This window comes from Pseudomonas sp. JQ170C (assembly GCF_035581345.1).
GTDB lineage: Bacteria > Pseudomonadota > Gammaproteobacteria > Pseudomonadales > Pseudomonadaceae > Aquipseudomonas.
The window spans coordinates 2,696,671-2,754,341 of the sequence record NZ_CP141608.1; the positions used below are offsets into that span (position 1 = coordinate 2,696,671).

A 57,671-nucleotide genomic window follows, 5' to 3' on the forward strand; every position below is an offset into this window, starting at 1 on the left:
GACCTGGAGATCGGCATGATCAGCTCGGTGATGGTCGGTGTACTTCCGCGCGCCTTGCACAAGTTTCGCGAGACCCATCGTGATGTCGGCTGGCGGCTGCGTGAGATGACCCCGGTGGCGCAGGTGGCGGCGCTCAAGGCAAAGCGCATCGATGTCTGTGTGTTCCGGGTCGGCCACGACGACCCCGCCGTGCGCAATGAGCTGCTGATGTACGAGCCCATCCGGGTGGTGCTGCCCGAGCAGCACCCGCTGGCCTGCCAGCAGCAGATCATGCCGGCGGAGCTGGCCGGCGAGGCGTTCGTTGCCCTTGAGCTCGACCAGTCTCGGTTTGCCAATTTCCTGTTCCAGTGCTGTATCCAGGCGGGTTTCACGCCGCAGATCCGCCAGCAGGCCATCGAAGTGCAAACCCTCTTGAGCCTGGTGAAAGCCGGCTTCGGCGTGACGCTGCTGCCAGCGTCGCTGGAGCAGGTGGCGCCGCCGGGGGTGGTGTTTCGCCATTTGAGCCCGGCGCTGCCCGAGGTGCCGCTGTATGCGCTGTACCGCGCCGACGACGATTCCCCGGTGCTGAGAATGTTCCTTGATACCTTGCGTGAGCTGGTGCTGGCCGAGCAGCGTGTCGCTGTCGATACGGGCGCTGCGAAACGGCGCCCGTCCACCTGCCTGGAGAGGGAGTGACAGCGCATGCAGCATCTCGATCTGCAGGTGATTCGCCAGGCCCTCAAATGGTCCTGCGAGGGCCAGCGTGTGTGGCTCTGCAGCGTGCTCGCCACCTACGGATCGGCGCCCCGGGTACCGGGCTCGTTGCTGGCGGTGAATGCCGCCGGGCAGTGGTGCGGTTCGCTTTCCGGGGGCTGTGTCGAGGATGACTTTCTCGAGCGGGTGGCGGCGGGCGGGTTTGCCGAGCCGGTGAGCGTCGTGCGCTACGGTGACGGCAGCGACTCGGGCTCGAACATCCGCCTGCCTTGCGGGGGCATTCTAGAGGTGCTGGTGGAAAACCTGCCGGCCGACTGCGCGGTGCAGACCCACCTGCGCGCGCTGGAATCGGCGCTGCGCGGGCACCGTCGCTTGCTGCGTGACGTCAACCTGGACGATGGCACGCGCCGGCTCAGCGACGACCCGGCGCAAGGACCGCGCGTGGAACGCAATGGCGCCCGCGTGCTGTTGCGAATCGGCGCGGCACAGCGATTGCTGCTGGCAGGTTACTCCAGCGTTGCGCACTTCTGCGCGCTGTTCGGCACCGGCATGGGCTTTGAAGTGATTCTGTGCGATCCGCGTGACGAAGTGCTGAGCGGGGTCGTGCTGGAGGGCATCGAGATCCGCCGCGATTTGCCTTCGGTGTTCATCGCCAACGGCGGCTGTCACAGCGACACCGCCGTGGTCGCGCTGACCCATGACCCGAAAATCGATGACCTGGCGATGCTCGAAGCGGTGCGTACCGAGGCGTTCTACATCGGGGTGATGGGCTCGCGGGCAACCTCGGACAAGCGGCGTGAGCGCCTGCAGCGTATCGGCGGGCTGGATGCCGCTGCGCTGGCCCGTGTGCATGCGCCCATTGGCCTCAACCTGGGCAGCAAGTCCCCTGCGGAAATCGCCTTGGCGGTGCTGGCGGACATCCTGCGAATCCGCAATGGCATTGCCCGGGAGGCGCTGTGAGCGTGGTCGCCGTGGTGCTGGCCGCCGGGCAAGGCTCACGCTTCGGCGCCGACAAACGCTGCGCGCCCCTGGCAGATGGCCGCAGCCTGCTGGCGCACAGTGTCGCCAATGCCTGGGCCGTGTTCGAGGAGGTGCGCGTGGTGCTGCGCGAAGGCGAGCGACCGGAGGCGTTCGGCTTGCCCGGCGATTGCCGGGTGGTTTACAGCCCGGACGCTGCGCTGGGCATGGGCAGCAGCCTGGCCAGCGGCGTTGCCTCGCTGGCTGACAGTACCGCGCAGGCCGTGGCGATCCTGCTGGGGGACATGCCCTGGATCGCGCCGACCACCCTTGAGCAGCTCGCCGACGCGGCGACGCGCTCGACCATCCTGTTTCCGCGCCACCAGGGCAGGCAGGGCCACCCCGTGTTATTCGGCCGCGCGTTCTGGCCCGAGCTGGGCCGATTGACCGGTGACCAGGGCGCCCGCGCTGTGGTTCAGGCCCGCCGGCACCAGTGCGTAGGCCTGGCGGTGGACGACCCCGGGGTGCTGCGGGATGTCGATACAGCGCAGCAGCTCATCAGCGCTGCACCTCAGCCATGGCCTCACTGGAACAGACCTGGATAATCTCGAGAAACCGCTCCAGCGCCGGTAGCGTGTCGTCACGTCGACGCGTAGCAAAGAGGTTTGCATTGAAGGTGCTGTCGGCCAGCGGCACAAACTTTACCCCGGTGCGAAACACGCTGGCGAGGGATTCAGGCAACAGGCTGATGCCGACGCCCGCGTCGACCAGGCTCAGGACAATCGCCGGATCGGTGGACTCGTGCAGTATGCGCAGCGCCGGTGCCATCTTCGCGCAGGCTGTCAGCACATCGCGGATCATCGGGCTTTGGGTGTTCAGCATGACAAAGTCTTCGCCGACGATGTCGGCAAGATCAATGGATGGCCGTTGAGCCAGTGCATGGTTTACCGGCACCGCCACCCGCAGCGACTGCGGATACACCAATTGCGAAATCAGTTCGCTGCGTTCGCTTGCACTGCAGGCAAAGCCGACATCGATGCTGCCGTTGATCAGTGCATCCTCCTGCTGCGCGGGCAATAGCTCGTGCAAGGTCCAATCGACATTCGGGTTGCTTGTCTGGAACAGGTGCAGCGTTCTGGGCAGGGGACCGTACATGACCGAGTTGACGATACCCACCCGCAAGTAGCCCTCCAGCCCGTCCGCGACGCGCCGCACCAGTTTTTCTGCCGAATCGCAATCCTTGACGATACTGCGCGCCAGCACCAGCAGGGCTTCACCGGCCCTGGTCAGCCGTGCGCCTTGCCGCCCGCGAATGAACAGCTGGGCTTGCAGCAAGTCCTCGAGGATTTTTATCTGCTGGCTCAGCGGTGGCTGCGACATATGCAGGCGTTCCGCCGCGCGGCTGAAGTTACGTTCTTCCGCCACCGCAATAAAGTAACGCAGGTGTCTGATATCCATATGCATCTCGAATGGTCGGGTATCCAAACAGTATTGTACGTCCTGCTGTTCTCTCCTTAGTTTGAAGCCACAGATGCGCTTCGCTGTGGCGATGCCTTGCTTCGGGCATCCGCGTCCCTACAGAACAACAAGAACAGCCACTCTTTATGGCGTGGCGCTGGAGAAGACATGAGAACGCTAAAGGTTAACGGCACTGACCGCACAACCACGGCTCAGGACGATACACCGCTGCTCTGGGTATTGCGCGACGACTTGAACCTCACGGGTACCAAATTCGGCTGCGGCATGGGGGTGTGCGGCGCCTGCACAGTGCATCTGGACAACACGCCGGTACGTTCCTGTCAGTTGCCGCTCGCCGCCATTGGTAATGAGCACATCACGACCATCGAAGGCCTGGGTTCGCCGGATGCATTGAGCTACCTGCAACAGGCCTGGCAAGCCGAGAACGTGCCGCAGTGTGGCTACTGCCAGTCCGGGCAACTGATGTCGGCGGCGGCATTGCTGGGCAGCAATCACAGCCCGACGGACCGCGATATTGATGTGGCCATGGCCGGGAACCTATGCCGGTGTGGTACGTACGACCGTATTCGCAAGGCCATTCACCGTGCCGCTCATTCACTCAAAGAACAGGGGGCACGTCATGGGTGAGTCAGAGCGCGAGCAGTACCAGGGCGCCACCCCGAGTCGTCGGCGCTTCCTGCAAGGCAGCATGATCATTGCGGGTGGTTTGCTGCTGGAAATTCACGGCAACGGTATCGCCGTGTCGTCCGCGCAGGCTGCACCGGCCACCGACGGTACCGCCAGCCAGTTCGCACCCAATGCCTGGGTCAGGATCACCCCGGAAAACCAGATTCTCCTGGTGGTTCACAAATACGACAGCGGCACCGGGGTCAAGAATGCGTTGGGCCTGATGCTCGCCGAAGAGCTGGATGCCGATTGGGCGCACGTCAAGGTCATCCAGCCGGACGATCCGCTGGCCAAGGTGTATGTTCACCCGTTGTGGGGGATGCATGCGACGGGCGGCAGCACCAGCGTTTCGCTGGAGTGGAACACGCTGCGCCAGGCCGGCGCGACGGCTCGGGCCATGCTGATTGCAGAAGCGGCGCAGCGCTGGTCGGTGGATGTGGGCGAATGCAGAACGTCACAGAGCAAAGTGCTGCATCCCGCTACAGGCCGGGAGATCTCTTACGGCGCGCTGGCACAGGACGCCGGCCGGCAGCCGCTGCCCGGCACGGTCACGCTCAAACGCCCCGAGGAATTTGTGCTGATCGGCAAGGAGCGCCCGAGTTACCGGGTTGCCGACAAGCTGACCGGGCACGCGCAATACGCCATCGACGTCAAATTGCCAGGCATGCTGACGGCCATCGTCGTACATGCGCCGGTGGTGCATGCCGGCATCAAGTCGATCAATATCGACCAGGTCAAGGCATTGCCGGGCATCCATGATGTGTTTGCCACACAGATCCCCAAGCAGATCGCGCATTTTCGTCCTGGAATGCCGGCGATGCCGGTACTCAACGGCGCCAACCAGGCCGGGGTGGCGATTGTCGCGGACACGTTCTGGGCCGCCCAGCGCGCTCGCCAGGCGCTGGTCGTGGAGTGGACGCAAAGCGACTTTGCCGGCTTCAATTCCGCGGATGCGCTGCGTGACATGGCCAAGCGCGTCGACGAGCCTGGCCAAAAGTCGAACGTGACCGGTAATGCCGACGACGCCTTCAACGACGCGGCGCGGGTGGTCGAAGCGGTCTACAGCATGCCTTACAAGGCTCACGCGCAAATGGAGCCACTCAGCGTGGTGGTCTGGGTCAAGGCGGATTCGGTCGAATACTGGGGGGGCATCCAGGTGCCTTCACGCTGTGCGCAGGCAGCGGAAACGATTACCGGGATGTCCCGCGACCAGGTACGCATCCACTTGACCGAGGCCGGCGGCAGTTTCGGTGCGCGCGAGGGGCTGCATCCCATTCTCGAAGCGACCTATATCGCCCACCGTGTCGGCAAACCGGTCAAGTTGCTGTACAGCCGTGAAGACGATATTCGAGGGCTGTACTACCAGACCGCCAGCGTACACAAAGCCCGGCTTGCCCTCGATGCCGGCGGCCAGGTGCAAGGCTTCAGCCTGCGCGCGGTGGTGCCCTCGATCAAGGAACCGGACGATCCGGGCTTCCTCGAAAAAGTCCCTGTCGACCCTAGCTGCACGGAGGGCATGCGCAGTGACTTCTACTACGACGTGCCCGCGCTGGACCTGGCGTGGGTGCGGCATGAAACCGGCTTCCCTACCTGGTGGTGGCGCGCGGTCAGCTATGTGCCGAACATCTTTGCGATCGAAAGCCTGGTCGACGAGGCCGCCCACGCGGCGGGCCAGGACCCGTTGGCGTTCCGCCGCCGGCTGCTCACGCGTCGGCCCGAGTTGAGGGCAGTGATGGACCGCGCGACCGAACTTGCCGGGTGGAAGCCAGAGGCACGGCGAGAGGGCAAAGCACCAGGGCGGGGGCTGGGTGTGGCGGTTTACGAAGGCTACAAGAGCTTCATCGCCATCGTCGCGCAAGTGCGGGTGAGCGGTGCGGCCATCGCGGTCGAGAAAATCACCTGCGTGGTGGATTGTGGTGTCGCGGTCGACCCGAGCGCAGTGCGCCAGCAGTTGGCCGGAGGCATCTACTGGGGCGTTTCGACCGCGCTGTACAACAAGGTGAATATCGAGAACGGCGTGGTGCGGGAGAGCAACTTCCACGATTACCCGGTGTTGCGAATGAACGAGGCGCCGGAGGTGGTTATCGAACTGATGCCGCCATCCGGACGGCAACCGGGCGGGATAGGCGAGCTGTCCAACCCATTGGTGGTGCCGGCGATTGGTAATGCGATCTTTGCGGCAACGGGGGAGCGGTTGAGGGAGACGCCGTTTAAGTTGGTGTGATCACAGGGGGGGCTCCACGTCGTTGACTGGAGTCCGCCCTCGTGTTTGTGGGGCTCTGCAGTGCCTGGGTGTCGCTTGACTTTGATTGAGGCATTCAACATCTTCACAGTCAAATTCGACTCGGCTTTGCAGCATGAACGACTCAGAGTTCCATAGTGCCTGGATGTGGATGGGAAAGCTTGCGCCGCCCCAAGCCCAACTGGAGGCGGTGAATCGCAAGGGTTTACTGGCAGCGTTAGAACGTAACCAGCACAAGCCCTTGACGCTTATCGTCTCTGCACCGGGCTTTGGCAAGACGACCTTGTTGGCGCAGTGGCGGGCTTACCTCTTGCAACAGCACTCGACCTCGCCGACGGCCTGGTTGTCGCTGGACGAAGCCGATGCCGAGGCAAACCGTTTTCTTGCTTATTTGATCTGGGCGCTGCAGGCGGCAGGCTTTGACGTCGGTGGCCTGGCGGCACTGGCGCAGTCGCAGGCTCTCGATGTTCGCCCTCAGCGCACAGTAGCTGCGTTGTTGCAGATACTTGCTCGCGATGGACGCCGGGTGACGCTGATGATGGATGACTATCATCGGGCGGCCAACAGTGCAGTCGATGAGGTGGTGTTGACGTTGCTGGAGCGGGGCAGTCAATGGCTGCGTCTTGTCGTCGCCAGCCGCACGCGTCCCGCGTGGCCGCTGGCACGGCTGAAGTCGCAAGGTTTGGTCCATGAACTGGGTGCCGGCGACCTGACGTTGTCTCAAACTGAAGCGGCGCACATATTCGGTGCAGAACTGGGTGAAGCGGCACTGGCCAGCCTGCACCAGAAGACAGAAGGCTGGGCTGTGGCTGTGCAACTGGCACACCACTGGCTCGCTGGGGCCAATGGTTCATTGTATGGCCTGCAGTCGTTCTCTGGTCGTGTGGCTGACGTCGCAGAATATTTGACCGAGCAAATCTTTGAAAACCTGCCTGAGGAATGTCGCGCCTTTCTCCTGGACACGTCATTGCTGGAGCGCTTCAACGCTGAATTGGCCGATGTTGTCCGGGGGCGGGAGGACAGTGCCGAGCTTCTGGCACAACTGTCCGCATTCGATGCCTTGGTAGTGCCCCTGGACTCCAGTCGCAGCTGGTTTCGATACCACATGCTGTTGGCCGACTTCCTGCGGCCGCGGCTGGACGGCGCGCGAGCACGGCGCATTCACCAGGCCGCGGCGCAGTGGCTGGCTGTGCAAACTGACTGGGTGTTAGCTGTCTCCCACGCATTGCGTGCCAGAGATACCGTGCTGGCGGTCAATCTGGTAGTGCGCGCCGGCGGCTGGGAGTTGGTGTTGCGCAAGGGCATAAGTTACGCGCAAAGCCTGTTGCAACAGTTCGATGAGCAAGCGCGTAGCAGTGAACCGGATCTGTTGTTGATGCAGGCGTATCTCCACGCCAAGCTGGGTAACCGGGAACTGTCGACTGAACTGTTGCGTCTGGCCCAGGTTGCCGTGGGGGGGGACGAGCGTCTTGAGCGTGATTTCGCGGTTATCCAGGCGTTGGCCCATACCTATTTCGACCAGTTCGTGGATGAGCAGGGAGGGCTGGACGCCGCAGGCTGGTCTGGAAGTGCGCTGTCTTTGGCGACGTTGCAATGCGTGGGGGCGATGAGTTGTCTGGCACATGGCAATCTCCCCCAGGCCCTGCGCAGGGCCCGTGCGGCGCGGTTACAGATGCAGATGGTGGCAAGCCCGCTGGGCGAGAATTATTGCCTGATTCATGAAGCGCAAGCCTTGGCGCTGACCGGAGAGGTGACCGACGCGGGGCAACTGATTGACGAGGCCCTGGCCATGGCACAGGAAAACTTCGGCAGTGAAAGTTCGCTCAAGGCGGTGGTTGGCTGCTTCAAGGCCCAACACCTGTATTGGCAAGGTGCGTGGGCCGAGGCGCAACCGTGGATACGCGAAGGCTGGGACTCGCTTGAACATACCGATGGCTGGCTCGACGTGTTCGCCGCTACCGCCGAAGTTTCCTGGCGTACAGCCCTGCGCGCGCTGGGTGTGCAGCCGGCACTGGCCGAACTGGAAAAGCTGGCACGAATTGCCAATGAAAGACAGCTGGATCGGCTGGTGCGCCTGGTTCACGCCTGGCGGATCGACTTGCTGGTGCAATCGGGCCTGGTTTCCCAGGCCCGCCAGGAACTGCAATTGCATGGATTCGACACCCAGTCAGCCGACGAACTGGATTGGCGTAATCGCGAGGCAGTCGGTTTGGCTCTCGCGCGCTTGATGTTGGCCAGTGGTGCTTCGGCTGCCGCGCTTGCACGTTTGCAGCGTGACATAGAGGCGTTGCAGGAAAAGGGCCTGCTGCTGCCAGTGTGGCGCCTGCGCATCATGGCGATGCTGGCCCGCTACAAGCTCCGTGGCGACGTGGACAGTGAAGAAGTGCGTACCACGCTAATGCCCGTTGTACGCCAGGGCTTGATGGGGCTGCTGCTGGAGGTGGGGCCGGCAATACTGCCGATGCTGGACGGGTTGCCTGAAGCAGTCGCTGGCATGTCGACGGTGATCACCCGCTTGCGCGGTTGGCGGGCCCACCCGGTACGTCCGCGGGCTCACCTCAGTGCCAAGGAGATGCAGTTGCTGGCGTTGTTGGCGGACGGTCAGTCCAACAAGGCCATCGCGCTGGCATTGGATATTTCTGAAAATACCGTCAAGTTCCACCTCAAGCAGATTTTCCGCAAACTTGAGGTCGAAAACCGTTCAGCGGCAATCAGTACCGCCCTGCGCGAAGGCCTGCTCGACGCCCGCAGGTGACCCGCCTACCCATACGGGTAGGTAACCTCGTGGCGGGTCCAATACCTACCCTCCGGCAACATTGAAGCCGGCCTTCAGGGTTCTTAGCATCGATTGGAACAGCGATTCATTGCCCAAGCGGCAAGGATTTGAAGCTCCTGTTGCCAACAAAAACAATCATGCTAGGAGATGCACTGTGGGTATGAACGGCAAAACCGTGCGCGTAGCGACCGACGTCGGGGGAACTTTTACCGATCTGGTCTATTTCGAGACAGATCCGGTCAGTGGCCGGCAGACGATCCGCACGGCAAAATCAGACACTACGCCACCCAACTTTGAGCAGGGCATTCTCAATGTGCTGAACAAGGCGGATGTGCGCCTGGACGAGGTGGATTTCCTTGCCCATGGCACCACCGTCGTCATCAATGCCTTGACCGAGCGTCGCGGTGTACGCACCGGCTTGATCACCACCCAAGGCTTTCGCGACATCCTGGAAATAGCCCGCGCCAACCGGCCGGATTTCTTCAATCTGAAGTGGGTAAAACCTCAGCCTTTTGTCCCGCGTCACCTGCGTCGCGAAATTGCTGGTCGCATGCATTGTGACGGGCAGGAACGCGAGCCGCTGGATTTGAGCGGGCTTGTCCAACTGCTTGAAGATTTTCGCCGCGAGGAAGTCGAGGCGGTCGCGGTGTGCCTTCTGCATGCGTATGCGAACCCCGATCACGAACTGGCAGTGCTGGCTGAAGTGCGGCGTCTTTGGCCTGAAGTCTCGGTCGTGGCTTCGCACCAGATCACCCGCGAATGGCGAGAGTATGAGCGGACCAGCACTACCGTACTGTCGGCGTACGTGCAGCCTATCGCCGCGCGTTACCTGAGTGACCTTGAGCGTGGCTTGCGGGTCGCAGGTTACACGGCACCGCTGTACGTCATGCAATCGAATTGTGGTGTCGACACGGTGGCGCACGCCCGTGAAACACCTATCACCATGGTTGAATCCGGCCCGGCCAGTGGCTTTTGGGCTGCAGCCGAACTGGGTCGACTGATTAATGAACCCAACTTGCTTGCCTTGGACATTGGCGGCACAACGGCCAAGTGCTCCCTGATCCGCGATGGCCAGGTAACGATCAAAACCGACTACTGGATCGAGCGCGATCGCGTCAGCGCCGGTTATCCCATCATGGTTCCCGTGGTGGACCTGGTCGAAATCGGCAACGGCGGTGGTTCGATCGCCTGGGTAGACGAATTCGACAAACTGCACGTCGGCCCGCAATCGGCAGGCGCGCAGCCCGGCCCGGCCGCTTATGGCAATGGCGGCACACGCGCCACCACTACCGACGCCAACCTGGTGTTGGGACGGATCAACAAGGACTACTTCTGCGGTGGTGAGCTGCAAGCTGACATGCCAGCGGTGGAGCGTGCGCTCGGCTTGTTGGGCGAAGAACTGGGTTTATCGAGCGTCGAAATCGCCCGTGGCATCGTGCGCATCGCCAACGACAACATGGTCAATGCCTTGAAACTGGTGTCCCTCAACCGCGGCTATGACCCACGCGAGTTCACCCTGATCGCCTTTGGTGGCGGTGGTGCCATGCACGCTGTGGCGCTCGGTCAGGAACTGGGCGTGAAGAAAGTGATCATCCCGCGTGGTGCCCCGGTTTTCTCTGCGTGGGGCATGACCATGTCGGATTTGCGTCGGGACATGTTCGTCAACCGCTTCTTTGAATGCAATCGTGAAGGTGCTTTGGCGCACGCTCAAGGATTCCTTGACCAGTTGCTACTGACGGCGCGTGAACAATTTGAAGAGCAAGCGGTTGAGGCGGACCAGGTCGAACTCTCGGTTCACTGCAAATTGCGCTACCAGAATCAGGAGCACTCAGTCGAAGTGCCATTGCTGGCCCATGAACGGGTCGCGCTGCACTGGGAGGAAATTGCCCAACGCTTCCATGAGCTGTACGAACAGCACTACAGCTACCGCCTGGATGCGCCGTTGGAAATTGTCGGGTTCCATATCGTCGCTGTAGCCCAGATTGGCAAGCTTGATCTGGATGAGCTGCCGGTAACCGGAGCGACGCTCACGGCAGCCCTCAAAGGTCGACGCCTGGTGGACTATGCATTGGAAGGCCGCCATGAAGCGTGCATCTATGACAACGCCAAACTGGAACCGGGCATGACCTTTGACGGCCCGGCAGTGATCGAGGACGCGGGGACGACGATTGTGGTGCATCCACACAACAGCGTGCGCGTAGACAACCTCGGCAACATCCACATCTTGATCGGCAACTAACGGGAGCAGGGCGATGAGCAGCGTTGATATTTTTACCCTTGAAATCATCCAGAACTCGCTCCAGGCAATTGCCGATGAGATGTTTGCGGCAATGCGTAAGGCGGCCATGAGTCCGGTGATCTACGAAGTGCTCGACATGGGCACCGGCATCACCGATGCACAGGGCAACATCGCCAGTTCCGGCGCCGGCATTCCGGCCTTTGTCGGGGTGCTCGACAAAGCGGTGCGGCAGATCCTCAACGAGCACGCCGAGCCAGGTGATATCGAGGACGGTGATGTCTTTATCACCAACGATCCCCACAGCGGTGGGGTCACCCACCTGAACGATGTCGTGCTGGCAATGCCGGTATTCGCCGACGGCCGGATCATTGCCTGGACTGCGAACATCGCGCATTGGAACGATGTCGGCGGCATGGTGCCGGGTTCTTTGTCCACCGAGGCAACGGAGATTTTCCAGGAGGGCTTGCGCCTGGCCTCGGTAAAACTGATTGGCAAAGGACAACCGATCCGATCAGTCCTGCAGATTCTGCGGGCCAACACGCGCATGCCCGACTTTATGGAAGGCGATCTGTGGGCGGCCATCGCGGCAGCGCGTGGTGGTGCTGCACGGATTGTCGAGTTGAGCAAAAAGTACGGCACACAGTTGTTCCTCAGCGCGGTCGAGGACTTCATGACACTGGGTGAGAAGGTCTCGCTCAGGGCATTGCAGGACGCGCCGCGTGGCCGGTTCAGTATGGAAGAGGTCCAGGATGACGGCCAGGTGTTCAAGGTTGTGGTGGAAATCACTGAGACGCAGATGATCGTCGATCTGCGGGACAACCCTGCGCAGGCGGTTGGCCCTACTAACCTGAGCCGCGATGGCACTGTAGTTGCGGCGCAAATGGCCTTCAAGGCGGTCACGGCACCGCAGGGCGTGACCAACGGTGGCACGTTCCGCCCTCTGCAGGTGTTGACCCGGCCAGGTTCGCTGTTCGATGCCCAGGCCCCTGCCGCCGAAGGCTTTTACTTCGAGAACCTGATCCGCGTACATGACCTGATTCTGCGCTGCCTGGCCCGGCAGATGCCTGAACGCTTGCCGGCGGGTAACTTCGCATCGGTTTGCGCGACCATTATTGGCGGCGTGCACCCCGACACTGGACGCCTGTTCACCCTGGTTGAACCGGAGATTGGCGGGTGGGGGGCGGAGCAGGGGCGTGATGGTAACAATGCCGTCTATTCGGGCCTGCACGGTGAAACCTATAACTGCCCGGTAGAAGTCTGCGAAGCGCGCTACGGCCTGTATGTCGAGTGCATGGCCCTCAACGATGAGCCGGGAGGGCATGGCCAGTACCGAGGCGGCCAGGGTATCCGCATTGATTACCGGGTGCGCTCGGAGGGGACTTTCCTCACCTGTGGTTACACCCGCTCCGTTGTCGCCCCGTGGGGGCTGGAAGGGGGCGCGGACGGTTCGCCGAACTACATCGAAGTGATCCGCAAAGACGGCCTCAGCGAACGTCACGCGATGGCCAGTGGGGTGGTGTTGAGTGCAGGCGACATTGTTCGTGTCCGCACTGGGGCAGGCGGGGGCTATGGCGATCCAGCGCTGCGCAGCCGCGAAGCGGTTATGGACGATCTGAAGAACGGCTACCTCACCGCCCAGACAGCCAGTGCCGTTTATGGCGTGCGGGTTTGAACAGGCTTGTGTCGGGAGACCTATGGCATGTTTTCAAAAAACACCTACATACAGCGTCGGCAAGCGTTGCGCGAGCGATTGACGAATGGCCTCGTGTTGCTCCCAGGCAACCTCGATTCGCCAATCAACTTCGCTCATAACGTCTATCCCTTTCGCCAGGACAGCAGCTTTGCCTACTTTTTCGGCGTCAGCAGGCCAGGGCTCAATGCGGTCATCGACCTTGATGACGGAAGCGAAAGCGTTTTTGCTGATGAAGTCAGTCTTGACGACAGCATCTGGGTGGGCAATGGAGTCTCCCTGGCCCAGCACTGTGCGGCGGCTGGTTGTAACACGCTGCAACCGTCGGCCCACTTGCAGGCGGTTGTCGTCAAGGCACTCAAACAAGGGCGCAACGTTCATTACCTGCCGCCTTATCGTGCTGAAACCACTGTATTGCTGGCTCGGTTGCTTGGGCTTTCGCCGGACAAGGTTGCCGAGTACGCATCCCCAAGGTTGATCGCTGCGGTGGTTGGGCTGCGTGAAATCAAGGACGCCGGTGAAATCGAGCAGATTGATCGTGCCCTGGTGGTGGCCAATGAAATGCATCTGGCCGCAATGAGAGCGACCCGCCCAGGGGTTTTGGAACGTGATGTCGTTGCGGCAATGCGTGAAGTGCTGGGACATCACGGCTTGCAGGAAGCCTATCAACCCGTGTTCACCCGCCGTGGCGAGATTCTGCATAACCTTGAGTACGGCAACCGCCTGCAGGCGGGCGACCTGGTGGTGAACGATGCGGGGGCATCCAGCGTGCTGGGTTATGCCAGCGATGTAACCCGCACGCTGCCGGTGAGTGGGCGGTTCCTCCCGCACCAGCGCGAGCTGTATGGACTGCTGGTGCGGGTCCAGGAAGATGCCATCGCGACGATGCGCCCGGGGGTTGCATTTGCAGAGGTGCACCGGTTGGCAGCGCTGCGCATGGTCGAGGGCATGACCGAGCTGGGGTTCTTCAAGGGTGATGCTGCGCAGGTGGTGGAGTCGGGCGCTTACGCCCTGTGCTTCCCCCATGGCCTGGGGCATCAACTGGGATTGGATGTCCATGACATGGAAGCCTTGGGCGAAGACTGCGTGGGCTACGACAAGGAGGTTTCGCGCAGCAGTCTCTTCGGCCTGTGCAACCTGCGTATGGGCAAGCGCTTGCAGGCGGGCATGGTGCTGACGGTGGAACCCGGGATCTACTTCATCCCGGGCTTGATTGAGCAGTGGCAGGCAGAAAAGCGTCATTCAGGACTGATCTGTTTTGAACAGTTCAAGGCCTATTGCGGTTTTGGTGGCATGCGCGTCGAGGACGTGGTCACGGTCGGTGCAAGCTCGGCCAAGGTGCTGGGGCCGCAAACACCCAAACAGGCGGACGATATCGAAGCTGCCATGTCGTAAGTGAAGGCGGCCGGGCACGGCCGCCCATTACAAGAACAACAACAAGAGAAGAAGTGATGAGACTTTGCAATTTGTCGTGCTTAGGCGCGCTGGCTCCGCTCGGCCTGACGTTTAGCCTGATTACTCCGGTGTACGCCGATCAATTCATCGGTTTCGCCCAGCCAGGTGTTCCCGGCTCGTGGGCGCTCGAGTCATTTCCGGTGATAAATCGCACAGCCGAAGGCGATCTGCGCGCGTCCTCCAACACCGTGCTGGCTTACTTCACCGAAACCGGGTTGACCGGCACGCAACGGGACCAGTGGGAATTCTGGGTAGGCGCCATACCCGGCTACACCGATACCGACGCCGGTGGTGGCAAGAGTGGTTGGGACATTGCCGCCCCCAATATCGGCATCGAGTACTACTACAACGTCGTAGAGCCGTCTGCACCTTGGGGGTCGCCGGATTATGTGACGTTCTGGACCAGTCCGACCCTGATGATCGAGTTCCCTAACGGTAACCATGACACCGAGGGCTACGGTGCCGGCTACAACCGTTACGCCTACAGCTTGAGCATTGCCAACTATTTGCAGGTCGGAAAGTTCGGCGTCACCTTCACGCCGGTCGGCATCTACTACGCAGAGAAAAACCGTAACGCCATGGACTTCGGTGAGGGCGACCCTAAACACCTGCGCGGTGGGGTGAGCCTATGGGTGGCCGATATCGCTGCGGGCTACCTGGTCACCGACAATCTGTGGCTTGGCGTGCACCATGTCTACAACATCAACAACCGCTCGGCCTCGGATTTTGAAGAGTCGCGAGAAGGCAAGGTTGGCCCTTCCATGACTTACACCGGCTGGGCCAAACAGGGGGTTTTTGTCTCGGCCAACCTGAACTTCGATTACTACCACACCGACAACTTGCCGTACTCCAACTCACTGACCATGGCATTGGTCAAGAGCTTCTAGCCTCTGAAGGAATCTATCAAATGAGCAAATTCTTGACCTCCGCCGAGCCGCAGGATGTCCCGGTTTCCGTGCGCTGGCTGAACCCCATCGGTAATGCCACGTTCGATGAACCCATTGCGCAGTTGCTGCGCTCGATCAAACAGCCGTCCACCCAGGTCGAGGTGATCTCCTTGGAGATGCACCCCAGCCCGACACACTTGGAGTATCGCAGTTACGAAGCGTTGATCTATGAGCGCAGCGTGCGTATTGCCAGAGACTGTGCCGAGCACAACGTCGACGCCCTGGTGCTGGGCTGTTTCTACGATCCGGTCCTCGATGACGCTCGCGAGATCTCAGGCCAAACCGTTGTTGTCGGCCCGTGCCAGGCGAGCCTGCAGGTGGCGGCCAATCTGGCTAATCGCTACTCGATCATCGTCGGGCGCAACAAGTGGATCGAGCAGATGAGTGCACGCGTTCGGGCCTGTGGCGCTGGTGACCGGCTGGCTTCGATGCGCCCGCTGGGGATGGGCGTCGATGAGTTCCAGCGTGACCACGCGCTGACTCGTCGGCGCATTATCGAGCAGGCCAGGCGCGCGGTCGAAGAGGACGGTGCCGAAGCCATCATCCTGGGGTGCACCATCGAGTTTGGCTTCTTCGAGCAGGTGCAAGCAGAGATTGGCGTTCCGGTCATCGATCCGGTGGTGGCAGCGTTCAAGGTCGCTGAGTCGCTGGCTGGGATGAAACGCCGATTTGGTTGGGCGCCGAGCCGGGTGGGTAGCTGTGAGCCGCCGCCGGAAGCCGAGATTGAAGCGTTCGGTTTGTTCCAAAGCCCCGTGCCCATCGGCAACCGCGTCAAGGCCTGACCCACTACCGTGTGCAGAGCCTGGCCAGTTGTCGGCTCTGCCACTTTTTAGGATGACCGTTCATGAGCCAACTATTGTCAGCCATTGCTAAAGAAGCCACCGCCACACCCGACCGCGACCCGCAACGGGGGATGTCCGTTGGCCAGGTGTTCGAGAATTTCCCGTTGACCCGGGAACACCTGAAAAGCTGTCTGGGATTGTTCTTTGTGTTCGCCATCGAAGCCTGGGAGATGATGATCATCGTCTATACAGCCCCTTTGATTGGCAAGGATTTTCAACTTCACTCACTGGCGATCGGCAACCTGATCGGGGCTATTTTTGTCGGCATGCTTATTGGCTCGCTGGTATGGGGCAAGCTGTCCGAGCGGCTCGGGCGCAAGCGCTCGATTATCTTGAGTATGGTGGTGTATGGCGCCATTTCGCTGCTGAGTGCCTTCGCACCCAATTACCCGGTGTTCTATCTGCTGCGCCTGCTCAGTGGGGTCGCGGCCGTCGGTATGCTGGTGGTGACCTTTGCACATTTTGAAGAGCTGTTGCCCGTGAAAGTGCGCGGTGCCTGTACGGTGTATCTGGCCTCGGGCTGGCCGATTGGAGTGCTGCTGGCACTGGGCGCGACCGTGTGGCTGATGCCGTTGGGCTGGCGCACCATTATTGCCGTCAGTTCGTTGGGCAGCCTTTGGGCCATTGCTGTCGCCTATTGGGTACCGGAGTCGCCCTACTGGCTGGCATCGGTTGGCCGTCAGTCCGAGGCGCGCGCGGTCATCGCCCGGCTGAGTCGGGGGGCGGTCCAGCTACCCAAGGGGTATGAGCTGCTGGTTGAAAAAACATTGCGGGGCACCCATCGCGAAATATTTTCTGCGGGAATGGGCAAAATCAGCCTGCTGCAGATCGCGGTCAACTTCACTTTTTCCTGGGGTTATTGGGGGCTGCAGACGTGGTTGCCGACATTGCTTCAGCAGCGCGGTTTGAGTTTGCCGCAAAGCTATGGGTTCATCGCCTTCTCGGCGTTGTGCATGATCCCTGGCTACATGGTGGCGTCGTACCTCACCAGCCGTCTGGGGCGCAAACAGGTCGTGGTGTCTTTCATCGGCGCGGCGGTACTGGCGGGGTACGGCTTCGCCAACGCGCAAACGCTGGAAATGCTCTATCTCAGTAATTTTGCCCTGGCGTTTTTCAGCATGGGTGCCTGGGGGGTGTGGGACACCTGGGTCGGTGAACTGTATCCCACGCGCTTGCGCCTGCTGGGCTACAGCTGGGCAGTGTTCTCTCAGCGGGTGGCTAACATTCTGGCGCCGAGTCTGATCGGGGTGCTGGTGGCCCTCGGTACCTCATTCAACATGACCACCACTCTGATCAACGGTTTCATGCTGGCGAGTGTATTGCTGGCGCTGTTGATACCCGAGACCGAGGGTGAGCGGTTGCATTGATGTCGCAGTGAGCACGTCCACGGGTCGCTGCCCACGGCAGCGACACTTCAGACTCAAGGAGAAATGCATGTCTGCAGTAGGTACCTGGGTAAACGAATACGGCTCGATCATGACCCTAGTGATTGAAGACAATAGATTAAGGGGCGTGTACCAATCGTCGACTGGCTCAGTCGGTACTTATGAAGTGTTCGGTGTGCAGGCCATAGAGGCCGCGACATCATTACAGGGGCAGCCATTGGCATTGGCTATTTCCTGGCATGCATTCGATGAGGCACTCGCTGACCCAAGCTGGCATTGGAGTTCTGGCTTGTGCGGCCAGATCAGTTATCAAGATGGCCAGGAAGTTATGGTATTGGCGCACGCTCTGGTGGCTTCAAGCGATCTTCCGAGGGTGGCAGGCGCGGGGACCTACCTCGATAAACTGACGTACAAACGAGTGCCGGCCCAAGTCGTCGATCTGGAACTCAATCGCTACCGCGAAGTTGCGGAAAATCCCCTGGCGGGTAGGTGGTTGGCTGCTGACGGCAGTCTCACGTTGCGAGTGGACGCGGTTCGCGACAGTAGGCTTGGCTTTGTTTCGGGCAGCATTGTTTCGCAATCCGGCACTCATGAAATCAGCGGTTTCACCGATTTGCATGCGTCAGCTGTCGACCTCCCACTGCAGTCCGTTACCTTGGTCGCCGCTACCGCAGCATCGCAAGTGATCGCTCTGTCGGGCACGCTCGATACGTTGACAGGCCGCCTCAGTGTGTTGGAAATGACCAGCGCACCCACTGCACCCAGTACTACGTATTGCCAGACTCAGGTGGCATCGACGGTTTATAACCGGCATACCGCTGACTGACGCATCCAACGTTCGCGCGATGCCAATCAGTGAATCTAAAGCCCGCTTCACTGAAGCCCAGGCTGCTGAAAATCGAAAGCGTTACGCAGGGTCGCAATAACGTGATCAACGGAGGGGCCTTGTACCAGGGGCGGTACAGGGCGCTCACAAAACTCCCGCCACACAAACAGCGTCAGTTCCGCGCCATCTGTTTGCGGCCGTGCACTGTCGATCGAGCCGAAGTTTTGCAGCAGCCGGTACCTTTCGTCTGCCCAGAACAAGGCTTCTACCCAGGCATACACCGGAATGAAATGGAAGTGAATGGAGTAACCGGCATCATGCCCATAGCGGCCGATGTACAAGCGTTTGGGTTGTAGGTGATCTTCGATGGCTTTCTGGACTCGCGCCTGCAACACACCCAACTCCGCTTGCGCTTCGGTCGGTAGCGCGGCCAGGGAGTTGGTCATCTGCTTGGCACTGAGCATTAAGTAGCCCGGCAATGCACTGTTTATGCGGTGATTGAGAACCCAATACCTGGATTCATGGATGATGAAGCGAGAGGGTATGTCCATGGGGCGGCCTTGAGTGGTTCCGGCGCAGGGTAGCATTGCGATGGCTCGATATCCGCTTTTGGTCGATTTCTGTCCCTCAAAAGGAGCCGGAAAAATTAACGGACAGGGCCGCATCGGCGGCCCAGGCCTATTGCTGCGGCACGACCTAAAAGATCAACGGCCACAGCTGACATGTACTGTCGACGCACGGACGGCAAACACTCTTTGCATCACTGCTCTGACGCGTGTGAAGCCACATGCACAACCAACCTGGCCAATAGCTCATCGCAACGCTGCAACTGCTCGATCGTGACAAACTCGTCCGGCTTGTGTCCTTGATCCATACTGCCTGGCCCACAGACAACGGTCGGGATGCCCACCTGATCGAAGAGCCCTCCCTCAGTACCGAAGGCCACCGTTGAAAACTCACTGGATCCACTGAGCTCAGCGATCAATCGCGCCGCTGAACTGTCCGCCGAGGTGACTAGCCCCGGATAGCTGGACAGTGGCTCGAATTCGACGCCTGTGTCTGCAACGACGCTGCGCATTCTCGGCACCAGTTCGCACGCTGCAAACTGTTTCAGTTCGTCGGCCACCGTTTGTGCATCAAAACCGGGTAGTGCACGGATCTCGAAATCGAAGCGACACTCTGCCGGCACAATATTCAATGCTCTACCACCTGTAATGACGCCGGTCTGCACCGTCGAATAAGGCGGGTCAAAACGCTCGTCGCGTACCTGGGTCAGACGCGTGCCAATATCACCCAGGCGTCCGATCAGTTTTGCAGCGTACTCGATCGCGTTTACTCCGTACGGCGCATAAGCCGAATGACAGGCGGCCCCTCGAACCTGGCAGCGCATCGCCAGCTTACCCTTGTGGCCAAGCACTGGCCGAAGCTCCGTGGGCTCACCGATCAGACACAGACGCGGCTTTACAGGGCGGCTGGCCAATCGCGATAACAAAGAGTGAACACCGAGGCAACCGACCTCTTCATCATAAGAAAACGCCAGATGCACGGGCGTTTGTAACGGCTGGGCCAACAGCGTTGGAACTGCTGCCAATACACAGGCAATGAAGCCCTTCATATCGGCCGTTCCGCGACCATAGAGCCGGCCTTCGCGCTCTGTGAGTCGAAACGGGTCAACCGACCATGCCTGTCCATCGACCGGCACCACATCGGTATGGCCCGACAGCACGATGCCGCTGCGTTCAAGTGGCCCGATACTCGCGAGCAGATTCGCTTTGCTACCTTCCTGGTTATGCAGCAGCTCACTGTCGACGCCCAGTGCGCTCAGGTAGTCGCGAATGAAGTGAATCAACTCAAGGTTCGAGTCTCGGCTGACCGTGGGGAACGCTACCAGTTTCTCCAGCAGTGCGCGGCTGGACATTTGACTCATCGCTCGTACTCCCTAGCCAATCGACTCGTGTTCATTGTTGGTTTGCCAGAGACGGTAGAGCGCCGCGAAGGGATCTTCGGCCCAATCTACCCGCAGGTCGATCAGGGGCGCGCACTGAGCACTGACGATTTTCAACGCGGCGGACCGCTCTGCGTCCACCTCGCCACCCGCTTTTCTGGCGGCATCCAGGGCCGCCAACAGGCGATCGCCCAACACGCCCGGCGCATTCTCGAAGGCCTGGATCATTGTTGACAGTACACCCGCCTGTACCAGGCGATTTCCAGCGACGACACACTGAACGCCACGCCGTACACCCTGTTCTCCTTGAACCTGGTCGCCGCTGAACATGGCCGTGGCACCCTTGGCATCGATGACGATGATCTGTCGGTACTGGCTCCAGCCGTTCGCCTCAAGCACGTCATCCATCGCCTTGGACGGCAGGGTGCTGGCTGAAAGCAGATTCAGGATCTGAGCGCCCAGGGCCGGCAGGCTCGCATGCTGAGTCACCACCGCGCCCACATCTGCCCGTAACCACAGGCAGCGGGCACCGACTGCAATGGTCGAGGCGCTGATTGCGATACCCAACTGGCCAGTGTCCGGACAACGCCCGGCAATCGAGAACGCCATGATGGTTACAGAGGCCGTGCTACCAGCGAGCAGAAGCTGCGCTGGGAATACGCAACGGCGCTGCCGTCTGTGCTCGAGGCACGCTGTACACGTCCTACAAACACGGTATGCGTTCCCAGTTCGTGCTGTTGTTCCACAACACAATCGAAGCTTGCCAGGGCGTCTTCGAGCACTGGCGCGCCCGTGGCTTCATTGACCCAGCTTGCGCAACTGAAGCGATCACCGTTTTCAACCTTCACCTGGCCCGCAAAGACCTGAGCGACCTGCTGTTGATGCTCACCAATGATGTTGACTGAAAAGCAGCGATTCTGATGGATGGCAACGTTCGCCAGGTTGTTGCGATTGACACACACCAGCAGCAATGGAGGTTCGGCAGACACAGAGCACATGGCACTGACTGTCACGCCGAAACGGCCAGCCGTGCCGTCGGTGGCAATCACGGTCACGCCCGTGGCGCATCTGCCCATGGCAGCAATGAAGTCTTGAGTGGACAGCGTCGGTTCAGTGATAGGGGCCTTGCTCGCAGTCATGCTCATCGGGGCGATCCTCTTGTTTTGGTGAAGGTGAGCCCATTCTGAGAGTGCGGATCGTGCAGGCGAAAGCAGTTAATTTTTGGGCCAAGGCAAGAAAATAACGTGCGCCGGGCAGGCCTGTTTTTCTCTTGGTCAGGCCAAGAAATAAGCGAATTTCGCAGAGACCAAGCCTGTGAGCAGAATGCGGCCGTTCCTCAACAACAAACACTAGGAGCGAGCATGATCAGAACAGGTGACCAATATCGCGAGTCGATCCGAGACGATCGCGAGGTCTATATCAACGGCGAACGTGTCAAGGACGTACCTTCTCACCCGGCATTCAAGCCGCTGGTGGACGTCCGGGCACGGATCTATGACATGCAGCACGATGCGGCGACCCGCAATGTCATGAGCTATCAGGACGACCAGGGGGAAACCCACTCGGTTGGCCTGAAGTTGCCTCATACCCAACAAGACTGGTGGGACAAGCGCAACGCCACCGATGCTGTGCTCAACGATATCGGTGGCGTGGTTACCCGCGTTGGAGACGAAACCGTCGGTGAGATGTGGTCGCTGTATGACGGCCAGGATGTGATGAACGAGGTCAACCCACAGTTCGCCTCGAACATCGTCCGGCACATCGACAAAGTGCTCTACGCTGACCCCTTCCACGTTTCAGCGAACACCGACCCGAAAGGCGACCGCTCCAAGCGCCCGCAGGATCAGGACCCGGACATGCTCTTGCATGTGGTCAAGGAAACCGATGCCGGCATTATCGTTCGCGGTGCGAAGTATGAAACGGCTGCGGCCTATGCCAACCAGGCGTTCACCAAGCCGACGATTGCCAACTGGGGCAATGCCGAGATGTCGAACTATGCGGTCGGCTTCATCTGCGACCTCGGCTCGCCGAACCTGAAGTTCATCTGCCGTAGCGGCTTCACTGGGCGTGGCAGCAGCGACGACTATCCGCTGGCCAACCGCTTCGATGAAGTGGATGCCCTGGTGATCTTCGACAACGTGCTGATCCCGTGGGAAAACGTGCTGTTCTACCAGAACACCAAGGCCGCTTCCTTCATTCGCTCGACCCTTCACCGCTACAGTGCGTTCGCGTTCGTTCAGCGCAACCTGAAAGTGGCGGACATGCTGATCGGCGCCGCACTGTTCAACGCTCGCCAGACCGGTCTGGAACACCAGCAAGCCGTTCAGGAAAAACTGGCGCAGTTGGCCTGTTACCGCGAGGGGATCAACGCTCACCTCACCGCATCCATCGCCCTGGCTGAAAAGAGCCCGGGTGGCCTGCTGATGCCTAACCAGTCGCTGTTGTACACCGGTCGTGTGTTGGCAACATCGCAGTTGCACAACATGACTCATATCGCCCGTGAACTGTGCGGCGGACAGATCTGCGTCACCCCGGATGCTGCAACCTTCGCTCACCCGGAAGCCGGCAAGTGGCTGGACAAGTACTACACCATCAACGAGGACTGGGTGGCGGAGGATCGGCGCAAATTGCTGGCATTTGCCCGTGATCTGATGAACTCCGACTACGCCGGCCACCGACTGACCTTCCAGCTGTTCGCTCAATCGCCACCTTTCGCTCACCTGGCGGCGGTGTACCGCAACTTCGACTGGGATGGTCCGCTGGACTTTGTGCGCAAATCGGCCGGTTTGTCCGATCGTGTCATGGGTAGCAAGCCGGTTGCACCAAAGCCGCAGGCTGCACCGGCACGTCCGGCCGTGGTGTCGTGATCGACAGCTGCAAAGGCTAACCACTGCGCCTCCGGCGTCAGGCAACTTCGCAAGACAGGTGAAGCGGCATGGAAATCTTCTTCGATAAAGCGGCCACCCGACGGTACCAGTCATGGGGCGACAAGGCGGGCCTGGCCTGCGATCTGCTGGTATTGCCGCAAGGCTCGCCACCGGGGCACTACGACTTGCGCGTCGGCGCCGCGAGCATCGACAGGATTGCCAGCGACTTCACCCGTTACCCCGGTTACCTGCGCCGGCATGCGGTGGTGCGTGGCCACAGCGCATTCGCCTGTGCTGCACCCTTCAGGCGGACAGCGCTTGGCCATCGAGGCTCGGTGTTTGAGTTCGATGGCACAGCGGCGTTGCAGTGCACGCTGCAAACGCCGTCGGCCTTTGCCCTGAACATCATTCATCGACCTGGAACCCGAGTGACGGATGAACTTCTCGACCTGCCGTCCTCAGGCTTCTCTTGCGCCGCACCGCTTGCCGGTGGGCTACGGATCGAGCTGTTTTTCCTGTTGGCTTGCAGCGCACAAGTGCGCATCGAAGGCCAGGAGCAGCCATCAGAACTGCTCGAGCATGACGCGATGTTCCTGCTGTTGCCAGCCAGTGAGCCAACCCCCGCAGTCCGTTTTGCCAACTCGGTAGCCGGCCAGGTTTATCACGCCACTATCAGCCTTTCGTCGTCAGCCGAGTACAACAACCATTCATATTCTGGAGCACCTCATGATTCACAAACGCCTGCGTCCGTTCAACACCCGCGAAACCTACCCGGAGCAGAAGCTCGACAACGACCTTTCCCAAGGTGTCGTTGCCAAAGGCACCATGGTCTTCCTGCGTGGCCAGGTCTCCCAGGACCTGGAAACCCGTGAATGTCTGCACATCGGTGACCCGATCGCCCAGACCGAGAAGACCATGCAGAACATCAAGATGCTGCTGGAGGAAGCGGGCAGTCATCTCGACCACATCTGCCGGATCGTTGTCTACGTCACCGATATCCGCTATCGCGAAGCGGTGTACCAGACGATGGGTAAATGGCTGAAAGGTGTTCACCCTTGCTCCACCGGGCTGGTGGTTGACGCCTTCGCCCGCCCTGAGTGGTTGGTGGAGATAGAAGTCACCGCCGTCATTCCGGCTTGAACCATCCACTACGAGGGACATAAAAAATGACCTTTTCAATAGCGGGGCGGTGCGAGCGAACTGGCATGGTCGGTGTGGCGGTCACGACGTCCTCCATCTGCGTAGGCGCACGTTGCCCATGGGCCAGTGCCGGCGTTGGGGCGGTATCCACCCAGAACGTCACCTTGCCATCCCTGGGCCCCCTGATCCTTGCGCGTCTTGAAGCAGGCGACAGTGCCAGTCAGGCCCTGGACAAGGTGCTCGCCGAGCATGGTCACACCCAGTATCGGCAAGTCACCGTCATTGATGCCAACGGCAATACCGCGAACTTCTCGGGTAGCAAAACCTTGGGCACCCATGCGGTAGCACAAGGGCTGGACTGCGTTGCGGCGGGCAACTTGCTCAAGGCCCGTTCTTTGCCGCAGACCATGGTGCAGACCTTTGAAGAAAATGCACACCTGCACTTGGCAGAACGCTTGCTTCTTGCGTTGGAATCAGGCTTTTACCAAGCCGGTGGCGAGGAGGGCCCGGTGCATTCGGCTTCGTTGATGGTCGCGGACGAACATCCTTGGCCGCTGGTCGATCTACGGGTGGACTGGAATGAAGACGACCCTTTGCGTGAGTTACGCCAGCTTTGGCAACGCTATGAGGGAGAGATGCAAGCCTACGTCACGCGTGCCATCAACCCGGCCTCTGCGCCAAGTTATGGCGTGCCGGGTGACGAGTGACAGGCTGGAGCACCATCAAAAGAGTTGATGTAGGGAAACGTCAAAATCGCCAGCGCGTCCGATCTTGAGCTGCAACGCGCTGGCCGCCTAACTGCCTCAGAAGACAAGAGTGGCTGGGTATTCCCAGGCCACCCTCAGACCCGATAACAACGATATAAGAGGTTGTCGCATGAGTTTCAATCGCGTGGATCGATCAATATTTGGCGTCTCACTTGGCCTCATTGTGCTGGTGAGTTTTCCCTTGGCACTCTATCCGAAGGAAGGAGAATCCTTCGTCAAAGCAGTCTTTGCCTTTGTCAGCAATACCTTTGGCAGCCTTTATCTTATCGGCGGCCTGGCGACTGTCCTGTTCCTCATGTGGATCTCGTTCAGCCGTTTTGGCAACATCCGCCTCGGCAAGGGAGCCCCCGAGTTCTCAGCCTTCAGTTGGACTTCCATGGTGTTCTCTGCCGGTATCGGGACTGGCGTGCTGTACTGGGGCGCAGTGGAGTGGGCTTACCATATCCAGTCGCCGCCGATGGGGCTGACACCTCGCTCCAATTCGGCCATCGAGATGGCCGGTGCCTATGGCATTTTCCACTGGGGCATCACCGGTTGGGCGTTCTTTGCACTGGCCACCTTGCCGATTGCTTACTGCTACTACCTGCGCAAACGCTATGTATACCGAATCAGCGAGGCATGCCGGGGACTGCTGGGTGACTGGGTCGACGGGCCGGTGGGTAAAGCCATCGACATCTTCTTCGTACTCGGGCTTCTGGCCGCAGCCGGCACTTCGCTGGGGCTTGGCACACCGCTGATCGCCGCCTGCATGCACCACCTGTTCGGCTTTGAGCGGGGTATCGGCCTGAACATCGCGATCATTTCCGTCGTGACCGCGCTGTTCGCATGGAGTGTCTGCTATCGACTGGACCGCGGAATCAAGAAATCTTCGGATTGGAGCGTGATCCTGGCGCTGTTGCTCCTGGCCTACGTCTTTGTCGTCGGGCCTACCCAATTCATCATGGACATGTCGGTGACGAGCGCTGGGCTGATGATGCAGGAATTCCTGCGCATGAGTACCTGGGCCGACCCCGTTGGGCATAGCGGCTTCCCACAGTCCTGGACAGTGTTCTACTGGGCCTGGTGGCTTGTGTTGGCGCCCGCGCTTGGGCTGTTTGTCACGCGCATTTCCCGCGGACGCACGCTGCGCCAGGTGATTCTGGGCATGCTGTTCTATGGAAGCTCGGGTTGTGCGTTGTTCTACATGATTCTGGGTAACTACGCGCTGAACCTGGAATTGACCGGTGCCCTCAATGTGACTGGCCTGATCAAGGAAGTCGGTGCCGAGCAAGCCATCGTCCAGGTCATCGCCACACTGCCAGGCGGCAAATGGGTCGTCGCGGCGTTTGCGATCGTTGCGGTGATCTTCCTGGCCACACTGTTCAACTCCAAGTCCTACATCCTGGCCTCGGCCACCATCGACAGGCTGGTCGAGGGCGAAGAGCCACCTCGGTCGCAACGCCTGATCTGGGCGGTGGCGCTGTCGTTGCTGCCGATAGCCTTGATGGTGGTTGGAGGGTTGGAGTCACTGCAGATCGCCGCGACGGTGGGGGCGTTGCCGATCCTGTTCATCCTGCTGATCATGACACTGTCCTTCGTGCGCCAGTTACGCATGGACGAGGAGCAACTGAAGCAGTTCGACTATGCCTCCATCGGCCTTGAGGACGAGCAGTACACGCCACCTCCTGAAGTCGCCTCCATCGCTCGCACCGAGGCCGTTTGAACATCAAGGCGCAGTGACCGAAGTCACTGCGCCTTGAGACTTTCCTGAAGGCCGCCGTTCAGACACTCATGACAGTAATCGACGAACAGTTGCGCCGGTTTGGTCAGTTGAGAGCGTTTTGGCCAGGCGGCGGCGAGCGTTGGGCAATCCACCGTCTCGGCAATTGCCACGGCAGTGACGGGTTTGCCGTCATAGGTAGTGTCGGAAAAGGGTCTTGTAACCAGCAGGGTAAAGCCGAACCCGTGCCCCACCATACCTCGCACCATCTCAATGGAGGGTGAGCTGAAGGCAATGTTTGGAAGCAGCCCAAGCCTATCGAACAGACTGACGAAATAGGTCGAGCTGGGCTGGATGTCCAGCAGGATCATGGGCTCATGAACGAGGTCGCGCAACGAGACACGGGGCTGACAGGCAAAGCGGTGATTGGCGGGCAGCAGAGCATAGGGGAGTTGGCCCGTCAGCAGTGGCGTGGACTCGATGGTCGTGTCCAGGTCCCAGTCATACAGTATCGCCAGGTCATAGCTGCCTGCGGTGAGGCCGCGCATCAACTCCTGCTGTTCTCCATCGCGTAGGCGAATCGTGACGCCTGGATAGCGTTCGCGGAAACCGGCAATGAGTCGCGGCATGAACAGCGGCGCGATGCTCTCGAAGCAACCAACATCCACGGTGCCGGCCACCACATCGTTTTCCGCCAGAGCGTTCTGCTCGAACTCATATGCCATGCGCAGCAACTGTTCGGCCTTGCGATGGAAACGCGCGCCTGAAGGGGTAAGCGCCAGGCCTTGGGCGTGGTGGCGAATGAACAACTGGACATTGAACGCTTCCTCCAGTCCCTTGATGGCGCTTGAGATGGAGGGCTGGGTTATGTACAGCTTGCGGGAGGCTTCGGCAACGCTTCCACAGTCGACTGTGCTCACGAAATACTTAAGTTGTCGCAAGGTATAGGAGGCCACTGCTGTCACTCTTGTTATGGTGATGGGGACGTCGAGCTGTTATGTGCCCACGTCGCCATGCCACCTTAACCCGGAAACTGCATCGCCCCCATTGTGCAAGGCCTGTATTTTCAAAAGTGCTAGCCAACTTTTTTCGATAAGCAGAGTCACTTCGCCGAACGGTAACTTATTTGTTTTTGTGATTTTCCGCGGCGCTCACTCAAAGGCTATCGGGATCCCCGAAAAACATCTGAATCCTGGACCGCAACCACCTCTCCCCAGGGTCGTTGTCCTGCGACCCCCGCCAGGCCATGTGCAGCTCGAAGCTCTGCACCTCAAGCGGCGGATCTTCAGCGCGCAAGCCGCCCGCTGCAGTCAGCGCCTCGGCGGTGTAGTCGGGCACCGTGGCGAGGATGTCGGTGCCCGACAGCAAGCTGCCCAGGCCGTTGAACTGGGGGACCGCCAGCACCACATGACGCTTGCGCCCGAGCTTTTCCAGGATCTCGTCCATGAAACCGCCCAGGTCGCCGGCAAACGACACCAGGGCGTGAGGCCGGGCGCAGAAGTCATCCAGGCTCAGGCTCCCCGGCATGCTATCGGCACGCAGGACCTTGGGCTTGCTGCGTCGCAGTACCTTGCGCTTGGCGTTGGCAGGCAGGTCGCTGGTCCAGCTGACGCCGACCGAAATCTCGCCACTGGCCAGCAGCGCCGGCATCAGCAGGTAGTTGACCCGACGCACCACCAGGACGATGCCCGGGGCTTCGGCGCGCACGCGCTTGAGCAACTGCGGCAGCAGGGCGAACTCGGCATCGTCCGATAGGCCGATGCGGAACACGGCGGTACTCGTGGCAGGATCGAAGTCGGCGGCGCGGCTGACGGCGGTGGAGATCGAGTCCAGCGCCGGTGACAGCAGGGCGAAGATTTCCACCGCCCGCGCCGAAGGCTCCATGCTGCGGCCGGTGCGTACGAACAGGGGGTCGTCGAAGAGGTTGCGCAAGCGCGACAGCGCGGCGCTGATGGCGGGCTGGCCGAGGAACAGTTTTTCCGCGGCGCGGGTCACGCTGCGCTCGTGCATCAGGGTCTCGAAGACGATCAGCAGGTTCAGGTCGACGCGACGCAAGTCATTACGGTTCATCGGCTCGGCTTCACTGGACGGTTGGGGCAGGGGTGAATCTTACGGGGAAAGGCTGCTACCCTGCACCGCATAATTTGATGCGAGCGGCATTACCCTCAATCAATGACAGGCATGTTGACTATTAATGGCCACTGATGGTCTAACCGTAAAAGCCCGGATAGAGTTCAGGGTAATAGAGTTTCACTAGGCGAGGTTTGCGATGTCCCGCATGATCCGTTTCCACAAGTTCGGCCCGGCCGAGGTGCTCAAGATCGAAGAGCAGGCCGAGCCGCAGCCGGCTGCCGGCGAGGTCCAGATCCGCGTCCAGGCCATTGGTATCAGCTGGTATGACGTGCTCTGGCGCCAGAACCTGGCACCGTCCCAGGCGCGTTTGCCGGCCGGCATGGGTCATGAGATGGCAGGTGTGGTCACGGCAGTGGGCGAGGGCGTCGAGGACCTGGTGGTGGGCGACAAGGTCGCCAGTTTTCCGGCCTGCAGTGCCAATGACCACCCGGTATACGGTGAAGTCATCGTCTTGCCGCGCAATGCCGTGACCTGCTACCCCGAGGTACTCACCCCAATCGAAGCCAGCGTGCATTACACGCCGTTGCTGATTGCCTATTTTGCCTTTGTCGACCTGGCCCGGGCCAAGGCCGGGCAGACCGCCCTGGTGACCGACGCCAGCCATTGTGCCGGGCCGGCCTTCGTGCAGATGGGCAAGGCGCTGGGCCTGAAGGTGTTCGCCGCGACCAAGGAGGCCGACGAGCGCGAGTACCTGCTGTCGCTGGGTGCCGACAAAGTCATCGTCACCGAGGAGCAGGATCTGCTCATGCAGGTCAACAAGTACACCGACAACCGGGGTGTCGACATGGTCCTCGATGGCCTGGGCGGCCCGCAGATGTCGCTGCTCGGCGATGTCCTGGCGCCGCGCGGCAGCCTGGTGCTGTATGGCCTGCAGGGCGGCAATCAGACGCCATTCCCGGCCTGCGCCGCGTTCCAGAAGAATATCCAGTTTTTCGTGCACTGCATCGGCAACTTTACCGGCAAGCCGGAACTGGGCATCAGTCAGGACCAGGTCGCCTTGCACCGGGCGCTGCGCGATATCAACCAGTTCACCGCTGACAAACTGCTGACGCCTCAGATCATCAAGGTGTATCCGTTCGAGCGTGTGGTCGAGGCGCATCGGTATATGGATGAGTGTCCTTGTGGTGGCCGTCTGGTACTTGATCTGGCCAGCAGTTGAACCTGACGCCAGGCACCTGCCAAAAAAGGATCTTCACGGTTTCACGGTTTCACGGGTTTGATGTTGTTTGTGGCTTTGTGGCTTTGTGGCTTTGTGGCTTTGTGGCTTTGTGGCTTTGTGGCTTTGTGGCTTGTGGCTTGTGGCTTTTGTGAGCTTATCCATTGGCCAAGGCGGCGCCGAGTCACCTTTGCGCCCTTACGGCGCCTTACTTTTTTTCAGTCGAAAAAAAAAGTAAGCAAAAAATTCTCGCCCCACCAGGGGCCCTACGCTTCGCTCCGGGTCCCCTCTCTCCGGTGTCGCTTCGGGGCATTGCGAGCTACGAGTTGCAAGCAACTCTACGCTTCGCAACTTCGGCCACGGCCGAAGGCGCTTCGCGCTAGCCCCTACACGACACCTCCACTCGGCCCTTCTGGTTAACGGGGCAGGTAGATCAAAAGCAAGATCAAAAGCAAAAGAGCAAAAGCAAAAGAGCAAAAGCAAAAGCAAAAGAGCGGTGCCTACTGACTCACCTTGGTCCAAAAGCAAGAGCGCAGCGAATTGTGCTCTTGATCTTGATCCACCCGCCCCGTTAACCAGAAGGGCCGAGCGGAGGTGTCGTGGAGGGGTGAGTGCGAAGCACCTTCGGCGATAGCCGAAGTCGCGAGACGTAGAGTTGCTTGCAACTCGTAGGCCGCGATACCCCGTAGCGACGCCGGAGTGAGGGGACCCGGAGCGAAGCGTAGGGCCCCTGGTGGGGCGAGCCCTTTGTGTTCCTTTGGGGCGTTTGCCAAAGGAACCCGCCGTAAGGGCGGAAGGGGCCAGTGGCGTCACCCTCCAAAACGAATAAGCTCACCATCACCATCACCATCACCATCACCATCACCATCACCATCACCATCACCATCACCATCACCATCACCATCCAAGCCAAACGTCCCCGACAATCCACGAAGAACCAAAAAAAGCCCGAGCATCGTAGCTCGGGCTTTTTTGTGGGCGTTTTCCTGCAGGCTTTAGGAAGTTTCAATCACGACTTTAATCTTTGTGTAATACGTACTTCTTTTATGTTTAAGGGGCGCAAAACTGCAGCGGTGTATGGCGAATAAATGGGCTGTTGACTGAACGAAACTGAACGGGTTTTTTCACCTGTTCTGTATCTTTTAATCGTCTGCCAACGCTCGATAATAACGGGTCATATGTGTACTCAGGGAGTGAGTCATGGTCATGTGGCGTATGGGTGGAACGGTGGGTAACGGCGAGGCTGGGCGATTGTGGCGGGGCAGGTGGCTAAACACTTTGTCTCGATGCCTTAAGCAGGCGTGGGAAGTTTCCTAGGACTTCAAGTTGATGTTCTGAGTGGTCTCTAGTTGAAAAGGTTCGCGGCTGCGATAACTTTCGGTCGGCTGTTACTGATATTCAGGTGGTGTTATGGGCAGCAGCATTCACGAGCAAGCCATGCAATATATCTATCAACAAGTGTTGCAGCGCTTGCTTGAACACTTGTCACAGGCGCAGCGCGCTTCATTGCAGTTGTTGGTTCAGCGATTGATCGTGTCGGCCGGTGGTATTGAGCGGGTAAGAGGCATGCGCCTCATGTTCGTGTTCGATGCCAGCCGATCATCGACCCACGCCCTGGCTTGCCTCAGGGCGGCGCAATTGAGTATCGCCGCCCGTTCCCCCGGCACCTTCCAGCTGCGTATCGTCACCGCCTGGCAGGCCGGCATGAGTGCCACCACGCGGGCGAACCTTGACCGCAGTTTCTCGGCCTTGTTCCTGTACGACGACCCGCGTATCGAACTGCTGGTGTTCGATGATCAACAGCTACGGCCCTTTGACAGTCGCCGCCTGCCTTCGCTCGACCAGCAACTGGCCGAGCGCCAGGAGTGGCTGCTGTGTGGGCACGTCCTGGATGACCCGAGGGCAACGGTCAACTTTGCCAGCCATGGCTACCTGCACCTGGCCGAGATCGCTTACCTGGCGTCGTACTGGGAGGGTGGGGTCGATGCGGTGATCAGTGCCGACACGCTATCGGATCGCAAGCGTTTTCTGGCCTGGAACCGGCGGGCGCTGCGCCAGGCCAGGCTGTTGGGCGCGCGGCCGCTTCATGCCTGTGCCCGCACTTTGTTGCAAGGGCTTAGCGCGTTGCGCAGGCGCTACCTCGATCAACTGCACGGGCGTGTGCAGGTGCAGGCGCATGAGATGGACTCCGGCCGCCCGGCATTACGCTTTGTCACCATCGATGACCTGGTGTCGGATCGCGCATCGCCGGGCGAGCGCCTCGATGGTTTTCTCGGCTACCGCATGGACGACCAGGTGCTTTCCTCGCCGCGTACCGGCATGGCCAACCCCATGCTGTTGGCCCATCTGCAAGGCCTGCGAGCCGAGTTTCTGGGCAACGGCAGTTACGCCGAGGGCATGGAGGAGTACCGGCGCCAGGTGCGTGCCCAGGTGCCGCGTAATGGGTTGCCCACGGCCTTGCTGGCCACTGCACAGGTGCGTTGGCACCGGGACGCCGGCAAGCAGTGGCGCGCCGAGGCCAGTGGGTTTGCGCTCAAGCATTACGGCTTGAGCGACACACAGCTGGTGTGCCTGGTGTTCAGCCCCTTTGTGGCCCAGGGGCGGCGCCTTGAGTCGTTTCTGCAGCGTTGTCATCCCGGCATGCTGGTGGCGTTGCCCTATTTGCACAAAACCCTGCGCGGTGAGCCGGCGCCTGAGCCCGTGGTGCAGTGGTTGGTGGACATCAGCGGCCTGGCGCTGACACACCTGCGCATGCTCTACCGCCGGGAGGCGGTAGCCGAGGGGTTGTTGCTCGGGTTGCAGTGCCGCGGCGCCGACCTGCGACATCGGCAGGCACCGGCGTCGCAGCCGGGCCTGGCCAGGGTCGAGCAGCCTGGCGTGTATGGATGAAGCACGAGAAGCTCAGCCGCTTTGCCTACCAGGCGGTCTATCGGTACCTGCTCGAGCTGATTGCGCAGATGGCGCCGGGCAGCTATTGCAAGTTGCCTTCGCTGCGAGACGTGGCCCAGCGCCTGAACGTGTCTATCTCCACCGTCCAGTACGCCTACTCGCTGCTCGAACATGAGGGGCGGGTGCAACCGGTGCCCAAGTCCGGTTACTTTGCCTGCGGCCCGGACACCGGGCTGCGCACAGGGACGGCAGGGGACTTGCTGCATGACCTGCAGCATTACGCCAACCGGCCACGGATGCTGGTCCTCAGCAGCGGCCGAGGGCAGACGTTGCCCTCGCTGGAGGCAACCTTGCTGGGTACGGAGCGGCGATTGCTGCGCCAGTATCCACGCCCCGTGGCAAACGCCCATCCTTGCGGGGAACTGGAGCTGCGCGCGGCATTGGCGGCCCGTTATACCCGCTCGGCGCAGTTGTACTGGAGCGCCGAGGACGTCTACCTGGCGGGCGACTTGCGGGCATTGGTCGACATGCTGGTGGCGGCGCTGGAGCTGCGTGGCTGCAAGGTCGTGGTCACCACCCCGTGTTCCTGGCGGCTGCTGCGGATACTGCAGTCGGCAGGGCTGCAGGTCATCGAGCTGCCCCTTGGGGATCGGGGCGAAGTGGACCTCGAGCAACTGGCCGCTGTCCTCACGACAGAGCCGGTACGCCTGGTGATGCTGGCCTCCCATCTGAATTGCCCTCAAGGCAGCGTGATGTCCGACGAGCAGCGTCACGGCATCGCCCGACTATTGGATCGCCATGGTGTGTGGCTGCTGGAAAACGACCTGGATGCCGAATGGTGTTTCGACCGCCCAACGCAATGCCTGCGCGATCTGGTTAATCCCCAGCGGCTGCTGATCATGTCTTCGCTCGAGCGCACCATCGGCGCCGAGGCCCCTTATGCCTACCTGCTGTCGCGCAACTGCCAGGCGCAGTTGCAGCGCGCGTTCATGACGCGTGGCTTTCGCTTACCGCCGTTGCGCCAGCAAGCGGTCGCGCGCCTGTATGCCAAAGGACGTATCGATGTGCACCTTGAGCAACTGCGCCAGTACCTGCGCGAGTCGGTGGCGCACCTGCACCGGCAGATGCAGGTGCAGCTCGGTGGCCAGTTGCGGTTCCAGATGCCGGCGGGGGGCGCAACCGTGTGGGCACAGGCGCGAGCACCGCTGGATACCCGGGCGCTGTTTCACCGCTTGCTCGACCAGGGCCTGGTGATTGCGCCGGGCGAGTTGTTCAGCCTGCAGGGCCATTATCGCCAGCACATGCGCCTGGGATGGCCGTCACGCCAGCAAGGTGACCTGCAGCAGGGGTTGAGTGTGTTGCACGAGGAGCTGCAACGGGCTCAGAAGACCAGCAGGTAACGCAACGTCAATTGCTCGCCCTCGGCACGGTTGCGTGCGCCCGACTCGCTGTAATAGTTGACGAACAGGCTGTGAGCACCGGTGCTGTAGCGCACGCCGGGGCCGATGCCCAGCACCTGCTCCTTGGAGTCGTGTTGGCGGTGGCCGTCGATCCGGTCGGCACTGATCTGCTTGAGGTGGTAGCCCGCCAGCCCCACACGCCAGTGCTCGTCCACGGCATAGGAGGCGGCAAAGTTGCTGTGTACGGCTTGACCCGGCTGAATGTCATCGGCCTGCAGGTGTTCGGCCGGGCTGTCGTTGCGGCTGTTCCAGGCGTAATGAAGGCGCCCGCTGAACTCCAGGCGCTCGCTGGCGAGCCAGGTGAAGGCGTAGTGGGGGCTGAAGGTCCAGACATTGCTGCCGGTGTTGATCTGCGCGCTCTTGTCGTAATCGCCGGTGGGCAGCGTGAAGACGAAGTTCAAGCGTTGCCAGAAGGGCCTGCCGAACAACGTGACCGGGTCCCATTGCAGCAGCAACGGGCTGACCACTAGGTCGCCCTGGCGGGTACGGGTGCCGTGCGGTCCGTTGTCGATGTCCAGGTCCAGGTGCACCAGCGGCAAGAGGATTTCCGCGCCGTAGTAGGCACCCGCTATCCGTTGTTCGCTGATGTAGGCCAGGTGCGGCAACACCGTGGCGCTGCGCACCCGCTGACGGCCTGGCACCGAGTGGCCGCCGGCATCGACGGCCTGGTTGCTGCGGTTGTACTGGACCGGCAACTCGAACAGCGTACCGGGGAGGGTGATGCCATCGAGGAAACTGGTATTGCCCAGGGGCAAGGGGGGCAGGCTGACACTGTCGGCCTGGGCGTCGAGGCACATCAGCGGCCAGAGCAGGCCAAGGGAGGGCAGGTGGGCTGCACGCATGGTCGGGTCTCAGTCTTTTTCTATTGATCAAAGCAGGTTGAAGGGATAGTCGAGAATCACGCGGTACTCGTCGGCACTGGCGTTGCCGCGGGTGTTGCCCGGGGCGGTGTAGCCATCGCCCGGGCGATGGCTGGCCCAGCGCAGCGTCAGGTTCAGGCCCTTGGCCGGACCGTCGGGCACGGCGTAGCGCAGGGCGATGTCGCGCTCCCAGTGTTTGGCATGCTTGCCCTCGGGGTTGTAGATGTAGCCATAGCCGGGGCTGGCCGGATCGACCCGGGTGAGGTCGGCCTCGCCGCGGGTATAGCCGACACTCAGTTGCAGGTTCGGCGCGCGCAGGGCCTGGAGGCTGGTCTGGTACTGCAGCTTCCAGGACTTTTCCCCGGGGCCGTTGAAGTCGGCGTACTGCATGGCGTTGTTCAGGTAGAGGAAGGTCCGATCGTTCTGGGCGAGGAAGTCGAACGGGGTGCGACCGTCGATTTTCTGCAGGCCCAGGCTGAGCGATTGGCCCTCCCGAGCCAGGGTGAGGCCGGCGCTGTAGGCGTCGTTGTCGATGCTGCCCAGTTGGCTGCGGCCCTGGTCGCGGGTCTTGAAATAGTGCAGGTAAGGGGTCAGGCGCAGATCGTGCTGCAGGCTGAAGGTCTGGCTCAGGCCCAGGTAGTGTTGGTCCCAGAGGTCCTGGAGGCGGCCGCTGTACCAGGTCAGGTTCAGGGTTTGCACCGCACCGTAGGTCGCCCCCAGCCAGGTCATGTGCGAGCTTTCGCGGTCGGGGGCAACGCCTGCACGGTTGCCGTTGCCGTAGGCACTTTGCAGGTTGCTGTGGCCGCTCTGGTTGCGCAGGCGCGTCGACTCCACCCAGCCCGCATCGAACATCAGCCGCTCGATACTGAAGTTCTTCACCGTCACGCCCCGATAACTCTGGGGGAACAGGCGGCTGCTGCCGCTGGCGATCAGCGGATTTTCCAGTAACTGGTCACCGACCTTGAGCAGGCTGTCGAAGGCCCGAAACTTCATGGCGGCCCCGGCTGCGGAGAACTCATCCTCCAGCTGGCCCCGGCTGTTCAGCGGCAACAGCCCGGCACCGCCGCTTCCGCCCCCGCCATCGAGCCTGACGGCGCTGAAGCCGTGCACATCCAGGCCCATGCCGATCAGGGTGTCGGTGTAGCCGGAGCGAAACGACAGCAGCACACCCTGCGCCCATTCGCGCTGGTCGCGGCGTGCCGGGGTGTGATGGTTGTCACGGCCGAAGTAATAGTTGCGCAGCAGGCCATTGAGGCTCGACCCACTGGCAAGGCCCGGGGCGATGGCCAGTTCGGCGTGTTGGCGCTGGGTCAGGTCCAGGTTGATGTTGTCCCGCTGGCCCAGGGAGTTGTCCGCCAGGCTGCTGGTGGACACCCACACCAGGCTGACCAGGACCAGCGGTGATCGACACGGGATGATTCGGTTCATCAGTCTGTAGCCCCGGATGGTGGTGCTGTTCCCGCAGTGGGACGGCACCAGGTCGAAATACCTCGCAAGCAGGCGCTGGATGCGAACAGCCTGCGACTTTAATCGGTTCACTGGGCGGGAGTAGTCCGCATCGCCGGGCTTCTGTGTTCCATTGCTGGAACGATCATTCAGCCGCGCACAGGCGTTGGCGCTGTCATTGAAAGTAGCCGAGCAGGGGAGCGGGGGCGTGCTAGCAGACGCGAGGCCGGCGCTGACCGATCAGTGGTCGACAGGCCGGTTGCCAAACCTGGGGGTCTGTATGTATAACCAGTGCCATTGATGCCTGCCAGTAGCCTTGCCGTGATTGCCCACTCCGTCGACGAACCGTTCTATTACCTCTCCAACTTCCAGCAGGTACTTCACTGGATCGGGCTGCGCTATGCCGATCTGCTGGACGACAGCGAGCAAGCGTTCATCACGCAGTTTCCCTGCCTGCCTCGTGCTGCCCAGGCGCTGTTGGTGCGCATGGTGATGCGCAAGGGCGAACTGTTTCGGCCCAGCAAACTCGTCTATGCCGAGATCGGCCCGCCCTCGCAGGCGCTGCAACCGCTGCTTGAACACGGCTGGGTCACTGACGACAGCCCCTTGAGCCTGGAGCAGCTGTTCCAGGTGCTGCGCAAGGATGAAATCGCCCACGGCTTCGCCGCGCAACTGGTCCGCCCGCGAGCGGCCAAGGCCGAGCTGTACGCCCAGCTACAGGCCCTGGAGCAGCCACCACAGCCGTTGCACGCGTGGTTGCCGGGCTTTGACGAGCCCATCATCACGCTGCAGTTGCAGGCCCTGTGTGATCGCCTGCGCCTGCTGTTTTTCGGCAACCTGTACCAGGACTGGTCGGAATTCGTCCTCGCAGACCTGGGCCTGCTGCGCTACGAGCAGGTTGCCTTCAGCGACGACTCACGAGCCCTGCGCCAGCGCAGCGATATCGACATGGCCCTGGCCCTGCATCGCTGCGCCGAGTTGCTTGAACAGGGCACGCCGGTGCACCAGGTGCTGGCGCAGGTCCAGGCGGTGAACAGCGACAACCCCTGGCTGCTGCGCCGCCGCTCCCGCGTGCTGTTCCAGCTTGGCCAGTACTGCGAACGCCTGGGGGACTGGGACCTGGCCCTGCAGGTGTACCCGCACAGCCAGCACCCGCAGGCGCGCATTCGTCGGATCCGGGTGCTCGAGCGCAGCGAGCAATGGGCGCAGGCCCATGAGCAGGCCCTGGAGGTTGCCCGGCAACCGGCGGGGCCCCTCGAAGTCCAGGCCCTGGCGCGCATGTTGCCGCGCTTGCAGCGCAAGCTGGGCGGGCCTGCGCAACCTCGGCGCAGCAAACCGGCCGTTGCCCTGATCGAGCTGCAGTTGCCGCCGGAGCAGGCTGTCCTGGGTGTGGAGCAAGCGGTCCAGCTGCACCTGCAGGCGCAGGGCGGACAAGTGCACTACGTGGAAAATACCCTGTTCAACAGCCTGTTCGGGCTGTTGTGCTGGGAAGCGCTGTTCGCGCCGTTGCCGGGGGCATTCTTCCACCCGTTCCAGAGCGCGCCCCAAGACCTGCACGACCCCGAGTTCCAGGCGCGCCGGGCGGGCCTGTTCGCCGACTGCCTGGCGCAGCTCGACGATGGCCGTTACGTGCACACCATCCGCCGCCACTACGCCTGCAAACAGGGGCTGCAATCGCCCTTCGTCTACTGGCAGGTGCTCACTGACAGCTTGCTCGATCAGGCCCTGGCCTGCTTGCCGGCACAGCACTTGAAGCAGTGCTTCATCCGTCTGCTCGACGATATCCAGACCAACCGTGCCGGCATGCCCGACCTGATCCAGTTCTGGCCCGAGCAACAGCGTTACCGAATGATCGAGGTCAAAGGCCCGGGTGATCGCCTGCAGGACAACCAACTGCGCTGGATCGACTTCTGTGCCGAACACGGCCTGCCGGTCGAGGTGTGCCAGGTACGCTGGGGCGTCGAGCCCACATGAGTTACTGCGTGGCGGTACGGGCACTGTGCGAGTTCTGCGCCAAGGTCGGTGATCTGGATTTGCGCTTCACCCCATCGCCCACCGCCCAGGAAGGCATCAGCGGTCATCAGCGGGTGGTGGGCAGGCGCGGGCCTGACTATGAGGCGGAAATCAGCCTTGAAGGGCAGTTTGGCCCCTTGCAGGTACGGGGCAGGGCCGATGGCTATGATCCACGGCTCAATCGCCTGGAAGAGATCAAGACCCACCGTGGCGACCTTGCCCGTCAGCCCGACAACCACCGGCAACTGCACTGGGCGCAGGCCAAGGTCTATGGCTGGCTGTTGTGCCAGCAGCGCCAGCTGGCCGCCATCGACCTGGCGCTGGTGTACCTGGATGTGGACAGCGACACCCAGACCGTGATCGAACAGCCCTGCAGCGCCGCTGAGCTGGAGCAGTTCTTCAACGACCTCTGCACCCGGTTCCTGCACTGGGCCGAGCAACAGTCGCAACGAGTCGCCCTGCGCGATAGCGGGCTGCAAGCGCTGGCCTTTCCCCACGGGCAATTTCGCCGTGGCCAGCGTGAACTGGCCGAAACCGTGTACAAGGCCGTCAGTACCGGCCGTTGCCTGATGGCCCAGGCCACCACGGGCATCGGCAAGACCCTCGGCACGCTGTTTCCGTTGCTCAAGGCCGTGGTGCCGCAGCAGCTGGACAAAATCTACTTCCTCACCGCCAAGACCCCAGGGCGCGCGCTGGCCCTGGAGGCCCTGCAGCAGGTCCAGGCCAGCGCCCCGGCGCTTGCACTGCGCAGCCTGGAGCTGGTGGCGCGGGACAAGGCCTGTGAGTTTCCCGGCACCGCCTGCCATGGCGAGGCCTGTCCCTTGGCCAAGGGCTTCTATGATCGGTTGCCGGCAGCGCGCCAGGCTGCGCAGGCGGTGGCCATCCTCGACAAGGCGGCGGTGCGCGAGATTGCCCAGGCCCATCAGGTCTGCCCCTACTACCTGGGGCAGGAGATGGCGCGCTGGGTCGATGTGCTGGTCGCCGACTACAACTATTACTTCGACCAGAGCGCCTTGCTGCATGGCCTGGCCCAGGTCAATCAGTGGCGCCTGGCGGTGCTGGTGGACGAGGCCCACAACCTGGTGGAGCGGGCGCGGCAGATGTACAGCGCCAGCCTCGATCAGTGGCAACTGCACAGCCTGCGCCGCAGCAAGCCGGCGGGTATCGGCAGCGCGCTGGATCGCCTCAATCGCCAATGGAATGCGCTGCACAAGGCGCAGGTGGCGCCTTATCGGGTAGTCGATGAACTGCCTGAGGCGTTTCTCAAGGCGCTGCAGCAGTGCATCGGCCAGATCCAGGAGCAACTGAACCAGCAACCGGCGGGTATCGACCCGGCGGTGCTGCAGTTCTTCTTTCAGGCGTTGCAGTTCGTGCGGGTCAGCGAGCTGTATGACGCACACTTTCTGTTCGACATCAGCAAGCGCGAAGGGCCGGGCAAGCGCAGCCTGTCCACCCTGTGCCTGCGCAATGTGGTGCCGGCCGCGCAGATCGGGCCGCGCATGGCGGCCGCGCGCAGCGCCACGCTGTTTTCCGCGACCCTGGGGCCGCGGCGCTATTACGCCGACCTGCTGGGCATGCCGGCGGATACCGGGTGGCTGGAGGTTGCCTCGCCGTTTGCGGCCGAGCAGCTGAACGTGCAGCTGGTGAGCCAGGTCTCGACCCGTTTTCAGCATCGCGCGGCTTCCCTGGCGCCGATTGTGGCGCTGATCGCTAGCCAATATGCCGCCGAACCGGGCAATTACCTGGCGTTCTTCAGCAGCTTCGAGTACTTGCAACAAGTCGCCGAGCGCTTGGCCGACGAGCACCCCGACATCCCCCAGTGGCGTCAGGCATCGGGCATGGATGAAGGGCAGCGTCAGGCGTTTCTTGATCGCTTCGTGGTGCAGGGGCGGGGGGTGGGGTTCGCCGTCCTCGGCGGTGCGTTTGGCGAGGGCGTCGATTTGCCGGGTACGCGCTTGATCGGCGCCTTTGTCGCCACCCTCGGCCTGCCCCAGGTCAATCCGGTGAATGAGCAGATCAAGCAGCGCATGAACCGTTTGTTCGGCGCCGGGTTTGACTACACCTACCTGTATCCCGGGGTGCAGAAAGTGATCCAGGCCGCCGGCAGGGTGATTCGCGGCACCGAGGACAGGGGCACGGTCATGCTCATCGATGACCGCTTCGCCGAGCCTCGGGTGCAAGCCATGTTCCCGGCGTGGTGGGCACCCCGGCAGAAATAATTGCGTGGGTGGGGAGCATTGGCGTCGCGTGCCGGTCAAAGTGCCAGTAAACTCTGCAATTTCATTACCCTGAACATCCTTTCTTGAGGTTTTGCATGAAGCTCAGTCCTTTGGCAGGCAAACCGGCTCCAGCCTCCGTGCTGGTGGATATCCCCCGCCTGTTGACCGCCTACTACACCGGCCAGCCCGATGCCAGCGTCGCTACCCAGCGGGTTGCGTTCGGCACCTCGGGGCACCGGGGCAGCTCGCTGGACCTGAGTTTCAATGAGCACCATGTGCTGGCAATCAGCCAGGCCATCTGCCTGTACCGCCAGAGCAAAGGGATCGACGGCCCGCTGTTCATCGGCGCCGATACCCACGCCTTGTCGACCCCGGCGGCGGCCAGTGCCCTGCAGGTGATGGCAGCCAACGGTGTGCAGGTCATGCTGTCGAAGGACGACGAGTACACCCCGACGCCGGCGGTGTCCCACGCGATCATCTGCTACAACCGCGGGCGCAGCAGCGGCCTGGCCGACGGCATCGTCATCACGCCGTCGCACAACCCGCCACAAAGCGGTGGCTTCAAGTACAACCCGCCTAATGGCGGCCCGGCCGACAGCGACGTCACCAAGTGGATCGAAGCCAAGGCCAACGAGCTGCTGGCCGCCGGCCTGAACGGCCTCAAGCGCATGGATCACGAGCAGGCACTGGCGGCCAGCACGACCCATCGCCACGACTACGTGGGCAATTACGTCGCCGACCTTGAAAACGTGATCGACTTCGACGTGATCCGCAGTGCCAATCTGCGCCTGGGCGTCGACCCGCTGGGCGGGGCCGGGGTGCGCTACTGGTCGGCGATTGCCGAGCACTACAAGCTGAACCTGGAAGTGGTCAACACCGAGGTTGATCCGACTTTCCGCTTCATGAGCGTCGACTGGGACGGGCAGATCCGCATGGACCCGTCCTCGCCCCACGCCATGCAGGGCCTGATCGGCCTGCGCGAGCGTTTCGACGTGGCCTTTGCCTGCGACCCGGATCATGACCGCCACGGTATCGTGACCCCGAGCGGCCTGCTGGCACCGAACAACTACCTGGCCGTGGCCATCGACTACCTGTTCCAGCACCGTCCGCAATGGCGCAGCGATGCCGCCGTGGGCAAGACCGTGGTCAGCAGCGGCCTGATCGACCGCGTAACCGCGCGCCTGGGCCGTCGCCTGTTCGAGGTGCCGGTGGGGTTCAAATTCTTTGCCGATGGCCTGTTTGACGGCAGCCTGGGCTTTGGTGGCGAAGAGAGCGCCGGTGCCTCGTTCCTGCGCAAGGACGGCAGCGTCTGGACCACCGACAAGGATGGCCTGATCCCGGCCCTGCTGGCGGCGGAAATCACCGCACGCACCGGCCGCGACCCAAGCCAGGCCTACGCCGAGCTGACCGCTGAACTGGGCGAGCCGTTCGCCACGCGGGTCGAGGCCAAGGCCAGCCCGCAGCAAAAGGCCCTGCTGAGCAAGCTGGCGCCGGAGCAGGTCAAGTCCACCACCTTGGCGGGCGAGCCGATCGAGCAGATCCTCAGTCATGCGCCGGGCAACAACCAGGCCATTGGCGGCCTGAAAGTGATGACCGCCAACGGCTGGTTCGCCGCACGGCCATCGGGCACCGAGGACATCTACAAGATCTACGCCGAAAGCTTTGTGGATGAAGCACACCTGCAGCGGCTGGTGGCCGAGGCGCAGGAGCTGGTGGATGCGGCTATTGCGTAAGCGCTAAAGGTAAGGCGGGGCAAGCCCGCTGTCGTAGCCGCTGGCGCCAGCCTGCGATCGGCCGCGCAGCGGTCGTGGTTCAGGCAGCGCTATCGGTGCTTGCTGAAATGGCCTCTCGCGGGGCAAGCCCGCTCCTACAGGATTACTCCTGGTAGGAGCGGGCTTGTCCCGCGATCAGTCATCAAGCGACATCGACCAACACGATCTCGCTGTCTTCCAGCGCCACCACCCTGAGCACCTGCTCGCCTTCGATCGCCACCCCGTCCCGGGCCTCGGCGCGCAGTCCGTTGACTTCAATCAGCCCCTTGGCAGGCACCAGGTACCCGCGTCGGCCAGCCTCGAAGCGGTATTCGGCGCTTTCCCCGGCCTGCAGGGTCGCGGCCACCAGGCGGGCATCGGCACGAATGCGCAAGCTGTCCTCATCGCCGTCGCGGCCACTGGCCAGGGTCACGAAGCCTTCGCGCTCGCCCTTGGGGAAGGGACGGGTGCCCCAGGACGGCGCCTGGCCGACCTTCTCGGGTACGATCCAGATCTGGAAGATCCGCGTATCGACATTTTCCAGGTTGTACTCGGCGTGGGTGATACCGGTGCCGGCACTCATCACCTGTACATCACCTGCCTCGGTACGGCCTTTGTTGCCCAGGTTGTCCTGGTGGCTGATGGCGCCTTCACGCACATAGGTGATGATTTCCATGTCGCGATGCGGGTGCGGCGGGAAGCCACTGCCAGCGGCGATCAGGTCGTCGTTCCAGACCCGCAGGTTGCCCCAGTTCATCCGTTGCGGGTCGTAGTACTCGGCAAACGAGAAGTGATGGTGGGCATCGAGCCAGCCATGGTTGGCGTGGCCAAGGCTCTTGAAAGGGCGCAGTTGCAGCATGATGGGCTCTCCTGGTGAATCGGTTGATGGCGCAATCTTCGCGCAATCCATGATCGAAAATAAGCGTAAATTTCGGCTGGTTTCAATCGAATCAGTCGATATTTATAGCTAGGGTGATTTATCCGCTTCATCACCTAATTCACTGATCTTCAAGCAATCGACTGGTGATTTTTGTCGGTTAGAGCGAACATGCGTGCTGGTTTATTTGTGTTGGAGTCGGTGTGTCTGAAGAGCGTCCCAAGCTACCCCCGGAGTTGACTCCCCCTGCGCAGTTACCCTGGATCAGACGCCTGGCGGCGCGTGTGCTCGGCCGCGGCCTGAGCCGGCTGCAGGCCCAGCACCGCGACTCCTGGTTCCAGGGCCACGCCAGCGGCCAACGCACCGGCCATGCCGATGGCGTGCGCGAGGGCTATGAAGAAGGGCGGGTGGACGGCTACGAAGCCGGGCGCCAGGTGCTGGTGATCCGTGACACCCGTCCCGATGGCCACGGCGTGCCCGGGCAGGATGACTGTCTGTTCGACGATTGGCGCCTGCCATTGACCGCCGAGCTCAAGAAGCGCTTCAAAGGCGACGTTGCCCAGCGTTTGCCGGCCCACGCCCAGCCGAGCGCCGCGCAGTGGAAGATGATCTTCAGCGATACGCCGTCCACCTGCGTGATCGCCGGGGCCGGTGCGGGCAAGTCGACCTCGCTGGTGCTGCGCATCCTGCTGTTGCGCCATTACCTGGGCTATGAGCTGGACGCTATGACCGTGGTGACCTTCACCCGTGAGTCGCGCAAGGATTTCATCGCCCGCCTGGTACAGGTGTTCAGCCTTTGGCAACTGGACCTCAGCCCGCCCCAGGCCCGCGAGCTGGTGCGTACCTTCCACTCGCGCATCCTGCCACTGGTGCGTAGCCTGCCGGGGTTCAGCCAGGTGCGCGCCTTCGAGACCCTGGGTAGCGAGATGCCCAGCGGCAGTGAAGCCAGTGCCGAGAGCAACCCCTTTGACCTGCGCATCAACGACGCCCAGCGCCAGCAGTTGAACCTGTGCTACCGCGACCTGCTCAAAAGCAGCCCGCGCTTCGCCGAACTGATTGCCGGCCTGCGCCGCGAAGCCCTGCAGCTCAAGGCCCTGGATCGCGATCACCCGGACGTGCAAAAGCGCGTGGCGGTGACACAGCTATCGGCCAGCCGTGACGAAGAACTCTGCGATACCCTCGAAGACCTCTGGTTCTCTGCCGGCGCCTGGCCCATCAAGGGGATCGAGCCGAGCCGCGAGACGGTGGAAATCAATGGCAGCCGCTTCCACTTCCACGGCCATATCAAGGAACTGGATGCCTGGGTGGTGCTGGGCTTCGATCCGGGTGAAAACCAGCAATACAAGCGCCCCGGGGCCAAGCTTCCGGTCTGGGCCGAGTGGGTGATAAAGCGCACCCTGTTTCAAGCTTTCTGCGATAAGCCTGTGATTTGGTTGGAAAATTACGCGGCTGCCAAACGTCTCACCACCTCGCTGGCTGGCGATGCCGTCGCCGGCCCGGGGTTTGATTACAAGATCAAGGGCGAGCTGTCGGCAGCCCCGTTGCTGGACGCCTTCGTCGGCGCCGCAGGCTTTATCGAGAACCTCGGGCTGGAAGTGAGCAAGGCGGTCGGCGCCATGAGCTTCCCCGCTGGCGACAGCGACGCGCTGTTCTTCGAGGCCTTGAGCCTGTACTGGAAGGCGCTGGAGGCGCACCTGCTCGGGCAGTCGCCGCCCATCATGAGCTACAACCGCATGTTCGCCCTGTTCGGCGAGAACAACCCCGAAAACCTGCGCTTGCTGCCCGATCCGCTGCTGCGCCCGCTGGCGCACCTGATGATCGACGAATTCCAGGACGTCTCGCCGCAGATCGTCTCCTGGCTGCGCGCCTGCCTGCGCGAAATCCGCCGCCGCGGCCCGGCCATGCACATGGGCAGGGTGGCCCAGCATTCCTCGCTGCTGTGCGTGGGTGATGACTGGCAGTCGATCTACGGCTGGCGTGGCAGTTCGCCCAAGTACTTCATGGAGTTCACCAAGGAGTTTGTCTCGCCGAGCAACACGCGGGTGATGCTGTCCGACAACTACCGCAGCCACCAGCACATCATCGACGCGGCCGAGCACATCGTGAAGCCGGCGCCCGCCATCAGCGGCAAGAAAGCCAAGGCCTGCGGGCCGGCGGCTGAGGAACCGCTGCCGGTCAAAGTCCTCGAACGTGACGAAGCCGCCCTGGCGCAGACCTTGATGGAACACTACCGTCGCGGCGAGTCGGTGATGATGTTGTTTCGTAAAAGTAGCGATAAGTCATTGATTTCTGAGCATGTACAACCGCTGGTCAACCATGAGGCGGGGTTGCCCTCGAGCCAGCGCCGCTTCCGACAACTGACTTACCACAGCGCCAAGGGCCTGCAGGCGGATGCGGTGTTCATGCTGGGTGATTGCCAGCACCTCACCAGTTCGCCCTACAAGAATCAGGTCTATCGCCAGGCCGGCTTGGGGCGCAGCGGCGACCCGCTGGCTTTCGACAACGCCCAGAAGGATGAAGTCTTGCGCCTGGCCTACGTCGCCATTACCCGTGCGGCGAAGCACTGCTACTGGTACGTGGAAACGCCAACCGGGGATGCCGCCAACCTGCCACGGGCCTCGAGCCAGGTGGATGGGCGCAAGGCGTTCTTTGAGGATGGTCGCGAGAGTCGATAGGCTTTGCCAATATCCAACACCAACAGGAGCACACCCATGGTCACCTGCTATCTGCGTTACGTCCTGGACCCGTACAAACTGGCCGAGTTCGAGCACTACGGCAAGCTCTGGATCCCCTTGGTAGAGCGGTTCGGTGGCCAGCACCACGGCTATTTCCTGCCCAGTGAAGGCGCCAACAACATTGCCTTGGCGATGTTCACCTTTCCAAGCCTTGCCGAGTACGAGCGCTACCGCCAGGACTCGATGAACGACCCTGAGTGCATCGCCGCGTTCCAGTACGCACAGGACACCCGGTGCATCCTCAGCTACGAGCGTTCGTTCTTGCGCCCGGTATTTGGCAAGGACTAAGCCGCGCCTGCCGCTGACGTTCGTCGGCGGCTTCTCCCTGAGGCGTGCCAACGCGCCTCTCGTCGACTTTAATCAAGAAAATTCCCACGCAGTGGGAATCGCGTTTCATCCCCTGGGAACATTCTGTGCACCCTGTCGGCAAGGAGCACATATGACCTACACGACCCCGACCGATCGCCTGCTACAGATTCTCGTCGCCCTCGGCCAGGCCAAAGATGCCTTGTCGGCCAAGGAGCTGAGCCTGCAACTGGAGCAGCCGCTGAGCAGTACCTATCGGCATCTGAAGACCTTGCTGCGCTGGGGGCTGGCCGAAGACAACGGCCACGGCCGTTATCTGCCGGGCCCTGCCTGCCTGCAACTGGCGAAGAAGTTTGATCGCGAAGCGCTGCTGGTGTCGATTGCCAAGCCGGAGCTCAAGCGCCTGGCCGATATCAGCCAGGAGAGCGTGGCCCTGATGGTGCCGAGCAATGGCCAGGCCATTTGCATCGAGTTGTACGACAGCGTGCAGCCGCTGCGCTGCTGCTATCAGAAAGGCTTGGCCCAACCGCTGCTGGTCGGCGCCTCGGCGCGGGTGCTGCTGGCGCATATGGAGCCCGAGCGCTGCCAGGCAATTCTTCAAGGGCTGGGCGTGGATGCCGAGGGCTATGAGGCGTATTGCCAGAGCTTCATCGACATTCGCGACCAGGGCTACGCCGTCAGCCTGGGCGAAATCGACGATGGCATCTGGGGTGTCAGCGCCCCGATCCTCGACAGCCGTGACCGCCTGCACGGCGCCATCAGCCTGATGGCCCCGGCGTTTCGCGCCGAGTACAACAGCGATCGCTTGACCCGCTGGACCCGTGAGGTCGCCCTGCGCGTCGGCGCGCGGCTGGACTGAATCAACCTGGAGTACCCCGCATGACTGCACAACATGCCATGCCTGTCTGGCAGGGCCGTATCGATACTGGCGAAGGATCGTCGGCACTGCGCTGGCACCAGTGGGTGCAAGCCTACAGCGGCGTACAGCCGCCCGGAACGGCGCTGCTCGGGCTGGCCTGCGACGAGGGTGTGACCCGCAACCAGGGCCGCAGTGGCGCGCGCCAGGGGCCAGCGGCATTGCGCAAGGCGCTGGCCAATCTGGCCTGGCGTGGCCAGCGTCCGCTCTATGACAGCGGCGACGTTGTCTGTGAAGGAACCGACCTTGAGGGCGCCCAGCAGGCCTATGCCACCCACGTGAGCCAGTTGCTCGACCAGGGCCACTTGCCCCTGGGCCTGGGTGGCGGCCACGAAATTGCCTATGCCAGTTTCCTCGGCCTTGCCCAGCACTTGCGTAGCCAGCAGGCGCAGCCACGCGTCGGCATCCTCAACTTCGATGCCCACTTCGACTTGCGCTACGCCGAGCAGAGCAGCTCCGGCACGCCGTTCCGGCAGATTGCCGAGTACTGCGAAGCGGCAGGCATGGCCTTTGACTACTGCTGCCTGGGGGTGAGCGAGCTGAACAATACCCAGGCCCTGTTCGACCAGGCTGCGCGCTTGAACGTGCGCTATTGCCTGGACCGGGAAATGCAGCCCTGGAACATCGCGGCCGTCGAAGCGCTGGTCGATGCGTTTCTCGACGGCATCGACCACCTGTACATGACGCTGTGCCTGGATGTGCTGCCGGCCAGCCAGGCCCCAGGCGTCAGCGCGCCCTCGGCCCATGGCGTCGACCTGATGGTGGTCGAGCACCTGGCCCGGCGGGCCAAGGCCAGCGGCAAGTTGCGCATGGCCGATGTCGCCGAACTCAACCCGGGCCTGGACCAGGATCAACGTACCGCCCGTATCGGCGCGCGGCTGTTGGCGAGCCTGGTTGACTGAGCCTTCTACCCCTACTAATCCAAGTATAAAAACAAGAGTGTTTAACCATGCTGACGTTGCAACTCGATGCACTGACGACCGTTGCCCTGGCGCTCCTGCTGCTGGCGATGGGCTCACAACTGAAAAAGCACAGCTATTGGTTGCGCCAACTCTGTGTACCGGCACCGGTGATCGGTGGCTTTGGTTTCGCCCTGGTGGTGTGGCTGCTGCGTGACCAGCAATTGCTGGACATCAAGCTCGACACCGCCATGCAAACGCCGTTGATGGTGGCGTTCTTCACCACCGTCGGCCTCGGCGGCAGCCTGGGCCTGCTGCGCCAGGGTGGCAAGATCCTGTTCATCTACCTGGGTGCCTGCTGGGGCCTGGCCCTGTTGCAGAACCTGGTGGGCGTTGGCATGGCCAAGGCGTTGGGCATCGACCCCTTGCTTGGGATCATGGCCGGCGCCGTGTCGCTGGAAGGCGGCTTTGGTGCGGCAGCCGCGTTCGGGCCGATCGCCGAGAACCTCGGTACTGTCGGTGCCACCACCGCAGCCCTGGCCTCGGCCACCTTCGGCATGGTTGCCGGTGGCCTGCTCGGCAGCCCGGTTGCGCGCTACCTGATCGACCGCAAGAAGCTGGCGGTGCAGGCCGACAAGGTCGACTCCCTGCAAGCCCTGGAAAAGGCCAACGAGTCGCCGAGCGTCACCCTCGATACAGCGGTGCTGCTGCGCCTGCTGACCTGCATGCTGGTGATCATGGTGCTGGGCTTCTGGATCGGCGACGCCTTGAAGGCACACCTGGGCATCGTCCTGCCGGTGTACGTCGGTGCGATGTTCGTCGCCATCATCCTGCGCAACCTCAATGACCGCGCACGGGTGATCGAGATTCCCGACAACGCCGTCAGCACCCTGGGCGACATCAGCCTGGGCATGTTCCTGACCATGGCGATGATGAGCCTCAAGTTCTGGGAGCTGGAACAACTGGGCCTGCCGTTGCTGGTGATCCTGGTGGTGCAGGTGGTGATCATGGTGTTGCTGTGCATCTTCGTGCTGTTCCGCCTGTTTGGCGGCAACTACGACGCAGCGGTACTGTGTGCGGGCTACATGGGGCATGGCCTGGGTGCCACACCGAACGCGGTGGCCAACATGGGCGCGATCTGTGACCACTACAAAGTGTTCTCCTACAAGGCCTTTATCATCGTGCCGCTGTGTGGCGCGGTGCTGATCGACATCGTGGCCTTGCCGTTGATTACCTGGTTCATCAACGCCTTCAGTTGATGCTTGCAGGGCAGCCCCACCGATGGGTTCAGCGGTGGGGCTGGCTTGTGCCGCGATGAGGCGAGTTCTTCCTACCCATCACTTGCCAGTTGGATTACGATCGCAAGGCTTCGTTTTCTCTTCTGGCAAGGACCGCCTCATGGCACTGCATCTCTGGCTCACCTTTTCCCTCGCGTACCTGCTGACTTCCCTCACACCCGGCCCCAACGTACTGCTCACCGTGCGCAATGCCTTGCGCCACGGGCCGTCGGGAATGGGCATGACCTTGATCGGCAATCTTCTGGCCCAACTGCTGGTCATCAGCGCCGTGGCCCTGGGTGTGGGGGCGATGCTGGTCTCCCTGCCGTCCGCCTTTCTGGTGTTGAAGGTAATCGGCGCCGGGTACCTGATCTATCTCGGCCTGCGCCAATTGTTCGCTCGCACGGCCGCACCGGCAGCCAGCCCGGACGTGGCCACGCGCCCGGCACAGGCACAATGGAAAATCGGCGCCGAGGCGTTTCTGGTTTCCGCCAGCAACCCCAAGACGCTGATCTTCTTCTGCGCGTTCCTGCCCCAGTTTCTTGAGCAGGGGCGGCCCATCGTCGAGCAGTTCGGGGTGATGTACCTGACCATCTCCGCCATCGTGTTCGCCGTGCATTCGTTCTATTGCTATACCGCGTATCGCTTCAGCAAGCGCCTGAAAGCTTCGCGGCTGGTGGCGCTGTTCAAGCGCGCTACCGGGGCGTTGTTCATCGGCTTGGGCGTGCGCCTGTTGAGTGCGCGGGCGGTGTGAGCCTGATTGCCCTCTCCCGGGCGGGAGAGGGCAGGCGCAACGGCTCAGATGTGATTGATCTCGCGGTCCTTGGTTTCGGGCAGGAAGAAGGTGCCGAGGATGGCCGTCATCACCGCGATGACGATGGGGTACCACAGCCCGTAATAGATATCCCCGGTGGCTGCCACCATGGCAAACGCCACCGTCGGCAGGAAGCCGCCGAACCAGCCGTTGCCGATGTGGTAGGGCAGTGACATCGAGGTGTAGCGGATGCGGGTCGGGAACAGCTCGACCAGCCACGCGGCAATCGGGCCGTACACCATGGTCACGTAGATCACCAGGATGGTCAGCAGCAACAGCACCATGGGGTAGTTGGTTTTGGCCGGGTCGGCCTTCTCGGGGTAGCCGGCGTCTTTGAGCGCGGTGCCCAGGGTGAGGACGAAGGCATCGTTCTGTGTCTTGAAGTCGGCCGCCGGCATGCCGGTGCCCTCGAAGCTCTGCACCACCTTCTCACCGATACGGATCTGCGCCACCGTGCCCGGCTCGGCCTTCTCGTTCTGGTAGGGAATGGCGCGCTTGGCCAGCACGCTCTTGGCCAGGTCGCAGGAACTGGTGAATTTGGCCTTGCCCACCGGGTCGAACTGGAACGAGCACTGGGCCGGGTCGGCGATCACTGTGACCGGGTTCTTCTCCTGGGCGGTGAACACGTCGGGGTTACCGTACTGGGTCAGCGCATGGAAGATCGGGAAGTAGGTGAGGGCGGCCAGAATGCACCCGGCCATGATGATGCCCTTGCGGCCGATGCGGTCGGACAGGCTGCCGAACAGGATGAAGAACGGCGTGCCGATCAGCAGCGAGCCTGCAATCAGCAGGTTGGCGGTCTGCGGGTCGATCTTGAGCATCTGCAGCAGGAAGAACAGCGCATAGAACTGCCCGGTGTACCAGACCACGGCCTGGCCGGCGGTGCCGCCGAGCAGGGCCATGATGACGATCTTGAGGTTGTCCCAGCGGGCAAAGGATTCGGTCAGCGGTGCCTTGGAGGTCTTGCCTTCGGCCTTCATCTTCTGGAACACCGGCGACTCGCTCAGTTGCAGGCGGATGTACACCGATACGATCAGCAGCAGGATCGACAGCAGGAACGGGATCCGCCAGCCCCAGGCCTCGAAGGCTTCGGTGCCGAGGATGGTCCGGCACGCCAGGATCACCAGCAGCGACAGAAACAGCCCCAGGGTCGCCGTGGTCTGAATCCACGAGGTGAAGTAACCGCGCTTGCCTTGTGGCGCATGCTCGGCCACATAGGTCGCCGCACCGCCGTACTCCCCGCCCAGCGCCAGGCCCTGCAACAGCCGCAGGGTGATCAGGATGATCGGCGCCGCCACACCGATGGTGGCGTAGCTGGGTAGCAAACCAACGATGGCGGTGGACACGCCCATGATCACAATGGTGATCAGGAAGGTGTACTTGCGCCCGATCATGTCGCCCAGGCGGCCGAACACAATGGCCCCGAAGGGACGTACGGCAAAGCCTGCGGCGAAGGCCAGCAGGGCAAAGATGAAGGAGGTGGTTTCGTTGACGCCGGCGAAGAAGTGCTTGGCGATGATTGCCGCCAGGGAGCCGTAGAGGTAAAAGTCGTACCACTCGAACACAGTGCCCAGGGAGGAGGCGAAGATGACTTTGCGCTCCTCCCGGGTGATCCCGCGTTTGGGTGCGCTGCCTGAAGTTGTGTTGTCGATTGCCGCCATGAGTGTTCTCCGTCTTGTTCTTGTAGGCCGGAGCACCTCATCGATATTGTCGCACCCAGGCCCTGGGGCTGATGTCTTGGACTACCGATCACGCACATATTGAACACATGCTGAAGCATAATCAGGTTTGACTAGATATCCACTCGGGTGTGTTGACTGTTCGCGGGGCCGTGGGAGCGGGCTTGCCCCGCGATAGCGCAGGCTGCTGAATGCGGGGGAGCCCCCGCTTCCGTAGCCGCTGGCGCCAGCCTGCGATCGGCCGCGAAGCGGTCGTGGTTCAGGCCACAACATCGGTGCAAGCCGACAGGGGCTCTCGCGGGGCAAGCCCGCTTCCCACAGGATTACCCCCGGAGGGAGCCGGCTTGCCCCGCGAAGCGCAGGCTGCTGAATGCGGGGGAGCCCCCGCTTCCGTAGCCGCTGGCGCCAGCCTGCGATCGGCCGCGAAGCGGTCGTGGTTCAGGCCACAACATCGGTGCAAGCCGAAAGTGCTTCTCGCGGGGCAAGCCCGCTTCCCACAGGATTACCCCGGAGGGAGCCGGCTTGCCCCGCGAAGCGCAGGCTGCTGAATGCGGGGGAGCCCCCGCTTCCGTAGCCGCTGGCGCCAGCCTGCGATCGGCCGCGAAGCGGTCGTGGTTCAGGCCACAACATCGGTGCAAGCCGAAAGGGCCTCTCGCGGGGCAAGCCCGCTTCCCACAAGATTACCCCGGAGGGAGCCGGCTTGCCCCGCGATAGCGCAGGCTGCTGAATGCGGGGGAGCCCCCGCTTCCGTAGCCGCTGGCGCCAGCCTGCGATCGGCCGCGAAGCGGTCGTGGTTCAGGCCGCAACATCGGTGCAAGCCGAAAGTGCTTCTCGCGGGGCAAGCCCGCTTCCCACAGGATTACCCCCGGAGGGAGCCGGCTTGCCCCGCGAGAGCGAACTGTCGATTTCCCCTCCACCCGTTCGACCAGATACATCCCTCCAGCCCGAGAACCCGCCATGGCCACCCCACACTCCGGCTACGCCCCCGTCAACGGCTTGCACCTCTATTACGAGATCCACGGCGAACGCCACGTCGACCAATCGCCGCTGGTGCTGCTGCATGGCGGTGGCGACACCATCGAGACATGCTTCGCCCGGCTGCTCCCGTCCCTGGCGGTCGGGCGCCAGGTCATCGCCTTTGAGCAGCAAGGCTACGGCCATACCGCCGACATCGTTGAACGGCCCTTCAGCTTCGAGCAGTCAGCTGACGATACGGCGGGGCTGCTGGACCATCTGGGTATCGAGCAGGCCGACCTATTCGGTTTCAGCAACGGCGGCACCATTGCCGTGCAGGTGGCGATCCGGCACCCCCGGCGGGTGCGCAAGCTGATGCTGGCATCGGCGTTGGTCAGCCGCGCCGGCGCCTACCCCTGGCTGTGGGAACTGATCGATAACGCCAGCCTTGCGACCATGCCCAAGGAGTTGCAGGTGGCGTACCTGACGGTGGCACCCCAGCCAGAGCACCTGCAACTGATGCACGACAAGGCCGCGCACCGAATGCGCGAGTTCCAGGACATTGCCCGGGAGGCGATTGGCGCAATCACCGCGCCGACCCTTATCGTGGTGGGGGATACGGATGTGGTACGGCCAGAGCATGCGGTGGAGCTGTTCAGGCTGCTGGTGCATGCGCGGTTGGTGGTGCTGCCGGGCACCGATCACATGCAGGTGACAGCCCGGACCGAGTGGCTGGTACCGATGATCGAGGCGTTTTTGCACCCGACCACCAGCCTGTAGGAGCGGGCTTGCCCCGCGATAGCGGTCTGTCTGGTACACCGCATCGCGGGGCAAGCCCGCTCCTACACGATTTGTAGCCAGGGCCAGCGGGATTGGTAGCTGCCGGCCTTTTCGGCGTACAGGTCCGGTTGCGGGTTTTTGCGGTTGATCCGCAGCAGGCCGTGCTCCACATCTTGCAGACCATAAGGGGCATAGACTTCGCCTGTACAAGGGTCCAGGGCGATGCAGGTGCCGGCGATCAGGTAGCGGTCAACCCCGTCCCTGGCCGACTGCAACTGCGGATAGGTTCTGCCGAACCGCTCGCCATACCACAGGTGCACACGTGCCTGATTGCGCACCTCGACATTGACCCCAAGGTCTTGAAACAGCCGCCCGGCACGCTGGATCACCTCATCCTCGGCTTCCCACGACAGGTCTTCGTCAAAGTAGAACACGTCGTAGTCCTTGACCCCCCAGCCGGCCGGTTGCTGCGCCTGGCAATTCCACACCGCCTGGAACAGGCAGCCCGCGGTGAGCAGGCACTGATCCAATCCCAGCGAGGGCAGGCGTGAGGTGAGAGCAACGTTGATGGGGTTGGTCATCGCAATGCTGACCAGCTGTTCTGCTGTCAATGTCATGGGCATTCCTGTGCATGGGGTGGCGTGCGCGTCGGCCGGCCAGTGGGATGACAGGTGTATGCCGTAGCCCCCGTCTACGTCAACCGCAGCGCCACATGGCCTCGGTTGTTGCCATAACAGTTCCAGGCATCATTGGCGTAGGCATATAAATAGCCCGAGCGTTTGGGGGTATACGTGCGCCCCTCGCCAATTTTGAACGTCTCGGGTTTGATCAGATAACCCTGTGCATCCACGCCGTCGCCATTGGCGATGGCGCCCATCAGGCAGAACCAGGGGTATTGTTCGTGACGCTTGGTGTAGCGGAAGCTGGCGTCACGGTTGTTGAACAGTTTGCCGTACCAGGACTCCACCTGCCCAAAAGCGCTCGCCACCAGTTGCACGACTTCCGCGGGCTGGAAATTTCCGTCATTGGTGCCCTCGGGGCCGCACTTGATAGAGCTGTCCAACCACTCTCCCGAGGCACTGAAGGTGTAGGTCACGCCCGCTTCCAGCCATACACCGGTTTCGTTCCAGGGTAGTCGGGCCGAGATATCCAGCACCAGGGCCGGTGAAGGTGCAATCAGGGGAGAGTGTCGATAGGGGTATTGGGTGATCGGCGGGTCCTCCTGGCGCTTGAGCGCCGATGCATGAAAACGGGCCGGCTGCTTGGCGATATTGGCAATGCTGCGTGGCTGGGTGGGTAACAGGCTAAAAACGCCATCACAGGAGTCATGCATCATGTCGTGGTAATCGGGCCTGATCTGTTTGATCGCGTCGTTGAACCGCAACCCGCAATTGCCCGCCTCCTCGATCATCCACTGAAGGGCGCCATCGGCCAGGCCGCTTTCGCGATACCCGCCACCCACGTCCGAATGCACGCCGGGGAACCATAACTCTTGGACATCCTGCTTGGCCGGCACCTTGGTCCACAACGTAGGCTGGAACGAGGCGCGACGTTCATCCATGGCCAGTGCGTGCCGCGCTGTTTTTACCGAAGGATGGAGGGTGGTGTCGTGGAAGGTGTAGCGGTTGCGATCATCGAGCAAGTTGAGCAGGGCCATATCATCAGGAATGCCAAGTGCACCGACGGTGTCCCACACCCCAATGAAACGCACAGCAATAGTGGCGCCCGCCGCATTATGGAACTGCCATCCCAACGCGTCCCAGTCCTGGCGGGCTTCCAGTTTTCGCCGGTAACCCCGTTTCAACAAGTGGTCGATCCGGCGCCACACTTGCGCCGGTTGTAAATCCGCAATCTTCAGCAAGCCACAATGGGTGATAAAGCCGCAGAGGCTGCGTACCGTGTAGGCGCCGCGACTGAAACCAAACAGATAGATGTCGGCGCCAGGGCGATAGCTGTAGCAAAGCCTCTGGTAAGCGCTCTTGATGTTATCGTCGAGCCCGGCCCCAGTGCCGCCACCGATGGCCTTGTCCCACCACTTTCCCGAGGTGCCGACTCCGGGGTGGTAATACTTTTCCTGTCGGACGCCCTTGGCATCGTTCTCCGCTACAGCGTTATGCAACCTGACCACGTTGGTCGGGGCCGGCACGCCTTTGTCGAGCTGTTCAGGCGTGTTCCAGGTGCCGTCGCAGCAAATCACGATGTTAGCCATGACAAGTCCTCAAACGAGCGGTGAGTGAAGTCAAGATCGGTTCGGAGAGTCGGTCAAGCAAGGCGGGTAAAGAGTCAGTTACATAAACTCGTGGTCCAGCGTAATGCCAGTTTGGAACTTGATATTGACGTACCGAGCAAAACAGAAGGAACGCCGGTGGGCGTTTCCAACTGCGGCAACATTGTGTGGAACTATCCTGAATAAGGTACGTTTAGATCCACTTCAACATCCCGAGGTTTGGAGCGTTTTGCGAACCAGAGCTTGATCCCCACCAGCACAGGCGCCGCGACGGCAAACAGCAAAGTAACCGCGACAAATGCGGTATCGAAGGCCATCACCGTGGCCTGTCCCGACACCACCCGCCCCAGCAGGGCCGTTGCTGCCCGGCCCGCCGCCAGCGCATCCAGCCCCTTGCCGGCCAGCAAGGCCGTTGTGCTGGCCAGCCGCTCGATCAGGGCTGCGCCGCCCGGTGCGATGTGCGTGCCCAGCACCACGGCATTGTGCGCCAGGCTGTGGTCGATCAAGGTCTGCAAGCCGGCCACCCCCATCAGGCCACCCAGTTGTCGCCCGGTATTGAACAGGCCAATGCCGGCGGCCAGGTTGCGGCTGTTCAGGTGGCTGAAGGCAATCAAGGTGATCGACAGGAACAGAAAGCCCAGCCCCAGGCCGCGCCACACTATGGCCGCCATCATGTCATCGCTGCCGCTTTCCTGGGTCGAACCCGACAACATCCACATCGCCAGCATGATCATCAGGATGCCGAAGGGCACGGTGGCGAACGGTGCAATCCGCCGCACCTGAAACAGGTAGGCCGAAACCAGCAGCCCAGCGCAAAACACCCCTCCGCTGGGCAATAGCAGCAGGCCGGCCTCTGTCGGGGTGAACGCGAGCACCGACAGGGCGAATGCCGGGATCAGGTACGCGCTGCCAAACAGGGCAGCACCGGCGACAAAGCTGACAATGAAGGCGAAGGCAAAATCAGCCGATCTGAACAGGCTGAAGTCGAGCAGGCCGTCGCCGCCGGCGTGCAGTTGCTGGCCAATGAACGCCAGCAAGGCACTTGAGCCGATCAGCGTCAGCCACAGGATACGAGGCGCTTCAAACCAGTCCCAGCGGCTGCCCTGACTGAGGACGTAGGTAAAGCAGCACAGGCTGCACGCCATCAAGACAACGCCGAGCGTGTCAAAAGGCTGGGCGCGGGGACGGCGCGGCGCGGGGGCGTCGACCAGCAGGAACAGCCCGGCTGCCATCAAGGCGAGGGGCGCCACACTGAAGAAGATCCATGCCCAGGACTGGCTATCGAGCAGCCATCCTTGCAGGGCGGGCGCGAGGGTGGCGGGGGCGACCACAGCGCCCATGGCAAACACGGCTTGAAGCAGGGGCTGGTGGGCGCGGGCATAGGCGCGAAAGATAATCGCCTGCCCCCCGACCAGCACCGTTGCACCGGCAAAGCCTTGCACCATGCGAAGCAGTACCAGCAGCTCCAGCTGCGTGGTAATGGCGGCGACGGCGCAGGCCAGGCCCATGACCGCGGTGGCGGCCATGATCACCTGGCGCGGCTGGAAACACCTGAGCCACCAGGACGCCGTCATGAAGCCGATCAACTTGAACGCGGTGTAGCCGATGTCCAGCCAGGCGAACTCATCGGGTGTTGCGTAGGTATCGCCGATGATGTCGCTGCGG

At 61.9% G+C, this 57,671-nt stretch carries 45 protein-coding genes and 1 pseudogene (2 of these 46 only partly in view); 32 read left to right on the top strand and 14 right to left on the bottom strand.

Annotated features, from left to right (window positions below; translation table 11 throughout):
• The 3 genes in view from U9R80_RS12475 to U9R80_RS12485 are tightly spaced (at most 6 nt apart) and all read left to right on the top strand, a layout consistent with a single transcriptional unit that may run on beyond the window.
• Positions 1-675, top strand: the 3' portion of a protein-coding gene (locus U9R80_RS12475; protein WP_301842310.1) for a LysR substrate-binding domain-containing protein. Its footprint begins 273 nt before the window's first position; only the last 675 of its 948 coding nucleotides appear in the window; the start codon falls outside the window, past its left edge; the stop codon is at positions 673-675.
• 6 nt (positions 676-681) lie between these two features.
• Positions 682-1,653: an XdhC family protein gene (locus U9R80_RS12480; RefSeq protein ID WP_301842311.1), complete on the top strand. Its 972-nt coding sequence runs from the start codon at positions 682-684 to the stop codon at positions 1,651-1,653.
• Entirely contained in the window at positions 1,650-2,255 is a 606-nt protein-coding gene (locus U9R80_RS12485; protein ID WP_301842312.1) for a nucleotidyltransferase family protein, read from the top strand. Before U9R80_RS12480 ends, U9R80_RS12485 begins: the two co-directional genes overlap by 4 nt.
• Here the strand turns inward: U9R80_RS12485 and U9R80_RS12490 are convergent.
• On the bottom strand, positions 2,209-3,108 hold the full coding sequence (locus U9R80_RS12490) for a LysR substrate-binding domain-containing protein (protein ID WP_301842313.1): 900 nt from the start codon (positions 3,106-3,108) through the stop codon (positions 2,209-2,211). The two genes, U9R80_RS12485 and U9R80_RS12490, sit on opposite strands and share 47 nt — an antisense overlap.
• 168 nt (positions 3,109-3,276) lie before the next feature.
• On the opposite strand from U9R80_RS12490, the gene U9R80_RS12495 reads away from it, so the two are divergent.
• The 10 genes from U9R80_RS12495 (at position 3,277) to U9R80_RS12545 (ending at position 18,197) form a co-directional block, all read left to right on the top strand.
• Positions 3,277-3,756, top strand: coding sequence for a (2Fe-2S)-binding protein (locus tag U9R80_RS12495; RefSeq protein ID WP_301842314.1), 480 nt, complete (start codon positions 3,277-3,279; stop codon positions 3,754-3,756).
• The gene (locus U9R80_RS12500) at positions 3,749-6,019 is read left to right on the top strand and encodes a xanthine dehydrogenase family protein molybdopterin-binding subunit (protein ID WP_301842315.1); all 2,271 of its coding nucleotides are present in this window, start codon (positions 3,749-3,751) and stop codon (positions 6,017-6,019) included. Before U9R80_RS12495 ends, U9R80_RS12500 begins: the two co-directional genes overlap by 8 nt.
• Positions 6,020-6,104: 85 nt before the next feature.
• A complete protein-coding gene (locus U9R80_RS12505) occupies positions 6,105-8,792 on the top strand; it encodes a helix-turn-helix transcriptional regulator (protein ID WP_324805072.1) in 2,688 nt (895 codons plus the stop codon).
• Positions 8,793-8,853: 61 nt separating this feature from the next.
• Positions 8,854-11,052, top strand: a complete 2,199-nt coding sequence (locus U9R80_RS12510) for a hydantoinase/oxoprolinase family protein (RefSeq protein ID WP_301842317.1) — start codon at positions 8,854-8,856, stop codon at positions 11,050-11,052.
• A gap of 13 nt (positions 11,053-11,065) precedes the next feature.
• Positions 11,066-12,724, top strand: a complete 1,659-nt coding sequence (locus U9R80_RS12515) for a hydantoinase B/oxoprolinase family protein (RefSeq protein ID WP_301842319.1) — start codon at positions 11,066-11,068, stop codon at positions 12,722-12,724.
• Between the two features lie 27 nt (positions 12,725-12,751).
• A complete protein-coding gene (locus U9R80_RS27315) occupies positions 12,752-14,137 on the top strand; it encodes an aminopeptidase P family protein (RefSeq protein WP_367619277.1) in 1,386 nt (461 codons plus the stop codon).
• Positions 14,138-14,337: 200 nt separating this feature from the next.
• Positions 14,338-15,084: a hypothetical protein gene (locus U9R80_RS12530; RefSeq protein WP_301842320.1), complete on the top strand. Its 747-nt coding sequence runs from the start codon at positions 14,338-14,340 to the stop codon at positions 15,082-15,084.
• Between the two features lie 20 nt (positions 15,085-15,104).
• Entirely contained in the window at positions 15,105-15,926 is an 822-nt protein-coding gene (locus U9R80_RS12535) for an aspartate/glutamate racemase family protein (protein ID WP_301842321.1), read from the top strand.
• A 206-nt stretch (positions 15,927-16,132) separates the two neighbouring features.
• A complete protein-coding gene (locus U9R80_RS12540) occupies positions 16,133-17,353 on the top strand; it encodes an MFS transporter (protein ID WP_324805078.1) in 1,221 nt (406 codons plus the stop codon).
• A gap of 67 nt (positions 17,354-17,420) precedes the next feature.
• The gene (locus U9R80_RS12545) at positions 17,421-18,197 is read left to right on the top strand and encodes an avidin/streptavidin family protein (RefSeq protein ID WP_301842322.1); all 777 of its coding nucleotides are present in this window, start codon (positions 17,421-17,423) and stop codon (positions 18,195-18,197) included.
• A gap of 47 nt (positions 18,198-18,244) precedes the next feature.
• On the opposite strand, the gene U9R80_RS12550 is transcribed toward U9R80_RS12545, so the two are convergent.
• The 4 genes from U9R80_RS12550 to U9R80_RS12565 all read right to left on the bottom strand — a co-directional run bounded on the left by U9R80_RS12550 (position 18,245) and on the right by U9R80_RS12565 (position 21,287).
• Positions 18,245-18,748, bottom strand: coding sequence for an HIT family protein (locus U9R80_RS12550; RefSeq protein ID WP_301842323.1), 504 nt, complete (start codon positions 18,746-18,748; stop codon positions 18,245-18,247).
• A 209-nt stretch (positions 18,749-18,957) separates the two neighbouring features.
• On the bottom strand, positions 18,958-20,124 hold the full coding sequence (argE, locus tag U9R80_RS12555; RefSeq protein WP_301842324.1) for an acetylornithine deacetylase: 1,167 nt from the start codon (positions 20,122-20,124) through the stop codon (positions 18,958-18,960).
• A gap of 12 nt (positions 20,125-20,136) precedes the next feature.
• Complete coding sequence (locus U9R80_RS12560) at positions 20,137-20,751, bottom strand: DUF1028 domain-containing protein (protein WP_301842325.1); 615 nt, start codon at positions 20,749-20,751, stop codon at positions 20,137-20,139.
• Positions 20,752-20,756: 5 nt separating this feature from the next.
• Positions 20,757-21,287 (bottom strand): flavin reductase family protein, encoded by a 531-nt coding sequence (locus U9R80_RS12565; RefSeq protein ID WP_301842326.1) that lies wholly within the window; start codon positions 21,285-21,287, stop codon positions 20,757-20,759.
• Positions 21,288-21,503: 216 nt separating this feature from the next.
• On the opposite strand from U9R80_RS12565, the gene U9R80_RS12570 reads away from it, so the two are divergent.
• From U9R80_RS12570 to U9R80_RS12585, 5 genes and pseudogenes are all read left to right on the top strand, one after another.
• Positions 21,504-23,009, top strand: a complete 1,506-nt coding sequence (locus U9R80_RS12570; RefSeq protein ID WP_301842327.1) for a 4-hydroxyphenylacetate 3-hydroxylase family protein — start codon at positions 21,504-21,506, stop codon at positions 23,007-23,009.
• Between the two features lie 68 nt (positions 23,010-23,077).
• Positions 23,078-23,548, top strand: a pseudogene (locus U9R80_RS27320) (HutD family protein); the annotation flags it as partial.
• 187 nt (positions 23,549-23,735) lie between these two features.
• Positions 23,736-24,149 (top strand): RidA family protein, encoded by a 414-nt coding sequence (locus U9R80_RS12575; protein WP_301842328.1) that lies wholly within the window; start codon positions 23,736-23,738, stop codon positions 24,147-24,149.
• A gap of 26 nt (positions 24,150-24,175) precedes the next feature.
• On the top strand, positions 24,176-24,856 hold the full coding sequence (locus U9R80_RS12580) for a DUF1028 domain-containing protein (protein WP_301842329.1): 681 nt from the start codon (positions 24,176-24,178) through the stop codon (positions 24,854-24,856).
• Between the two features lie 169 nt (positions 24,857-25,025).
• Positions 25,026-26,618 (top strand): BCCT family transporter, encoded by a 1,593-nt coding sequence (locus U9R80_RS12585; protein WP_301842330.1) that lies wholly within the window; start codon positions 25,026-25,028, stop codon positions 26,616-26,618.
• A 23-nt stretch (positions 26,619-26,641) separates the two neighbouring features.
• Here U9R80_RS12585 and U9R80_RS12590 read toward each other — a convergent pair whose 3' ends face one another.
• Together U9R80_RS12590 and U9R80_RS12595 are read right to left on the bottom strand one after the other, a co-directional pair.
• Positions 26,642-27,571: a LysR substrate-binding domain-containing protein gene (locus U9R80_RS12590; RefSeq protein WP_301842331.1), complete on the bottom strand. Its 930-nt coding sequence runs from the start codon at positions 27,569-27,571 to the stop codon at positions 26,642-26,644.
• Between the two features lie 199 nt (positions 27,572-27,770).
• Positions 27,771-28,685 carry a LysR family transcriptional regulator gene (locus tag U9R80_RS12595; protein ID WP_301842332.1) on the bottom strand — a complete coding sequence of 305 codons (915 nt, stop codon included), beginning with the start codon at positions 28,683-28,685 and terminating at the stop codon, positions 27,771-27,773.
• A gap of 199 nt (positions 28,686-28,884) precedes the next feature.
• On the opposite strand from U9R80_RS12595, the gene U9R80_RS12600 reads away from it, so the two are divergent.
• The 4 genes from U9R80_RS12600 to U9R80_RS12615 all read left to right on the top strand — a co-directional run bounded on the left by U9R80_RS12600 (position 28,885) and on the right by U9R80_RS12615 (position 34,193).
• Entirely contained in the window at positions 28,885-29,907 is a 1,023-nt protein-coding gene (locus U9R80_RS12600) for a zinc-dependent alcohol dehydrogenase family protein (protein WP_301842333.1), read from the top strand.
• An 800-nt stretch (positions 29,908-30,707) separates the two neighbouring features.
• The gene (locus tag U9R80_RS12605; RefSeq protein WP_301842334.1) at positions 30,708-30,992 is read left to right on the top strand and encodes a hypothetical protein; all 285 of its coding nucleotides are present in this window, start codon (positions 30,708-30,710) and stop codon (positions 30,990-30,992) included.
• Between the two features lie 349 nt (positions 30,993-31,341).
• Positions 31,342-32,793, top strand: a complete 1,452-nt coding sequence (locus tag U9R80_RS12610) for a hypothetical protein (RefSeq protein ID WP_301842335.1) — start codon at positions 31,342-31,344, stop codon at positions 32,791-32,793.
• Positions 32,790-34,193, top strand: coding sequence for an aminotransferase-like domain-containing protein (locus U9R80_RS12615; protein WP_301842336.1), 1,404 nt, complete (start codon positions 32,790-32,792; stop codon positions 34,191-34,193). The genes U9R80_RS12610 and U9R80_RS12615 overlap by 4 nt, the downstream gene beginning before the upstream one ends.
• On the opposite strand, the gene U9R80_RS12620 is transcribed toward U9R80_RS12615, so the two are convergent.
• The gene (locus tag U9R80_RS12620; protein WP_301842337.1) at positions 34,175-35,095 is read right to left on the bottom strand and encodes a SphA family protein; all 921 of its coding nucleotides are present in this window, start codon (positions 35,093-35,095) and stop codon (positions 34,175-34,177) included. The genes U9R80_RS12615 and U9R80_RS12620 overlap by 19 nt on opposite strands.
• 27 nt (positions 35,096-35,122) lie before the next feature.
• Positions 35,123-36,541 carry an OprD family outer membrane porin gene (locus U9R80_RS12625; RefSeq protein WP_301842338.1) on the bottom strand — a complete coding sequence of 473 codons (1,419 nt, stop codon included), beginning with the start codon at positions 36,539-36,541 and terminating at the stop codon, positions 35,123-35,125.
• A 339-nt stretch (positions 36,542-36,880) separates the two neighbouring features.
• On the opposite strand from U9R80_RS12625, the gene U9R80_RS12630 reads away from it, so the two are divergent.
• The 3 genes from U9R80_RS12630 (at position 36,881) to pgm (ending at position 42,524) form a co-directional block, all read left to right on the top strand.
• Positions 36,881-38,533, top strand: coding sequence for a VRR-NUC domain-containing protein (locus U9R80_RS12630; protein WP_301842389.1), 1,653 nt, complete (start codon positions 36,881-36,883; stop codon positions 38,531-38,533).
• Positions 38,530-40,791 (top strand): ATP-dependent DNA helicase, encoded by a 2,262-nt coding sequence (locus tag U9R80_RS12635; protein WP_301842339.1) that lies wholly within the window; start codon positions 38,530-38,532, stop codon positions 40,789-40,791. The genes U9R80_RS12630 and U9R80_RS12635 overlap by 4 nt, the downstream gene beginning before the upstream one ends.
• Before the next feature lie 95 nt (positions 40,792-40,886).
• A complete protein-coding gene (gene pgm, locus U9R80_RS12640; protein WP_301842340.1) occupies positions 40,887-42,524 on the top strand; it encodes a phosphoglucomutase (alpha-D-glucose-1,6-bisphosphate-dependent) in 1,638 nt (545 codons plus the stop codon).
• A 181-nt stretch (positions 42,525-42,705) separates the two neighbouring features.
• Here pgm and U9R80_RS12645 read toward each other — a convergent pair whose 3' ends face one another.
• Positions 42,706-43,401, bottom strand: coding sequence for a pirin family protein (locus tag U9R80_RS12645; protein ID WP_301842341.1), 696 nt, complete (start codon positions 43,399-43,401; stop codon positions 42,706-42,708).
• Positions 43,402-43,622: 221 nt separating this feature from the next.
• Here U9R80_RS12645 and U9R80_RS12650 point away from each other — a divergent pair, with 221 nt between their 5' ends.
• The 6 genes from U9R80_RS12650 (at position 43,623) to U9R80_RS12675 (ending at position 50,306) form a co-directional block, all read left to right on the top strand.
• Positions 43,623-46,094 (top strand): UvrD-helicase domain-containing protein, encoded by a 2,472-nt coding sequence (locus U9R80_RS12650; RefSeq protein ID WP_301842342.1) that lies wholly within the window; start codon positions 43,623-43,625, stop codon positions 46,092-46,094.
• 36 nt (positions 46,095-46,130) lie between these two features.
• On the top strand, positions 46,131-46,442 hold the full coding sequence (locus U9R80_RS12655) for an NIPSNAP family protein (RefSeq protein ID WP_301842344.1): 312 nt from the start codon (positions 46,131-46,133) through the stop codon (positions 46,440-46,442).
• Positions 46,443-46,593: 151 nt separating this feature from the next.
• A complete protein-coding gene (locus tag U9R80_RS12660) occupies positions 46,594-47,319 on the top strand; it encodes an IclR family transcriptional regulator (protein ID WP_301842345.1) in 726 nt (241 codons plus the stop codon).
• Positions 47,320-47,339: 20 nt separating this feature from the next.
• Positions 47,340-48,278 (top strand): formimidoylglutamase, encoded by a 939-nt coding sequence (gene hutG / locus U9R80_RS12665; protein WP_301842347.1) that lies wholly within the window; start codon positions 47,340-47,342, stop codon positions 48,276-48,278.
• A gap of 47 nt (positions 48,279-48,325) precedes the next feature.
• Positions 48,326-49,534, top strand: a complete 1,209-nt coding sequence (gltS, locus tag U9R80_RS12670; RefSeq protein WP_301842348.1) for a sodium/glutamate symporter — start codon at positions 48,326-48,328, stop codon at positions 49,532-49,534.
• A gap of 139 nt (positions 49,535-49,673) precedes the next feature.
• A complete protein-coding gene (locus U9R80_RS12675) occupies positions 49,674-50,306 on the top strand; it encodes a LysE family translocator (protein ID WP_301842349.1) in 633 nt (210 codons plus the stop codon).
• 44 nt (positions 50,307-50,350) lie between these two features.
• On the opposite strand, the gene U9R80_RS12680 is transcribed toward U9R80_RS12675, so the two are convergent.
• Positions 50,351-52,027: an MFS transporter gene (locus U9R80_RS12680; protein WP_301842350.1), complete on the bottom strand. Its 1,677-nt coding sequence runs from the start codon at positions 52,025-52,027 to the stop codon at positions 50,351-50,353.
• A 975-nt stretch (positions 52,028-53,002) separates the two neighbouring features.
• On the opposite strand from U9R80_RS12680, the gene U9R80_RS12685 reads away from it, so the two are divergent.
• Complete coding sequence (locus U9R80_RS12685; protein WP_301842351.1) at positions 53,003-53,779, top strand: alpha/beta fold hydrolase; 777 nt, start codon at positions 53,003-53,005, stop codon at positions 53,777-53,779.
• Positions 53,780-53,841: 62 nt separating this feature from the next.
• Here the strand turns inward: U9R80_RS12685 and U9R80_RS12690 are convergent, their stop codons facing one another.
• The 3 genes from U9R80_RS12690 to U9R80_RS12700 all read right to left on the bottom strand — a co-directional run.
• On the bottom strand, positions 53,842-54,396 hold the full coding sequence (locus U9R80_RS12690) for a nucleotidyltransferase family protein (protein ID WP_301842352.1): 555 nt from the start codon (positions 54,394-54,396) through the stop codon (positions 53,842-53,844).
• A 74-nt stretch (positions 54,397-54,470) separates the two neighbouring features.
• Positions 54,471-55,988, bottom strand: a complete 1,518-nt coding sequence (locus tag U9R80_RS12695) for a DUF2235 domain-containing protein (RefSeq protein WP_301842354.1) — start codon at positions 55,986-55,988, stop codon at positions 54,471-54,473.
• Positions 55,989-56,179: 191 nt separating this feature from the next.
• Positions 56,180-57,671, bottom strand: the 3' portion of a protein-coding gene (locus tag U9R80_RS12700; protein WP_301842390.1) for an MFS transporter. Its footprint extends 59 nt past the window's final position; only the last 1,492 of its 1,551 coding nucleotides appear in the window; its start codon lies beyond the right edge, outside the window — the gene reads right to left on this strand; its stop codon occupies positions 56,180-56,182.

Excerpts from the sequence above, each read along its gene's own strand:
- U9R80_RS12535 (WP_301842321.1), top strand. The coding sequence starts at position 15,105 with ATGAGCAAATTCTTGACCTCCGCCGAGCCGCAGGATGTCCCGGTTTCC.
- U9R80_RS12675 (WP_301842349.1), top strand. The coding sequence starts at position 49,674 with ATGGCACTGCATCTCTGGCTCACCTTTTCCCTCGCGTACCTGCTGACT.
- U9R80_RS12695 (WP_301842354.1), bottom strand. The coding sequence starts at position 55,988 with ATGGCTAACATCGTGATTTGCTGCGACGGCACCTGGAACACGCCTGAA.
- U9R80_RS12635 (WP_301842339.1), top strand. The coding sequence starts at position 38,530 with ATGAGTTACTGCGTGGCGGTACGGGCACTGTGCGAGTTCTGCGCCAAG.
- U9R80_RS12680 (WP_301842350.1), bottom strand. The coding sequence starts at position 52,027 with ATGGCGGCAATCGACAACACAACTTCAGGCAGCGCACCCAAACGCGGG.
- U9R80_RS12585 (WP_301842330.1), top strand. The coding sequence starts at position 25,026 with ATGAGTTTCAATCGCGTGGATCGATCAATATTTGGCGTCTCACTTGGC.
- U9R80_RS12625 (WP_301842338.1), bottom strand. The coding sequence starts at position 36,541 with ATGAACCGAATCATCCCGTGTCGATCACCGCTGGTCCTGGTCAGCCTG.
- U9R80_RS12575 (WP_301842328.1), top strand. The coding sequence starts at position 23,736 with ATGATTCACAAACGCCTGCGTCCGTTCAACACCCGCGAAACCTACCCG.
- U9R80_RS12500 (WP_301842315.1), top strand. The coding sequence starts at position 3,749 with ATGGGTGAGTCAGAGCGCGAGCAGTACCAGGGCGCCACCCCGAGTCGT.
- gltS (WP_301842348.1), top strand. The coding sequence starts at position 48,326 with ATGCTGACGTTGCAACTCGATGCACTGACGACCGTTGCCCTGGCGCTC.
- U9R80_RS12560 (WP_301842325.1), bottom strand. The coding sequence starts at position 20,751 with ATGGCGTTCTCGATTGCCGGGCGTTGTCCGGACACTGGCCAGTTGGGT.
- U9R80_RS12580 (WP_301842329.1), top strand. The coding sequence starts at position 24,176 with ATGACCTTTTCAATAGCGGGGCGGTGCGAGCGAACTGGCATGGTCGGT.
- U9R80_RS12610 (WP_301842335.1), top strand. The coding sequence starts at position 31,342 with ATGCAATATATCTATCAACAAGTGTTGCAGCGCTTGCTTGAACACTTG.
- U9R80_RS12570 (WP_301842327.1), top strand. The coding sequence starts at position 21,504 with ATGATCAGAACAGGTGACCAATATCGCGAGTCGATCCGAGACGATCGC.
- U9R80_RS12685 (WP_301842351.1), top strand. The coding sequence starts at position 53,003 with ATGGCCACCCCACACTCCGGCTACGCCCCCGTCAACGGCTTGCACCTC.
- U9R80_RS12615 (WP_301842336.1), top strand. The coding sequence starts at position 32,790 with ATGAAGCACGAGAAGCTCAGCCGCTTTGCCTACCAGGCGGTCTATCGG.
- hutG (WP_301842347.1), top strand. The coding sequence starts at position 47,340 with ATGACTGCACAACATGCCATGCCTGTCTGGCAGGGCCGTATCGATACT.
- U9R80_RS12565 (WP_301842326.1), bottom strand. The coding sequence starts at position 21,287 with ATGAGCATGACTGCGAGCAAGGCCCCTATCACTGAACCGACGCTGTCC.
- pgm (WP_301842340.1), top strand. The coding sequence starts at position 40,887 with ATGAAGCTCAGTCCTTTGGCAGGCAAACCGGCTCCAGCCTCCGTGCTG.
- U9R80_RS27315 (WP_367619277.1), top strand. The coding sequence starts at position 12,752 with ATGTTTTCAAAAAACACCTACATACAGCGTCGGCAAGCGTTGCGCGAG.
- U9R80_RS12480 (WP_301842311.1), top strand. The coding sequence starts at position 682 with ATGCAGCATCTCGATCTGCAGGTGATTCGCCAGGCCCTCAAATGGTCC.
- U9R80_RS12515 (WP_301842319.1), top strand. The coding sequence starts at position 11,066 with ATGAGCAGCGTTGATATTTTTACCCTTGAAATCATCCAGAACTCGCTC.
- U9R80_RS12620 (WP_301842337.1), bottom strand. The coding sequence starts at position 35,095 with ATGCGTGCAGCCCACCTGCCCTCCCTTGGCCTGCTCTGGCCGCTGATG.
- U9R80_RS12660 (WP_301842345.1), top strand. The coding sequence starts at position 46,594 with ATGACCTACACGACCCCGACCGATCGCCTGCTACAGATTCTCGTCGCC.
- argE (WP_301842324.1), bottom strand. The coding sequence starts at position 20,124 with ATGAGTCAAATGTCCAGCCGCGCACTGCTGGAGAAACTGGTAGCGTTC.
- U9R80_RS12600 (WP_301842333.1), top strand. The coding sequence starts at position 28,885 with ATGTCCCGCATGATCCGTTTCCACAAGTTCGGCCCGGCCGAGGTGCTC.
- U9R80_RS12490 (WP_301842313.1), bottom strand. The coding sequence starts at position 3,108 with ATGGATATCAGACACCTGCGTTACTTTATTGCGGTGGCGGAAGAACGT.
- U9R80_RS12545 (WP_301842322.1), top strand. The coding sequence starts at position 17,421 with ATGTCTGCAGTAGGTACCTGGGTAAACGAATACGGCTCGATCATGACC.
- U9R80_RS12645 (WP_301842341.1), bottom strand. The coding sequence starts at position 43,401 with ATGCTGCAACTGCGCCCTTTCAAGAGCCTTGGCCACGCCAACCATGGC.
- U9R80_RS12595 (WP_301842332.1), bottom strand. The coding sequence starts at position 28,685 with ATGAACCGTAATGACTTGCGTCGCGTCGACCTGAACCTGCTGATCGTC.
- U9R80_RS12655 (WP_301842344.1), top strand. The coding sequence starts at position 46,131 with ATGGTCACCTGCTATCTGCGTTACGTCCTGGACCCGTACAAACTGGCC.
- U9R80_RS12550 (WP_301842323.1), bottom strand. The coding sequence starts at position 18,748 with ATGGACATACCCTCTCGCTTCATCATCCATGAATCCAGGTATTGGGTT.
- U9R80_RS12690 (WP_301842352.1), bottom strand. The coding sequence starts at position 54,396 with ATGACATTGACAGCAGAACAGCTGGTCAGCATTGCGATGACCAACCCC.
- U9R80_RS12495 (WP_301842314.1), top strand. The coding sequence starts at position 3,277 with ATGAGAACGCTAAAGGTTAACGGCACTGACCGCACAACCACGGCTCAG.